A 56,601-nucleotide genomic window follows, 5' to 3' on the forward strand; every position below is an offset into this window, starting at 1 on the left:
TTGGTGTAGCCGGAAATCTCCGCCATGCCGCCGACGCGGATGCGGTCGCCGAGCCGGGTGATCGCGATCTTGTAGGTTTCGTCCATGACGGTCGATTCCGGCGCGCGCGCGGCATCGGTGATCGGGATCGTCAGCGAATAGCCCTTGACCGGATAGACGGGCAGGCGGATNCCGAACGGCCTGAGCAGGAGCGGCGAATAGCTGCCGAGCGCGACGACAACCGCATCGGCGGCAAGCCGTCCCCGCTCGGTCACGACGGCGCGAACCCGGCCGCCTTCCACATCCAGGCCCTTGATCTTCGTGCCATAGGCGAAGCTCACGCCGAGCGCTGCGGCTTTTTCGGCGAGCGCATTGGCGAATTTGAAGCAGTCGCCGGTCTCGTCCTTCGGCGTCAGAAGGCCGCCGACGATCCTGTCGCGCACATGGGCGAGCGCCGGCTCGACGCGGATGCAACCGTCCCGGTCGAGCACTTCATAGGGGATGCCGTCGGCGGCCAGTGCCTTCACATCCTTGGCCGAGGCGTCGAGCTGCTGCTGGGTGCGGAACAGCTGCAGCGTGCCCTGCATGCGCTCGTCATAGGATATGGCCGTTTCGGCGCGCAGCTCCGCCAGCGAGATGCGGCTGTAGTCGGCCAGGCGCAGCATGCGGCTCTTGTTGATCGCATAGCGGCTGGACGTGCAGTTGGCGAGCATCTGGACCAGCCATGACAGCATGGCCGCATCGACCTTGGGCCGCAGGATCAGCGGCGCGTGCTGCATGAACAGCCACTTCACCGCCTTGACCGGAATGCCCGGTGCTGCCCATGGCGAGCAATAGCCGAAGGACACCTCGCCGGCATTGGCGAAGCTGGTCTCCAGAGCCGGGCCAGCCTGCCGGTCGACCACGATGACCTCATGGCCCGCCTTCGCCAGCTGATAGGCCGACGTCACGCCGATTATACCGGCACCCAAAACAATGACTTTCATGTTTCCCCCAGAAGATATTTCAGCGGTATAGCCGGTGATAGCGATGACCGAGCCCGGTCAGGATCTCGTAGGAAATCGTGCCCGCGTCGCGGGCGACATCCTCCAGCGTCTGGTTGGGCCCAAGCACCTCAACCAGCGAGCCAAAGCCGAGCCGCCCCTCCGGCAGGGTGGAGACATCGACGGTGATGCTGTCCATCGACACGCGCCCCACCATTGGCAGACGGACGCCGTCACAATAGACGGCGCCTCGGTTGCTCAGGCTGCGCGGCAGGCCGTCTGCGTAGCCCGCAGCAATGGTGGCGAGGCGCGTCTCACGCGCCGTGACGTAGGTGGCGCCGTAGCCAACGCGTGTACCCGCGGGCACCGTTCGCGTTTGCACCACAGCGACATCCAGGCGCACGACGGGCTCCATCGGATTTGGCTTGCCGGCTGTGGGTGCCCCGCCGTAAAGCGCGATACCGGGGCGGGCGAGGGCGCCATGATAGGAATTTCCCAGGAAAACACCGCCTGAATTTGCAAAGCAGATGTCGAATTCAGGGAATTCCTCGGCAACGCGATGCATCTCGGCAAGCTGCTCGCCATTCTGTTCACTGCCGGCATCGTCGGCGGAAGCGAGATGGCTCATCATGAACAGGATTTCGACCATGCCGCAGGTTTTCAAAATGGCCGAAAGTGCCGCCCGATCCTGCGGCGGCACGCCAAGGCGCGACATGCCGGTATCGAACTGCAACACGGCTGGCAGACGGCGCTTGAGGTGGGCAGTTGCGCTCGCCCATTGCTGAAGCTGTTCCAGTGAATTGATAACGGGGACTATACCGCCCTCCGCACAGGGGATCTCGTTTCCGGGCTGCAGGCCGTTCAGCACGAAGATGGCCGCATCCGGGGAAAGAAGCGGCCGGAGGCGCTCTGCCTCGACGAACTGAGCGACAAAGAAATGGCGGCAGCCATGCTCGTAGAGTTTCCTGGCGACGCGCTCCGCGCCGAGCCCATAGGCATCGGCCTTGACGACCGCAGCCGCCTGCGCCGGCGCGACCTCCGCCGACAGCTTTTCGTAATTGCGGGCAAGAGCACCAAGGTCAATGGTCAGATAGCCCGAGGCGCCCTGCAGAGCGCTTTCTTCGTGAGGCCGGTGATCCAAAATCGCACTATCCATTCGAGTCCCCCGTCGGACGAGAGACTAATGAAAAGATCGTGAAATTGCGTACGAAATGGTAATCTGTTATTGCGCATGAATAGGATGTTTCCGCAGGATCAACGAATTTTTGGAACAATCTGGCATGAAGGCGCTGGATGCGATCGATCGCAATATTCTACGCCTCCTGCGGGTTGATGCCCGCATGAGCAACGTAGCCCTCGCCGGCAAGGTCGGGCTTTCACCCTCGGCCTGTTTGCGGCGGATCAAGCTGATGGAGCAAGCGGGCGTAATTCGCGGTTATACGGCCCTGGTGGATACGTCGAATGTCGAGGCGACGATTGCCGTCATCATCAATATCACGCTAGAGCGGCAGACAGAGGAGTATCTCGATCGTTTCGAGTCCGCGGTGTGCATGCATCCGGAGATCCGCGAATGTTTCCTGATGACCGGCGGTTCAGATTATCTGCTGCGCGTCGAGGTCGAAAATGCCGGCGAATTCGAGCGCATTCACAAGGATATCCTTTCGTCCTTGCCGGGCGTCTTGCGGATCCATTCGAGCTTCTCGATCCGCAACGTTTTGGCGACGCGACCCAGAGGGCGGCGCTGAAGGTGAAGCGGGAGCATACGGCCCGGAGATATGCTCTCCATCATGCAGCTGGTATCGGCGGGGCTCATGCATTTCGGCGGCTCATAGACGCAGGTCAAACTCGCCCAGAAGTCGCTGGTTTACGGAGCGCGGCCGATCGGCCTCCTCGGCATTGGCCGGCACGAAGGACGACTTTCCGCCTTTCAGTTCGGCAGGCAACACCATGACGCGAACGAAGATATTTTCGCCCGAATGGATGTTGCGGCCGATGACCCAATCCCGCCCGGTCTCGTACCAGGCGCGACCTGCTTCAAAACATTCGACCGTGGTGCCGATGGTGGCCAGAATGCGCCCGGCGATCAGCCGCCTGATGCCGGGCCCGCGATGGCCATGGAGAGGCGTCTGCGCGCCAGGGTTGGAGGCAACCTGATCAGCCCGCAAAATGTACGGACCTTGGAAGTCAAGCTCGATGCGGTGGGAGAGAACGGGAACCGTACCCGCGCCCTCCAGCAGAGATTGTCCGATCGGTGCAAGCTCGAACAGCCAGCCTGCTCCCGCAATCTCGAAGGAACCATCCAGAAACTGGCCGTCGCCCAGGGTTAGCCGCCGTTCGCCATCCGTGCCGGAAAGATGGAGTTCGCTTGCAACCGCGAAAGCGAAGCCAGTCCCGACGGTCTTCACGGCAAGTGGCTTGTTGCCGGTGTCGATATCATAAACGGCAAGGCGGAGATCGGTATCGGTCACTTGCTGAGGCTCCTCTCGACCAGCGCTGCGCCGATCAGACTTTCCGGCTCCATGAAGTCCAAGAGGATGTCGAAATGGCCGAAGCGCGGCAGAACATGCACTTCCGCGATGATGCCGTTTCGATGCAGGTGATGAGCATAGCGATAGGTCTGGTCTATCCAATGCCAGGGCTCGCGGCCGCCGACAAAAAGCGAGACCGGGCATTTCACAAGCGGGGGGCGCTTCTCCACATTGTGTCGCGCCGCGATCTCCCGCGTCAGGCGCAATTGTTCGTTGACGGTCGTCAGCATGGCCGGTTCGGGATCATAGATGCCGCTCACCGCGACAGCGCCTGTTATGAATGCCGGGTCGAGGTTCCTAGCCTGCCAGTCCGCCGCCAGGACCTCCGCGACCAGATGGGCGCCGGCGGAGTGGCCGGACAGGCTGATCCTCATCGGGTCGCCGCCGTGCTCGGCAATGTTGCGGTGAACCCATTCGACCGCTGCAAGAGCGGAATCGACCACCCCGTCCAGGGTGGAGTCCGGGCACAATTCGTAGTTTGCGATTACGGTGGTGATGCCGCGCTCCACCAGCATGGGGGCGATATAAGCAAAGCCTTCCTTATCCTGAGCCCGCCAATATCCACCATGGAAGAAGATATGGACCGGCGACGGCCCGGAAGAATTGGCCGGGTAAACGTCGATCTTGCGCAGCGGATGGTCGCCAAAGGCAATATCGCGGTACTGCTTTAGTTCCGCCCTGGCTTTGGAATTGGCCGGTTCGCGCAGCGTGCGGGATTGGGCAAAATCGGGAAATGCCTTTTGCGGGTTATACTGGAATTCATGCTCGTCCGGCGTAAGGTCGGACCAGATCGGGGGCATATCCTGCATCGGCTTTTCCATCCTCCATACTTGTCTCAATGCAAGGAGGATAGACCGCATCGCTGGGAAAATGAAAGTAGCCTCTTGCTCTTTGGCCGCAAAATGGTTCACATATAGGTCGAAATTGATCTGCTATTGGATCACCTCGGCTTTCTAAAGCCGTAATGCGTTTTGGGAGGCGCGGGCTTGGAAATCAGATCAATCGAATTCATCGCCTTGAGCGTGCCGCTGGGAGCCGGGAAGGCTTACGGGATGTCGAAGTCCCTCGCCGCTGGCCGGCAGTCGACCCTGGTGCGCATGACCCTGGTGGACGGAACGGTCGGTCATGGCGAGGCCTGGGGTATCCCGGCGGTAAACAAAGCTTATGAGCCGCTTCTTTCGAGCTATCTGAAGGGAACGGATGTGTTCGATTGCGAACATGTCTTTTCCCGTATCCTTGCCCGCCATTATCACTTCGGCATTCAGAACGGCATGATGTCCGCCATCAGCGGTATCGACATGGCGGCCAAGGATGCCATGGGAAAGCTTACGCGGCTGCCTGTCTGCAAGCTGATCGGCGGCCAGCGCATCGACCGAGTGCCGATCTATGCTTCGGGCGGATATCTGACCGAGACGCCACGCGAGGATTTTCGCCCGCAGATCGAGGCGATGGCCGCGGCAGGCTATCCGGCGGTGAAGATCAAGATTGGCCTCGGGCCGGAGAGCGATGAGGAGCGCGTGGCCATCGCCCGCGAGGTCCTGGGCGATGATGTCGAGCTCATGGCGGATATCAATTCCAATTATACGCTCGACCTCGCGCTCGAGGCGATGGAACGGCTCAGGCCATACCGCATCGGCTGGCTCGAAGAGCCTTTGAGCCCGCAGGATTTCGAAGGCTTTGCCCGGCTGCGCGCGCGGGCGACGATGCCGATTGCGACAGGTGAGGCGCTGTATACGGTCTTCGACTTCAAGCGCCTGACGGATCTCGGTGCGATCGATATCCTGCAGCCCGATCTCTCGTTATGCGGAGGGTTCTGGCAGGGGCGGAAAATCGCCGATCTGGCTTATGCGAACCATTTGCGCCTCTCGCCCCATGTGTGGGGCGGCGCGGTCGGCTTGGCTGCCGGGTTGCACTACATTGCCTCGTTGCCGGCCTATCCGCATTCCGACAATATCCCCAAGCCGGTCCTTCTGGAATACGACCTGGGTGCCAACCCGTTGCGGACCGAACTATTGAAGGAGCCTATCCTCGTAAAGGACGGGTTCGTCGCGGTGCCGGAGGGGCCGGGACTTGGCATCGAAATCGATGAGGATGCACTGGCCCGTTATGCTGTCTCCTGATCCGATCAAGCCGCTAGGTCAGCTGCAACGCCCCGTCTTGATGGTGCGCGATCTCAAGACGCATTTCTTTACCGAAGCGGGCGTCGTGAAGGCGGTCAACGGCGTCAGCCTTAGCGTGAGCGAGGGCGAAACCCTGGCGGTCGTGGGCGAATCCGGCTCCGGCAAATCCGTAACCGGGCTGACCGTGATGCGGCTCCTGTCGCGAACCACAGCCCGGGTAGTCGGAGGATCGATCGAGTTCTGCGACCGCAACGGTAAGGTGGTTGATGTTCTCGGTCTTTCCGAGGCTGCCATGCAGCGTGTGCGGGGACACGATATCGCGATGATCTTCCAGGATCCGATGTCGAGCCTCAATCCAGTCTTCACCATCGGCGACCAGATCGCGGAACCCATCCGCATCCACAAGGGGCTCGACAGACGGCAGGCGAGGGAACAGGCGCTCGATCTTCTTAGGCAGGTAGGCATTTCCGATCCCGAGCAGCGCATCGACAACTACCCGCACCAGCTTTCAGGCGGGATGCGGCAGCGCGTGATGATCGCGGTGGCGCTGGCCTGCGATCCGCGGCTGCTCATCGCCGATGAACCAACGACAGCGCTCGACGTGACCATCCAGGCGCAGATCATCGCGCTCCTGAAACGTCTGCAAGGCGAGCGCCGCATGGCGATGATCTTCGTGACGCACGACTTGAAGCTCGTGGACGAGATCGCCGACCGGGTCGCGGTGATGTATGCCAGCCAGGTCGTGGAGGAGGGGCCGGTGAAGACCGTCCTGGCACGGCCTCGCCATCCCTATACGCGGGCGCTGCTCGATTGCATTCCAAGCAGGCGCGACGCTTCGGGCGGGCGTCGCAAGCTGCGCCCCATACCAGGTACGCTTCCCAATCCGCTTTCCCCGCCCCTCGGATGTCGCTTCCATTCCCGCTGCGCCTTCGCGGCCGAGAGGTGCAAGGCCATAGAGCCGGCTCTGGAAGCCGTGGGTGAGGATCATGTGACGCGATGCCTGCGCTGGAAGGAGATCGAGCTTTGATGTCTTCCCTCGATCAACTCACCTTGCCGCAGGTGGCTGAGCAGGAGGCCAGGGCTCCGCTCGTTTCGGCGCGCGGTCTCAGCAAATATTTCGAATCCCGTGGCGGGTTTCTCGCTCAGGCCAAGCCGCCGGTGAAGGCGGTCGAAAGCGTCGATCTCGATATCGGGCGGGGGGAGGTGCTTGGCGTTGTTGGTGAATCCGGCTCCGGCAAGTCGACGCTCGGCAGGCTGATCCTGCGGCTGATCGAGCCCACGAGGGGCGAGGTGGTTTTCGACGGCCATCGGCTCCAGTCGCTCAATGCCGGCGAGATGCGACGCTTCAGGCGCCATATGCAAATGATCTTCCAGGATCCATTCGCGAGCCTGAATGCCCGCATGACCATCGGTGACGCGCTGATGGAGCCTCTCTCGCTCCATCGCGGTCTTAAAGGCACTGCCGCAAGGGAAGCCGTAGTCGCGCTTCTGGAGAAGGTCGGGCTTTCGGGCGACCACATGAAGCGTTATCCGCGCATGTTCTCAGGCGGGCAGCGGCAACGTATCGCTATCGCCCGTGCGCTTGCCTCGAATCCGAGCTTCATCGTCGCGGACGAACCCGTCTCGGCGCTCGACGTGTCGATCCAGGCGGAGGTTCTGAACCTCCTCCAGACATTGCAGGCCGAACTCGACCTGACGCTGATGTTTATCAGCCATGATCTCTCGGTGGTCGAGGCGGTTACGGACCGTGTGATGGTGCTCTATCTCGGCCGCGTGATGGAGATCGCCTTCACCGACGCGCTCTACAGCAAACCCCGCCACCCCTATACAGCAGCCCTTCTTCAAGCAGCGCCGGGCGTAGCCAAGAGCAAACGCTATATACTGAGGGGAGAGATCCCAAGCCCGTCCAATCCCCCTTCGGGCTGCGTTTTCCGCACCCGTTGTCCCTTTGCGATTGACGATTGCGCCAAGGTGGTTCCGCCTCTGAGCAAGGTCGGCACCGAGCACTACAAGGCATGTATCCGCGATGATCTCGACCTCTGACTTCTTTGATCCTGCCAGGCCAGTTCTCGTGATCGGGGGCAGGGGCTTTGTCGGCTCCCATATTGTCCGGGCACTGCTTGCGGCGGGTCTGACGCCGCATGTCTACGGGCCACCGATGCGAGAGAACCTGCTTGCCGCTTGCCAGGGGCGTTTCGGGGAGACGCTCGGAACGGTGGAGGAACGGGAGGCGATCGCCGCAGCGATCCGCGACACGCGCGCCGGTGCCGTGGTGACGACCGCTGCCTATGCGGCCGGCAACAAGGGCCTGATGCGCGGGGGAGACGCGGATTCCGACAAGGCTATGGCGGTCAATGTCGAAGGATTTCGCCACACGCTGGAGGCCGCGCGCAGGGAGGGCATCCGCCGTGTGGTGTGGGCGGATTCCACCGTGGTCTACGGCGCGGCTGATTTATACGCGAAGGAGAGGGTGGACGAGGGGGATCAGCGGTGCCCGACAACCTTCTACGGCCTGACCAAGGTGCTTTGCGAAGACCTGGCGCAATATTATCGCGACCGTTACGCGATGGACGTCGTCGGCTTGCGCATGTCGCTGCTGCTTGGACCAGGGCTCTGGTACCAGGGCGCCGCCAGCGCCATTGCCGGTGTCGTCCGCAATGCCGCCCCGGGGGCGGTCCACGAAGTTGCGTTCCACAACGAGCGCATCGACCTGATGCATGTGGCGGATGTCGCCCATGCCGCTCTGCTTGCCCTTGGCAGCCCGAGAAAACTGGAAGCCGTGTACAACATCAACGGTTTCACGGCTTCGCTGAGCGAGATCGCCGCGAAGGCAGAGGCTGCCGTGCCGGGCTACCGCGTGAAGCACAGGATCGAGCCGCCCCAGCTCATTTTCCCGCTTATCAGCGACCAGCGCTTCCGCGACGATACGGGTTACGCGCCGGCCTATTCGCTGGATGACGTCGTGGCCGAGCTGATCGGAAAAGGAGAAACCGTATGATCGAGAGCCGGCTCACAGAACTTGGCATTACGCTACCGGAGGCCGCTTCCCCGTCCTTCAATTATCTGCCCGTTACTCTGCATAATGGTATTGCCTATGTCAGCGGCCAGATGCCGAAGGTCGATGGCGAGGTGCGCGTCTTCGGCAAAGTGGGCGGCGAAGTCGATCTGGAGACCGCCAGGGAAGAGGCGCGCATCTGCATTCTGCAGGGCCTTGCCTGTCTCAAGGCGGCGCTGGGTTCGCTCGACAGGATCGAGCGCATCCTGAAGATGAACGGCTATGTGGCGTCGGCGCGCGGGTTCAACGCCCAGCCAAAGGTGATCGACGCCGCATCCGATCTTCTGGTGCAGATCTTTGGTGATGCAGGCCGTCACGCGCGTGCGGCGGTGGGTGTCGCCGAGTTGCCGCGCAACGCAGCGGTGGAAATAGAGATGACGGTGGCGTTTGGCGATTGAGCATCGTCATGGTCGGGGAGTGCCGATCTCATCCGGAACTGGGCAAACACAGATAAAAGGGGTTCAAAAAATGGTTTTGACGAGAATGTTCAGCCGCAGAGGCTTCCTGCATGCGGGTCTAATGGGAGCAACCATGCTGTGTGCGTTGCCGGCGCTGCCGGCCTTCGCACAATCGGAAGGGCTATATGGCCCCGTTGCCGAAAACGCCGTGAGGGGCGGGCGGCTCAATATGGGCCTTTTGGTGGAGCCGCCCGGTCTCGATCCCTTCCATCAGGCCGCGGATGCCCGCATCCGCATCACCGTCCTCGTGTATCAGGGGCTCTTCTACGAGTCTCCGTCGGGCGAGGCCGTGCCCCTGCTCGCCGAGAGCTACGAAGTTTCCGACGATAACCTCGTCTACACGATCAAGCTGCGCCAGGGGGTCAAGTTCCACAATGGCGCGGAGATGACCGCCGAGGACGTTGCCTACAGCTATAACTACATCCGCAATCCGGAGAACGGCTCGCCAGGAGCGGGTGATTTCTCCATGATCTCCGACATCAAGGCGGTCGATCCGACCACGGTGGAGATCACGCTTAGCGAACCGAACGCGTCACTACCAATGACACTGGGCAACAAATATGGCGCGGTGGTGCCGGCGGGTTATTTCGATGACGAGGCCGCCAAGAACCTGATGAACTCCGAGAGCGTCGGGACCGGTCCGTTCAAGCTGGTCGAGTTCGTACCGAATTCGCACATCGTGCTCGACCGGAACGAGGACTATTGGGAAGAGGGCGCGCCCTACCTCGACGGGATCGACTTCGCGATCCTGCCCAACAGCGCATCGATGCTCGTGGCGCTGCGCAACCAGCGGGTGGATCTCGTGGCGCTGACACGGCCGCAGGACGTGCAGCAGGTGCAGCAGGTGGAAGGCCTGGAGATCGAGCGTTGGCCTTCGCTTGGCCAGGCATCCGTCGATCTTGGTTCTGAGACTAAGCCGCTCGACGACGTGCGCGTGCGCCAGGCAATTTCGCTCGCGGTCGACAAGGAGGAGGTGATGAAGGCCTCAATCGGGGATTTCGGGCAGGTGCTGGGCACGATTCCGGCAGGTTTGCAGGAAAGGTGGGGGCTGCCGCTGGACCAGGTGCCCATGCAGGGTCCCGACATCGAGGCCGCCAAGAAGCTGCTTGAGGAGGCAGGCCTTGGAAATGGCTTCACCCTCACCCTGACGACCATCAACGGCTATGATTGGATGGATCCGGCTGCCGTCACGCTGCGCGAGCAGTTGGCGAAGATTGGTGTCACGGTCGATATACAGCGGGTCGATCTCGGTGTTTGGATCAACAATTTCCGCTCCAGCCAGATGGGGTTCACCTTCAATGACTGGGCGAGCCAGCCCGATCCGAACCTCCTCTTCTACCGTCACTTCCACAAGAAGCCGGAAGGCGCGGATTTCCGTAATTGGAACAATGACGAAGCCAGCGCTCTGCTGGATGAAGGCAGGGCCACCTCCAATCCGGAGGAGCGGCGCGAGATCTACAACAAGTTCCAGACGATCCTGGCCGAGACGGTACCCACCATCATGCTGTTCTCGCCGGACCATATCACTGTGCGCAGCCAGAGGGTGCAGAATTACGTCCAGCATCCGACGGGCTGGTATTACGGCCTCGCGCGGGCCTATCTGAGCGATTAACTGCACGACGCGAGCAGGAGCGGAAGGCACCTCGGCGCCTTTCGCCCCCTCGGAAGCAGGGTCTTTCATGGGCAAGTATCTGGTAAAACGTCTCGCCGCCTCTCTCCTAACGGCATTTCTGGCTTCAATGCTCGTTTTCCTGCTCGTGCGGCTGGTACCAGGCGACGTGGTCGCGCAGATGATGGGGCAAGCCGGCGGCGAGACTGCGGCCAATGCGCTGCGCGAGTTCTTCGGGCTCGATCAGCCGATCTATATGCAATATCTGGCCTGGCTCATGAAAGTTCTGCAGGGCGATCTCGGCGTAAGCTGGACACGTGGCATGCCGGTCACCACCATGATCGGCCAGGCATTTCTGGTGACTCTGGAAATCGGGCTGCTCACCCTGCTGGTGGCGACGATCATCGGCGTTCCCTTGGGCATATTGGCCGGCATCTATGAGGGGCGTCCTCTCGATACCGCCATCCAAAGCTTCAACATCCTGGGTCTCGCGGCACCTGTTTTCTGGGTCGGGCTCATGCTGCTCGTGGCCGTTTCGAGCTTGTTCTCCTGGTCTCCGCCGCTGCGCTATGTGCCGCCGACGCGGTCGCTTGGGGACAATCTGGCAATCCTGGCCCTTCCCATCCTCAGTCTAGGCCTGCTCCAGGTGGCTGCCTACAGCCAGTTCGTGCGGCAGAACGTGGTTTCCGCGCTGCATCAGGAATATGTGCGGACGGCCATCGCCAAGGGCGTCCCCGTCCGCATCATCTTCTTCAAGCACATTCTTCGCAACGTGCTGATCCCGATCATCACGTTCATGGGGCTGATCCTGATCCAGATCCTCGGCGGCGTCGTCATCATCGAATCGCTGTTTGCGCTTCCTGGACTTGGCCGGCTTCTCCTGACGGCGATCGAGACGCGCGACTATCCTGTTCTGCAAGGCGCTTTGTTGATCGTTGTTGTCGCCGCGATGGTGGTCAATCTGCTTGTCGACCTTGCCTATCGGCTGATCGACCCGCGCGTGCGCGTATCCTGAGGGAGGGCTATCTCATGGCTCAGTACCAGAACGTTGCCACTCCCGAAAATGGCTCCCGGAAAGAACCGCACCTCCAACCATTGCTCCTGCGCATGGCACGGCGTGAGCCGGGACTGCTGCTCGGGCTCGTCCTCTTGGTGTTCATTTTCCTTGTTGCCTTGTTCCCCGGCCTCTTCACGCAGGCGTCGCCCTATGCGGTGGACGTCAATGCAGCGATGATGCCTCCTTCCGCCGGCCACTGGTTCGGAACGGACGATACCGGGCGTGATCTGTTCGCCCGCGTCGTCTATGGAACGCGCATCACCCTAGCAATTTGCGGCGGGTCCCTGCTGATCTCAGCTTTTTTCGGCGGACTTCTCGGGCTTGTCTCCGGCTTTCTCGGTGGCTGGGTCGATCAGGCACTCGGGCGTCTGGTCGACGTTCTCCTAAGCTTCCCGCCCATCATTCTCGGCGTCATAATCACCGGGGTTCTGGGACCTGCGACGGTAAACCTCATCCTGGCGCTCTCTATCGTCTATGTCCCGGTGTTCTTCCGTATCGCTCGCGCAGGAACGCTAAGCGAGAAGGACAAGACCTATGTGGAGGCCGCGCGCTCGATAGGCATCAGCGAGCCGACGATCCTGCGGCGGCATGTGACGCGCAATGTAATGCCGCTGATCCTCACGCAATACATGATCCTGTTTCCGTTGATCCTGCAGATCCAGGCGGCGCTGGGCTTTCTCGGCCTGGGCGTGCAGCCGCCCACGCCCGATTGGGGCGCGATCCTGGAACAGGGAAAGGACTACATCCTTTATGCGCCCTGGATGTCTCTCTTTCCCGGACTTGCGGTGCTGCTGGCGGCGTTGTCCCTGATGCTGGTCGGGCGTGCGCTCCAGAGGCGGATAGATCAGCGATGACCATCGGCCCGCATTCGGCGCCCGCCCGGGCGCCGCTTTTATCGTCAATCGCTGCTGGCGCTGCTCAAGGTGCGGAGCAGATATTCGCGGATCGCCTCCCGGGCAGCCGCGCTGTCGCGGTTTTTGAGCGCTTCCACGATCTTCAGATTGTCGCGATAGGCGGTCTCGCGAACGGCCGACACCGGGGAAGGATGCCCTCCCGGCCGACCCCAGCCCGCCCGCCTCCGCGACTGGAGGATTTGCTCGAATATGGAAACGATGAAGCGGTTGCGCGAGCCTCGCGCGATGGCGAGGTGCAAGGCGTATTTGGCCTCCTTGAACTCGGACCAGCTCGCCGCCTGACGCATCGCTTCAAGGCTCTTCTCCATCTCGACGATGTGCTCGGGCGAAGCGCGCTCAACGACGAGGTCGGGCAGGCTCGGCTCGAAAAGGAGCCGGGCTTCAAGCAGTTCGGTGAGGCTGTATTCGTCCGAACCGGAGGGCTTGCGCTCGGCAACAAAGGTGCCCCTGCCGACATGACGCTCGATCAATCCTTCTTCGACCAACTGGTTCATGGTTTTGCGCACGGTGTTTCGCGCGGCTCCAAAACGGTCGGCAAGCGCGCGCTCCGTCGGCAGACGGCTTCCCGCCTCAAAGCTGCCATTCATGATCGCCGCCTTGAGGTCCCGGTAGATCGCTTGCGCGTCGCGTTCCGACTTTTCCCGGACCCCCGGAGAGGAAAGGACGTCTTCTTGAAGCATGCTGAGGCGCTCATTGGCTGGAAGTGATGTGCTATTGGCCGGGATGGCAAAATCGTCTTGTACATTATTTGTCGCTGCTGGACAAATCATTGGGAACAGGATGCCACTGGCAGTAAATTGAGATAAGTGCGAGATGGGTTGTTTTTGGTTGGAATTGGCTCGTGAGGCGACGGAGAATTCTCGTGAGTTCGCGCGGAGCCAGAAAATGCTCTTGAGAGGATGAGTATCGATGCAAGACTCACATGAAATCGGCAAGCGCGGCGCGGATATTCTCGTCGAGAGCCTGTTGGCGCAGAAAGTGGATCGCGTGTTCTGCGTTCCCGGTGAGAGCTATTTGCCGGTGCTGGACGCTCTTTACGAGAAGCGTGATTCCATCGAACTCGTCGTGTGCCGGCAAGAGGGCGGGGCCGCCAATATGGCCGATGCCTATGGCAAACTCAGGGGCCGGCCGGGCGTCTGCTTTGTGACACGCGGCCCGGGCGCGACGAACGCATCGATCGGGGTGCATACGGCGTTCCAGGACTCCACGCCGATGGTTCTCTTCATTGGTCAGGTCTCGCGCGAGATCAAGGATCGCGAAGGCTTCCAGGAGGTGGATTTCGTCGCGATGTTCCGGCCGCTGGCGAAATGGGCTGCAGAAATCAACGACCCGCAGCGCATACCTGAATATGTTCATCGTGCCTTCCAAACAGCCATGGCAGGGCGGCCCGGCCCCGTGGTACTGTCCCTGCCGGAAGACATCCTAAGTGAGATCGTGCATGGAGATCTCGACGCGGGGCTACCCGCCTATCCGCTCGGGGGGGCGCCCAGCGCCGAACGACTCGACAAGCTGGTGGGACTCCTCGGGCAATCCACCAAGCCGCTGATGATCCTCGGTGGGGGAGGGTGGAGCGAGCAGGTCGGCGCGGATGTAATGACCTTTGCCGAACGCTTCGGCGTAGCGGTGGCGACCTCGCTGCGGTGCCAGGATTACGTGCCGAACAGCCATCCAAATTACGCGGGTCATATGGCGATCGGGATCGAGCCCACGCTCGGCGCCCATATTCGGGAGGCGGATCTTCTGATCGTCCTCGGGGCAAGGCTCGGCGAAATGACGACGGCGGGCTACAAACTCGTAACGCCGCCGCGGCCTCAGCAGAAGCTGGTTCATATTTACCCGGATCCGGAGGAACTGGGGCGTGTCTACCAGGCCGACCTGCCAATCAACGCTTCATCTGCGGAGATGGCTGCCGCGCTTGCGCGGCTTGATCCCAAACGGCCTGTAGACGGCGCCTGGGTGCGTACCTGCCGGGCGGATTTCGAATCAAGCGTGGAGGTGCGAAGCTCCGGCCAAAAACTCGACATGGCCGAAGTCGTGACAAGGATGCGCAGGCGTATGCCGGTCGATACGATCGTTACCACCGGGGCCGGCAACTATACCGGCTGGGTTCACAAATACTGGCCATTCGAAAAATTCCGCTCCCAGCTCGCTCCCACGTCTGGAGCAATGGGCTACAGCGTGCCGGCAGCGGTAGCGGCTAAACTCACCGCGCCAGACCGGGCCGTGGTCGCCTTTGCGGGAGACGGCTGTTTCATGATGAATGGCCAGGAATTGGCCACCGCTATGCAGCATGACGCCAAGATATTAGTCGTGGTTGTCAACAACGGCATGTATGGCACCATACGCATGCATCAGGAACGCGAGTTCCCGCATCACGTCCACGGCACGACCCTGCGGAACCCGGATTTTGTGGCGCTGGCCAAGGCATACGGCTTTCATGCGGAGCAGGTCAGCGACATCGATGCATTTGATGAGGCGTTGGAGCGGGCCTTGGGCGCGCCGCAGAGCGCGCTTCTGGAACTCATCGTAGATCCGAATGTCATTTCGATCAGAACGACCATCGAGGCGTTGCGCGAAAAGGCATCGGCATAGGCTCAGCGTCGGCGAGCTCGGCAACGACTGTTTGCGTCTCCATGCCGAGCTCGTCGCGCGCCATCCTTATGTTACCCGGTCGATAGCAGGAGGCCCTCGTAGGGAAGTCTTAAAGACCTGCCGCAGATTCAAACGTAGAAATAATAGCAGGCCAGGAAGAGACCGAACGCAACGACAAAAAAACGCGTCAAAGCGAGCGGGAGCCGCTTCGCCGCCCAGACGCCGGAATAACCTCCCGCCGCAACGCCGGGTACGATGGCTGCTACTTCCCGCCACGCCACAACGCCGCCGGAGACGAAGACTGCTATAGCCACGGCTGCGATAACGATCGAAAGCAGGTTCTTCAGTGCATTCAGGTGATGATAGTCACCCCGCTCGGTGAGGCCGAGCGTCGCCAGCATCATGATCCCCATCCCGGCGCCGAAGAAGCCGCCATAAATGGAGGTCATGAACTGAACGAGTTTGCCGGACAATGCTCTTCCGGTCGGCGCGGCTTCATCTTGCGTGCGTCGTTTCGGCATCAGGCGAGGACCGGCGGCAAATAGGATCGTCGCCGCGATCAATAGCCAGGGCACGATGGCCTTGAAGGCCACATTATCGAACGAAAGCAGCAACAAGGCGCCCGCAAGCGCGCCGGCGCCCGAGAGCAGGGCATAGGAAATCGCCTTGCGCCATATGCGTGCGATATCCTTCCGATAGGCGAGGGCCGATGTGACATAGCCGGGAAATTGTGCGATCGCCGATGTGGCATTGGCCGAAATCGGCGGCACCCCCACCAATGTAAGGGCGCCGAAGGTGATGAAGGTCCCTCCGCCCGCTACTGCGTTTACAACGCCGGACATGAAACCGCCCGCAAAGAGCAGGAGGGCCGTCAGAAAGGTCACATCCATCTATCTGACCGCCGCGGCAATATCCGGCCTCCAACAATGAGTGCGGATATGAAACGCATGCGCAGCCTCCCCAAATCCCCCGATGGCGACCATCGATAAAGGAATGCGGCGGAATACGGAACTCAGATTTTGGGTTTCCCGATCCCGCCGCCGAAGCCGTTGCCGTAGTGCAGTATCAGATCAGTACCTGGGCGCCGACAAGATAGGCGGGGCTCGATCGAGCCCCCCCAAGACCCCACGCAGAGGCGAGGGCAGACCTCGCTATCGCCGACTACTTTACAGGCTCAAGATCGACGCGGATGGCCCAGCCTTCCATGTGCGGCACTGCGGGATAACGCTCGAATACAAGCGGATCATGGCCTGGCACGACATGCCGCATGGACGACGTGAGCCGGCGGATCGTCCGGTAGCCTTCCAGCAATTCCGCGAGATTGTCGAAGACTGCGAAGGCACGGTCCGTTTCGATGTGCTCGTAGTAGTGGCTGGCATCAGAAGCGAGGACCACCGGTCCGCGCGCGGTGTTGACACGGACGATCTGTAACCCGCGCGAATGCCCGCCCACCTTGTGCACGCTTATACCGGGGGCAATCTCCGCCTCGCCATCGTAGAACTCGACGCGACCCGCGAACACCTTGCGCACCATCGAGACGACGTCTTCTTCCTCGAAAGGGTGATTGAGCAGGTGGTGGCACATGCAACGCCCCGTGGCGTAGGCCATTTCGCAATCCTGAATATGGAAGCGGGCGCGCGGCAAAAGATCCAGGTTGCCGGCGTGATCGTAGTGCATGTGGGTCACGATGACGTCGGTCACCTGCTCGGGCTCGAGCCCCACCGCCTTGAGGCCCAGGCCGACGGGCTTCAACAACTCGCGCTGCCGACGTTTGGCGCGAACCTCGTCGAACCCCGTATCGACGACGAACGTTCTCTTGTCGTTGGAGATGACCCAGAAGAAATAATCGATGGGCATCGGCGTATCGTGCGGATCGCCGCCGTGGAAATTGGCGGGACGGTTACGGTCCGACCGGCCGTAGCGGATCATGCGGATTTCGTACTGGTCGTCGCTCATGCCGCGTGCCTCACGTCTTCTTCGCCACGACCTCGATACCGGCCCAGCGCTCGGGGAGCTGCACGATCTGGGTGAAATCACTGTCAGGCCCGATTTGCGAATGAACGAGTTGCCAGAGCTGCTTGACGGCGCTGCCGACCCACATTTGCGCACCGATGGCTTCCGCCTCTTCCATGCACAGCTTCAGGTCCTTGTACATGAGGGCCGTCGTGAAGCCGTAGTCGAACGTTCGCGGCAGAATGGCCTTCGGAAACTTGTCCTGCGAAGCGCTGTTGCGGCCGGACCCGGTGTTTATGACATCGATTACGGTTGCCGGATCAAGGCCGGCCTTGACCGCCATCACGACGGCTTCGGAAGTGGCGGCCAGAGCCGTGGCGGAGAGGAGATTGTTGACCAGCTTCATGGTCTGACCAAGCCCCGCCTTCTCGCCGACATAGAACAGCTTGCCGATATTTTTCAGAAGCGGCTCCGCCACCTCATAATGGTCGCGCGGCCCCGAGATCATCACAGCCAGCGTGCCGGCCTTCGCGCCTGCCTTACCGCCGGAAACGGGTGCGTCGAGATGGGCAATCTTGCTCTCGGCGAGCTTTGCCGCGATCCTCTCAGAGGAGGTTGCGCCCGTGGTCGACAGATCGATGAAACGCTTGACCGAACTGCCTGACGAGACCCCATTCTCGCCGGCGGCGACCTTCTCAACAATGTTGGGAGTGGGCAAACTGGCGAAGACGGTCTCGCAGGCATCCGCCACCTCTCTTGGACTGCTTACCGTCCGGGCACCGAGTTTCGCGAACTCCTTTAGCGCCGCGGTGTTCACATCGGTGACGACCAACTTGTGCCCGGCAGCAACGAGCCTGCCGGCCATCGGCGCGCCCATATTGCCGAGACCTATGAATCCAATCTCTTCGGACATGACGAGAAAGCTCCTCCCAACCTTCCGCAGGCCACCTGCGGATTATTTCTGGCCGTCTATTTCGGCGAACACGTTGCGTGCGATGCGGAACGAATCGACCGCTGCCGGCACGCCGCAATAGATGGCAACCTGAAGAAACACCTCGCAGATTTCCTCACGCGTAAGACCGTTGTTCAACGCACCCTTCACGTGCACCGCGATCTCATGCGGGCGGTTCAGGGCGGAAAGCATCGCAAGATTCAGGAAGCTGCGTGTCTTGCGGTCGAGGCCAGGTCGGCCCCATACGGCACCCCAGCAATATTCGGTGACAAGCTCCTGCATCGGCCGGTTGAAGTCGTCGGCCGTCCTTATGGCGCTGTCGACATAGTCCTTGCCGAGCACCGCACTTCGAATTTCCAGGCCTTTCTCGTAAGTCGCCTTATCCATCGTCACTCTCTCCCTTATGTTCGTCTGGCCAGATTCATTATGCGCAGATGTGGCGCAGGCCGCTCAATGCCGGGGGCCGTATAGCTGCTATCCCTCGGTCGGTATGGCTGCAGCCTCCATGAGGCGCCGGGCTCGCTCCACCAGGGGCTTGTCGATCATCTGGCCGTCGATCTTGATCGCGCTGTCGGATGTCGCGGCAGCGAGCACCCGTTCGGCCCAGGTGATCTCCTTTTCCGTGGGTCTGAACGCCGTAAGGATGGGCAGGACCTGTTTGGGATGGATGGCAAGCTTGCCGCCGAAACCCATATTGCGCGCCCGGTACGCTTCGGCAGCGATCAGGTCTGGGTCGTCAAGCGTGGGGGTGACACCGTCGATTGGCGCCTGTTTCCCCGCGCGGCGTGATGCCAGTACAAGCTGTGAGCGCGTGAAAAGAAGCGCCTCCCACGACGGCTGGCAGCCAAGATCGAGGCCGAAATCGAGCGAGCCGAATCCAACGCAGATCACCTCCGGAACACTCAGGATGGCTTGGATATTGTCGAGTCCTTCCACCGTTTCGATCAAAGCGATGATCGCCAGTTTTCCACCCGCCGAGCCGGCGGCTTCAGCAAGGTCTTCGGCCCGTTCCGCCTTCGGCACGATGACGCCGGAAAGCGCCGCCGAGTCCAGCATGGCAAGATCTTCCTTCCACCAGGACGTGCCGGCACCGTTGATGCGCGCCAATACCGGCTTTGAAGCGATGTCATGCCGTAGGAGATTGGCGCGCGCAGCCTCCTTGGTAGAGGGGTCGACCGCATCCTCAAGGTCTATGATGACGGCATCGGCCGCGGTTGCCGCGGCTTTGGTGAAGCGCTCCGGGCGGTCGCCCGGCACGAAGAGGGGAGCAATCGGGGCGCGCATCAGCGGATCACGAACGGGTTGGAGGTGCTGGTCTCGGTGGCGATCCAGACCGATTTGAGCTGCAGATATTCGCGTACGGCGTCGATCCCGCTTTCGCGGCCAATGCCGCTGCGCTTGTAGCCGCCGAAGGGCGAGGTGTAACTGACGGCGCGATAGGTGTTGACCCAAACGGTACCGACCTCAAGGCGCTCCGCCATGCGGATCGAGCGCCCTATGTCCGAGGTCCAGACGCCGGCCGCGAGGCCAAAGTCCACATCATTGGCGATCTGGACTGCTTCCTCCTCGTCCTCGAAGGGGATCACCGCCAACACCGGGCCGAATACTTCCTCCTGGGCAATGCGCATATCGTTCCGGACATCGGTGAAAATGGTGGGCTCGACAAATTGCGTACCGTTGGCGCCCGGTCCGGTATAGGGCTTGCCTCCCAGAACGCAGGTTGCGCCCTCGTTGCGGGCCACCTCGATATAATCGAGAACTTTCCGGTATTGCGGCGGGGTGGTGACAGGCCCGACATTGGTATCCGGCGACATCGGGTCGCCGATACGGGCGGCGCCGGCAACCTCGACGAGCCGTTTCATGAAGCGGTCGTGGATCGAGCGCTGAAGAAGGAGGCGGGAGCCGGCGATGCAGGTCTGGCCCGAGGCGGCAAAGATGCCGGAAATCGCCCCCATGACGGCAGCCTCGATATCGGCATCCTCGAAGACGATGTTCGGCGATTTGCCGCCGAGTTCGAGCGAAACATGCTTCAGATCGCGCGCGGCAGCCTCGTAGATCTTCTGTCCGGAAAGATCCGAGCCTGTGAAGGCGATCTTTGCGATGTCCTTATGCGCGACAAGCGCAGCACCGACATCCGCTCCGAAGCCGGTGACGGTATTGACCACGCCTTTAGGGAAACCGGCTTTGCCGAAAAGGTCCATGAACTCGAGCGTGGAAGCCGAAGTAAACTCCGACGGCTTGATGACGGCGGTGTTGCCGGCAGCAAGCGCCGGAGCAAGTTTCCACGCAAGCAGCAGCAGCGGCGAGTTCCAGGGGGTGATCATCGCCACAACGCCAAGCGGCTCAAGCCGGGTGAAATTGAAGATAGACTTCTTATCGGTTGGAATGACCGTGCCTTCTATCTTATCGGCCAATCCTCCGTAATAGCGGTACCACTCGGCGAGATATCTCGTCTGCGCCGACATTTCGGCAAGGAGCTTGCCATTATCGCGTACCTCCGTTTCCGCGAGGCTTGCGGCGTTCTCCTCAATGAGTTCCGCCAACCGAACCATCAGTTTGCCGCGGGCCGACGCGGTCATGGTTCCCCATTCGCCACGCCGAGCAGCCTTTGCCGCCGCCACTGCACGGTCCACATCGCCGGCCGTTGCATGCGCGATAAGCGCCCAGGCCTTGCCATCGTAGGGATTTGCGGTCTCAAACGTGCGGCCACCCTCGGCCTCCACATAGGCGCCGTCAATGTAAAGGCCATAACGCTTCATGGTGCTCGTTCTCCAAGCGCAGCTGCGGGTGCGAATTCCGCCCGCAAAGCGGGGCCGTTCTCGTCCAGTCTCGGAACGTGGCGCCGGGTGGCGCCGGGCACCGGAAGGTCTGCCAATCGCACCTCGGTGCCGGCAAGTTCCACAAAGCGCTCGCGCAGATGCGGGTGCGTCGACAGATCCTCGACCGAATTCAGGTTCGAGCAGGCGATTCGCCACTTCTTGAGAATTTCAATCAGTTCGGCTCGCGAATAGCGAGCGAACACGTCTCCGATGATGGCATCGAGAGGAGGTCGGTTCTCCACGCGCGCCATGTTGGTGGCGAACCGCGGATCGCTGGCCAGTTCGGGTTGGCCGAGAACCTTTCCGCAGAGCGTGGCGAACTCCCGGTTCGATTGGACGGCGATCAAAAGCGGTTCGCCACCGGCAGCGAAGTAAGCGCCATAGGGCGCCAGCGTCGCGTGCGCCACACCCATGCGAGCAGGCGCCTTGCCAAGATAGCGCTGGAAGGCGAGGGGGACGTTCATCCAGTCCGCCATCACGTCGAACATCGCGATCGACAGATCGATACCTTCGCCGGAGCGGGCGCGGAGAAGCAGCGCGCGTAATATTGCCGAAAAGGCGGTCAGTCCTGTTGCGATATCGCAGACCGAGAAGCCGACGCGCGAGGGCATGGCCTCGTTGCCGGTAACCGAGCATAATCCGCTTTCCGCCTGCACGAGAAGGTCATAGGCCTTCATGTCGGAGAAGGGACCGGTCCGCCCGTAGCCGGTGATCTCGCAGGTGATCAAACCGGGGTTGGTCTTGCGCAGTTCTTCACCGCCGAACCCCCGCTTTTCCAACGAGCCCGGAGCGAGATTCTGCAGGAGAACATCCGCACGGGCAAGCATGTTGCGCAGTAAATCCGCATCTTCTGGCTTGTCGATGTCGAGGCAGATGGATTCCTTGCCGGCATTGAGCCAGACGAAATAGGCGCTCTCGCCATTTGCAGCGTTATCGTAAGAGCGGGCGAAATCGCCCTCCGCGCGCTCGATCTTGATGACGCGGGCACCGGCATTGCAAAGGAGAAGACCGCAATAGGGCGCGGCTACCGCTTGCTCGATGGAGACGACGGTTATGCCTTCGAGTTCTCTGCCGAGTCCTGATCCCATGTCAATTCTGCCTCGACAGCAGCCCGCGGCCGATGACCTGAGCCTGGATTTCGGCCGCACCTTCAAAGATGTTGAGGATACGTGCGTCGCACAGCACGCGGCTGATTTCGCTTTCCAGCGCATATCCGATGCCGCCGTGGATCTGCAGACTGGTGTCGGCATTCGACCAGGCGACCCTGGCGGCGAGCAGCTTCGCCATACCAGCCTCGATATCGCAGCGACGCCCCTTGTCCTTTTCCCGCGCAGCGAAATAGGTCAGCTCGCGCGCCATGACGATTTCGGCCAGCATCATCGCCAACTTGTCCGAAACACGCGGAAACTCGACAAGTTTGCGGGCGAACTGCTTACGTTCCTCGGCGTAGCGAAGCCCGAGCTCATACGCATTGCGGGCGACTCCGATGGAGCGTGCCGCAGTCTGAATGCGCGCGCCTTCGAAAGTTTGCATGAGGTGCTTGAAGCCTTGGCCTTCGACCCCGCCGAGCAGGCAGTTGGCCGGTACTTCAAAGTCCTCGAAGGCGATTTCGTATTCCCGCATACCGCGATAGCCCAGCACTTCGATGTCGGAACCGCTCATTCCCGGGGAGGGAAACGGATCGGACTCGGTGCCGCGCAGCTTCGGAGCAAGAAACAGGCTGAGACCGCTATAGCCCGTTGTGGCCGGGTCGGTGCGGGCGAGGATCGTCATCAGGTCGGAGCGGCCGCCATGGGTAATCCAGGTCTTGTTGCCATTGATGCGCCAGGAGCCGTCCGGCGCGCGATCCGCCCGCGTGCGCAGACTGCCGAGATCGGAGCCCGTATCGGGCTCGGTGAATACGGCCGTCGGCAACACCTCGCCGGAGGCGATGCGCGGCAGCCAGTATTTCTTCTGTTCGGGTGTCCCGCCGATCGTGACGAGTTCGCCGGCGATCTCGGAACGGGTTCCAAGGGAGCCAGCCGCGATCCATCCGCGGCTCAGTTCCTCGGTGGTAACGCACATGGCGAGCTTGCCCATGCCCATGCCGCCATATTCGGGATCGATACAGATACCGAAGACGCCGAGCTCGGCCAGCCGGTCGACCACATCGAGGGGGATCAGGCTGTCGGCCAGATGCCAGCGGTGCGCATGCGGCGCTATGTGGGTATTGGCGAACCGGCGGAACTGATCGCGGATCAGATCAAGCGTATCATCCTCGAGCGTCTCGTCGATTTCGCCCCCGGTGCGCACAAACTCGATCAGTGCGCGGCGAAGTTCCGGCAGATCGCTGCGTTCCACGAATTCCGCCGTTTTTTCGCGCAACGTTTCCGCTGCCGCGCTGACGCCGAGCTCGGACGGACGCACATATTCGTTCTGGCTCATGGGAACGCCGCCGATCAGCTGGCCGAGATATTCGGCAAATCCGATCTGCAGGACCAGTCGTTCCCCGTGGCCGAACCTGCCGCGCTCTGCGAGCCGCGCGGCCCAATTCGCGGTAGCCGCTATCGCCTTGACGGTGGTGGCCGTCCAGGCAAGACCGTGAACGGCTCGTTGATGCCTGTCGCCCAGATCACCATCGAACAGCCCGTCCTTCATCACGCGCGGCTCGATCGCGCTTCGGACGGCCAGAACATAAGCCTCCGCTGCTGCCGCAGCCCGCTGAGCCGCGATCAGGATTTCTTCCTCGGGCCTTTTTTTTATTAGTGCTCCGTTCATGATACTCGTTCCGTTCAATCACGATTTGCCGGTCGGGCCAGCGATGATCCCGGCATCGTGCAGCTTGCCGATCGTCGCGGCAGTCAGGCCGAGCACATTGCTCAACACCTCGTCGGTATGGGCACCCAAGCCCTTGCTGGGTGCCGCGGAAAGACGATCGGCACGGGGCAGCGTGGCGGCTGCGCCAGGTGTGGGATAGCGATGGCCGCTCGGATGCTCGACCATGTCGAAGAGCCTTCCGTTGGCGGCGAAGGGATCACCCTTCGCGATTGCTTCCTTCAGCGTGTTGTATGGTCCCCAGCACACCCCGGTGTTCTCGAACGCGTGCTCGAGTTCAGCGAGCGAGCGCTCTCCGACGGCGGCGGTTACAAGCGGATTCAGCCGGTCGCGATGCTGGAACCGCAGCCCCTCGTCGGAGCCAAGATCGACCCCCAGCTCGGCTTCTATGGCTGCTATCTCCTCGCGCAGTCCCAACGCGTCGACCAGATCCTTCCAGTGACGTTTTGTGAGCGCGACGATCATCACGCGGCGGCCATCCTTGGTGCGGAAGTCACGGCCGAAGGCACCGAAGATGTCATTACCCATGCGCGGGCGATCCTCGCCGGAAACATAGACCTCCGCTACCTGGCCGAGATGACCGAGGCTTGCGGCGGCGACATCGCCGAGCGGCACGCAGATTTCCTCGCCCTTTCCGGTCAGGCGGCGGTTTCGCTCTGCAGCCAGCAAAGTGAAAGCGGCATAGGAGCCGGTCACGAGGTCCCACGCCGGCAGCACGTGGTTTACGGGTGCATCGCCAAGCGTATCCGGCCCTGTCATCAAGGGAATTCCCACGGCACTGTTGACCGTGTAATCGACGGCCGACGTGCCGTCCGCCCAGCCCATGACACGCAGGGTGATCATGTCTGCGCGGTGCTTCACCAAATTCTCGTGGGATAGGAAACCGGACACAGGGTAGTTCGTGACGAACAGGCCCGCATTTTCCCCCGGCGCGGTGGCGATCGCGACCGCCAGTTCACGACCCTCCGGTCGGGAGAGGTCGATGGCGACGGACTTCTTGCCCTTGTTCAGACCCTCCCAGTAGAAACTCGGACCATTGGGCGAGCGCGGCCAGCGGTGGTAATCCGGGCCACCGCCGATCATGTCGAAGCGGATCACTTCGGCGCCCATCTGCGCGCAGTAGAGCGCACAGGAGGGGGCTGCCACGAAGGCGGCCCCTTCGACGATACGCAAGCCTTTGAGAAGCTCATACATGTCAGGCGGCCTGCTTCAATGCGCTGCCTCGATCGCATGAATCGTATTTTGCTTGGGAAAGTTTCATCGCCACGCACCAGATTTGAGCACCCAGCAACGATCATCGCCCACAGGTTTGCCGAAGACGATGCTCAAGAAGGTGAAACCTGTTATGCGACAGGGCGGACTCCCCAAGCGCCTGCCTCCACCGAAAGATACCGCCATCACAGCGGCACGAGGATGCCTGTCGAGGGAGGAAAAGAATGATGAGAATGGCTGGGTCTCTGCGCGTATCCGCAAGACTTCTTCGAAGGCTGATCCTGACAGGCATCACGGCAGCCGGCATGGCCGCCTCCACGCATGCCTCCCTTAGCGCCGAATTCGAATGGCGGTATTATTCGGTGTCCCCGATGGGGCATCCGTATTCACAGATCCTCGACAAGCATTTCAAGGCCATCCAGGAACGTTCCGGAGACAAGCTGAAGATCGATCTCGTTTATTTCGGCGAGACGCCCTATAAGGGTGCCGAAGCCGAAAAGCTGATGCGCGACGGCCTGGGTGAGATGACCGAATGGCTGGTGAGCTATTCGACCAGCACTTACCCGCTTCTCTCTGCTCCCGAGCTACCCTTCCTGCCCATCGAGGCGCTGGACCCGGCAAAGCACATTCCTGCCGCAGATAAGGCCTGGCAGAGCCCGAGCGTGGCCAAGGAGCTGGACAGCATCCTCGAACGCCACAACGCAATCCGGCTGTCTCGTTTCTACTGGCCACCACAAAATCATTGGCTGAATAAACCGATCGGCGGGCCGGAGGGTTTCAACGGGTTGAAGATCCGCGAATATTCGGCGGAAGGGATCGACTTCACAACAGCCATCGGCGCGACGCCGGTGTCCATGACCGCGCCCGATGTCTATGCCGCCCTGCAGCGCGGCGCCTTAGATGGTGTCGTAACCGCTTCGACCTCCATGACCGGAATCAAATGGGGCGAAGTGCTGAAGGCCGGGTACATCACGAACTTCAAGCTATCGATCAGCCTCATCCTCGTTTCGAAGCGCGAATACGACAAGCTGCCACCCGATGTGCAGACTATCCTCGGTGAGGAGATCGACAAAGCGACCAGCGAAATCCTAACTTTCATGGTCGACAACGAGACGAAGCTGCACGAGCAGCTGAAAAAGGATTACGGCTTCACCATCACCTACGCGTCGCCGGAAGACTACGCCAAGCTGCGTGAAATCGCTCAGACAGCCGTGTGGCCAGCTTGGGTCGAGCGAGTGGGCCCGGATGTGGGCAAGCCTTTGATCAATGACGTGTTGACGGCTCTGGGCGCTCCCGAGCGGCTCTGATCGAACGCAGGCGTCCGCGTTGCGGACGAAACTCCTCAGAAGGGGCTCTCATGGACCGCAAACCCGAAGCATTGCGCTCGGTCGACCGCGCGCTTTTCTTTCTCGCATGTCTGTGCGGTGTGGCAATCCTGGTGCTGCAGCTCGCCGAGATCGGAGCGCGCGTACTCGGCGGCAGTGTCGTTTTCTCCTCGGAGGCGACAGGCTTCCTGATGGCCATCATGGTATTTTTGGCCCTGCCGGAGGTGACCAGGCTCAATGAGCACATTACTGCCGATTTCGTCGTGCTGATGATGGGGCCGAAGCTGAGAGGCGTAATCGAACAGATCGTTGCGCCACTCTTCTCGGCGATCTACGTCGCGATCCTCATTTACCTGCTCTACGCCCTGACGCGTGATTCCTATCTGGATGGCGTCCGATCGGAAGGCGTCACGCGCCTCCCGGTCTTCATTCCCCAGGCGATCATGTCGCTCGGCATCGTTATCATGCTTGTGCGGCTGATCATCATGCTCGCCTCGCCTCAAGCGCCCCGTCCGCATTCCGACGAGGCGAAGGAGCATATCCAATGATCGTGCTGACTGCGATCTTCGCCACTCTGATCGTTTTTCTCTTTATAGGATTGCCGATCGCGGTGTCGCTCGGCCTTTCCGGGCTCGTCTGGATCCTTGCGAAGGACCCGATGCTCCTGCGGGGAGCGGCCTATGCGGTATGGAACAACGCAAACAGCGTGACGCTGGTCGCCGTCCCGATGTTCCTGCTGATGGGCGAGATCATCCAGCGCAGCCAGGTTGCCGTGAAATTCTACCGTGCCATGTCGCTATGGGTCCGCTGGCTGCCGGGAGGCTTGCTTCATTCCAATATCGGCGCCTCCGCGGTCTTCTCTGCGGTGTCGGGCTCAAGCGTTGCAACCGCCGCCACGATCGCAACCACCGCCATCCCGGACCTTTTGAGGCTGGGCTACAAGCGATCCCTCGTCGCTGGAACGCTGACGGCCGGCGGGACGCTCGGGATCCTGATCCCGCCGTCGATCCCGATGATCATCTACGGCGCCATCACGGAGACCTCGGTGGGACAGCTCTTCATGGGCGGCGTTCTGCCAGGCGTCATGATGACCGCGCTCTTCTTCCTCTACGTCGTCCTATCATCGATCTTCGATCAGCGGAGCAAGGCGCGCGAGCCGAGTGCCGCCGTGAGTACAAGAGAGCGCCTCACTTCGTTGGTGGACATCTTTCCGATTGCCGTGCTCATTGCGGTCATCATCCTCGGCATCTACCGCGGCTGGGCTACACCGACCGAGGTCGCGTCCCTGGGAGTGGCCGGTGCGATCATAATCGCCGCAGTGTTCGGGCAATTCTCCTGGGCGATCTTCCGCGACTCGCTGATTTCGACGGTCCGGTTCACTTCGATGCTGACCTTTGTCATCCTTTCAGCGCACGTCTTTGCGTTTGCCTTGTTCGGCTGGGGTTCCACCCGCGCCGTGGTGGCGTTGATTGCCGATCTCGGCCTTTCGCCATCCGGCGTACTCTTGGCGGTCGTCATCCTTTGTCTGTTCCTTGGCATGTTCATCGATGCGATCTCCATGATGGTGCTGATCCTTGGCGTCGTGTTCCCGATCATCACCGCAGTCGGCTACGATCCCGTCTGGTTCGGTATCGTGCTGGTCCTGCTGCTCGAGATCGGGCTCATCACTCCGCCCGTCGGTCTCAATCTCTACACCGTACGCGGGCTGATGCCGGCCGCGACCCTTTCCGAAGTGAGCTGGGCCTCTCTGCCATTCGTATTTCTGCTCCTGCTCGGAATCTTCATTCTCTATCTGTTCCCGGAGATCGTGCTATGGCTTCCACGCAACGTAAACTGAGCGCGGCGCCGGCCCCGGTGGCGCAGCGGCTTGCCGAATTCGCGGTCGCCGCCGATGTCGCGGATATGCCTCAAGAGGTGGTCCGAAAAGCGCAGGGGTGTCTCGTCGATTACATCGCCTGTGCTCTTGAAGGCGCCGACCTGCCCTGGAGCAGACAGGCGATCGAGTACGCGTCGACGGGGCCGCAAGGACCCGCGACCGTGATCGGTACGCATAAGCGGGTTGCAGCCGGTGAGGCTGCCTTTGCCAATGGCGTGCTGGGTCATAGCCTTGTGCGGGAGGACATGCACGTCGCGAGCTGTACGCATCTCGGGGTCGTCGTTTGGCCGACTCTTTTGGCTCTCTCTGATCTTGTGGGGGCCAACGGCAAGGATTTCCTCGCGGCTGCCGTCGTCGGCTATGAGGTCGGAGCCCGCGTTGGCCGGGCTCTCTTTGATGCGGATCTCGCGGCCAGGCTGCGCCCGACGGGTACAGTGGGTGCGATCGGTGGCGCTGCCGCGGCCGCCCGGCTGCTTGGCCTTGACGAGGAGCAGACGATTGCCGCGATCGGCTTTGCGGCGAACTGTGCCGGAGGGGTGAACGAGTGGCCCTGGGTCGGCGGTACGGAAGTTTTTTTCCATGCGGGCTTCGCGGCGCGAAACGCGGTAACGGCAGCGCTTCTGGCAAGGGCCGGCGCGTTCGCGTCGCCGACCGCGCTTGACGGCCGCGCGGGTCTCTTTGCCGCCTTCGACCGACGGGAGCGAGCCGACGTAATCGCACCACTTGCGGACGGCGAATACGACATCATGGCGGTTTACTGGAAGCCGGCGCCGGCCTGCAATTACGTTCAAACGCCGTGTCAGGCAGCGCTGGCCGTTGCGAGACAAGTTCCTGATCCGGCCGAGATAAGAGAGGTGCGCGTCGGCTCCTTCACCGCGGCGCTGCGTTATCCCGGCTGCGATATGTCGGGCCCCTTTGCCGGCATTCTGGAGGCGAAAATGAGCATCCAGTATTCGGTGGCCGCCACACTGGTGAACCGGGCGGTAGCCGAAACCAATTATGCTCGCCTCGACCACCCGGAGATTTTGCGGCTGGCTGCCGCCACCAAGCTTATCGTCGATCCGGATTTCGAACGCGCCTTCCCCGCCATGCAGGGAGCGGAGATAAGCGTTGTCCTCAAGGATGGAAGAACGATAAGCCAACGTTGCGACGATGTAAGCCCGGTGGATGATGACGGCGTGCGGCAGCGCTTCCTGGCCGCTGCCACCGGAGCGCTCGGCCAGGAGACCGCGAGCGAGGCGCTTGCGGCGATCGACAGACTGCCGATCGATGGCCAAGCGGGTGATCTGACGAAGCGGTTTGTTCGGACATGAAGGACGATATCAGCGCGCTCGGCGGCATCAGGATCCTGGAGCTCAGCCGGCTCCTCCCGGGTGGCTTGGCCACACAGATGCTGGGCGACCTCGGAGCCGACGTCATCAAGGTAGAACAGCCGGGAATTGGCGACTACACCCGGGCTTTCCCGCCCATGGGAAAGCAGGATTCCGGGTTCTTTCTGGTCGGCAATCGCAATAAGCGCTCCATTACCGTCGACTTGAAGTCGGGTCCAGGCAAGGAAATCGTCCACCGGCTGGCCAAGGAGTGCGATGTCGTCGTCGAAGGTTTCCGGCCAGGCGTGGCCGACAGGCTAGGCGTCGGCTACGAGGCACTGAAGAAGATAAATCCCGGCATCATCTACTGCTCGATCTCGGGCTTCGGTCAAACGGGACCATACCGCGATATCCCGGGCCATGACATGAACTATCTCGGTATCACCGGTATGCTGCAGCTCACCTCCCGGCCGGGTATGGGGCCGCAGGTGCCTGGGCCGCTGATCGCCGATATCGGTGGCGGTACGATGATGGCGGTGTTCGGAATTCTGGCGGCACTGATCGCACGGCAGAAGACCGGCAAAGGCCAGTTCGTGGATGTATCGATGACCGACGGATCGATACATTTCATGCATTCCCACGCCTCGCACTACCTTGTCGCCGGCGAGGAGCCGATGGGCGGCGTTCATCGGGTGGCGGGTGGATCCATGCCCTACAACATCTATCAGTGCGCGGATGGAAAATATCTGACGCTGGGGATTATCGAGGATCATTTCTGGCAGCGGCTGCGCAAGACGCTTCGTCGCGATGACCTGCCCGAAGACCCATTCCCGCCGCGTGAAGAGATGGAACGGGCAAAGACCATCCTAACCGAGATCTTTCTGAGCAAGGCTCGGGACGAGTGGGTGAAAATCCTATGGGAGAACGATCTGCCCGCCGGGCCGGTCAACTCATTTGCGGAGGCCTTCAGCGATCCGCAGATGATGGCACGCGAAATGCTGCTCCACGTCGATCATCCTGTCGAAGGAAAGATACCCCAGATCGGCTTTCCGGTGAAGTTTTCCGAGACGCCGGGAAAAATCACCCGCCATCCTCCGGTGCTTGGAGAACACACCGACGAAATCCTGCAGTCGCTGGGCTATAGTGCGGAGGAGATCGACAGCCTCAAGAAGGAAAAAACTGTTTAGGCGAGCCTTCCTTCGATCTGCATGGCAATCTCGTTTGCGGCATTAAGTGCCACGAGTTGGAAACGATCGCCGTCCTGGCGGCCGGCAAGCTCGAAAGGGGCAATGGCGAAGAGTGGCCGCATGGCTGTGATATTGAACGAGGAAACCGCACGACCAGGAAGGTTCTTCGACAAAAGCTCCATCAGCAGGGTGGCTGTAAGCGGCCCATGCACCACGAGCCCCGGATAGCCTTCGACTTCCGTGGCATAGGGATAGTCGTAGTGAATCCTATGCGTGTTGTAGGTGACCGCCGAGTATTGAAACAGGAGCAGGGCGTCTGGCTCCACCCGGTCTTGCCATTGTGGCTCGAAGCCCGGACCGCTCCCCGCCTGCGGTGTAGAGCCGGGCGAGCCCGGCGTTGCCGCCTCGCGATAAGCGATGCGCTGGCTCTCCCGCATCAGACCGCCGGCGGTTCCCTCGATCACATGGTCTACGGTTACAAAGACCAAGGCACCGCTGCGCCCGGTCTTTTCCAAGATATTGACAATCGTCGAGGTGCGGCAAACTTCTTCGCCCACGACCAAAGGCTTCTCGATCGCAATGGTCGAGCCTGCCCACATGCGGCGAGGCAGGTGAACAGGCGGCAGGAACTCTCCTCGTGCCGGATGTCCGTCGGGTCCCGCCTCGCTATGAGGCATGGCCGGCCAAAACAGGGCCCATGTCCATGCCGGCGGCCAAGGGTCACCATCCGCCGGTGCGGCCCTGTCCAGCAGACCCGCCATTCGGCTTGCGACAAGGCGCGAAGCGGTATCCCTGACCGTCTCGCTTCTGCCCAGCCACTCTGCATAGTTCGACATTGGTGCGCTCCAAATTTGGCGCACTATCCGGCAGAGGAACTCCCCGGTCGAGACCGAGAGAGCCGAGTTGCTCGAATAACAGCTATTCACCACGTGCCTAAACCGACAGCTGCAGTGAAAAGGTGTTTCTGGTTCAAGGCGTTAGCTGGCCGATATCTCTCAAGTCGGCCCCCTTGCAGCCACCCAGAGGGGCTATCCTGCTCGAGTGAAATTGCGCAATCTCGCCTGACCGCTGTGGAACGCGCGGCTAAATGGTGAGGGCAGACGAGAATGGCAAAAGCGCAGGCGGCCGTTGTCGGCGTTGGGACCACGGCCTATGGCCGGCTCCCGGACTACGATGCATACGATCTGGGAATGTGGGCGTTGACCGAGGCACTAGGCGACGCTGGCCTGAAATTCGAAGACATCGATGGCGTCATCATAAACCGCATACCGGACTACCAGCGCTTTTGCGAGATCGCCGGTATCGATCCGCAATATGTAACGATCACGCCGGGGCATGGGAGGTTCGCGGCGATCTGCATCGATACGGCGATCAGCCTTGTTGCAAGCGGTCGCTGCAAGACCGTAGCTCTCGTCTATGGCAACAATGGCCGCTCAGCCGGGGCTTCTTATGGAGGACCTGAGGACAGTTATGGTTCCGGCGCAAATGGCCTGTGGTTCCCGTATGGGATGACGTCGCCGGGTGCCTTCCATGCATTGATGATGCGTCGCCACATGGGTCTCTATGGCACGACGCCCGAGCAGATCGCCCAGGTTTCCATGACCTTTCGCAATCACGCCGCTTTGAATCCGCAGGCAGTGATGCGTGAGCCATTCAATCTCGACACCTATCTCGATGCGCGCATGATCTGCGATCCGCTGCGCTTGCTCGACTACTGCCTGATCAATGACGGCGGCGTCGCCATCATTATCACCGCGGCGGAGCGTGCGAGGGATTTTCCAAAGCCGCCGGTATATCTCCGCGGAGCAGCACTTCAGACGGTCTTCGCCGACTCGATGTTTCCGCCGGAGGATTTTTGGCGAGGCGCGATGAAGAAGGTGACGGACCGCAGCTTCGGCGATGCTGGCCTTTCCCACGCCGACATGTCGGCGCTCATGATCTATGACAACTTTACCCCGACCGTGCTGTTCTCCCTTGAAGGCTGCGGCTATTGCGGTGAGGGCGAGAGTGGCCCGTTCGTGGCGGAAGGTCATCTGGCGCTCGGGGCGAAATTCCCGACCAACACGTCCGGCGGGCATCTATCCGAAAGCTATATGCAGGGCTGGGCGCTCAATGTCGAAGCGGTGCGGCAGCTTCGCGGAGAATGTGGCGAACGGCAGGTCAGCGAGGCTGCCAATGTCCACTACTGCGCCGCCGCGCCTGTATGCTCTTCAATCGTATATTCGAGGGACGCATCATGAGCGCAGTGTTACCATCAGACAAGCCGCGCCCACGGCTTGACGGCCCGGAGCAGCCTTTCTGGGCCGGGCTGAAGGATCGCCAGATCCGTGTGCAGCGCTGTGATCACTGCGGGCGCCACCGCTTCCCGGCGAGCCGCTATTGCCCGCATTGCCACGGCCCGCATTCCCATTGGGATGCGGTTGGGGGGGAGGGCGAGGTGGAAAGCTTCTGTATCTTCCACAAGGCCTATTTCCCGGGTTTTGCTGCCGAGACCCCATATGCGGTCATTCAGGTGAGGCTCGATAGCGGTGTTCGTTTCTTTTCCAATTTGGCCGGGGGAGCCGACAACGCCGAAATCCAAATCGGCATGCGGGTGAGGGCGGTCTTCGAGGATGTCGACGATGCATTGACATTGCTCAAGTTCCGCACGGCGGAGGCAAAGCCATGAAGGCGATCGTGGTCGAGACGCCCGGAGGCGTCGACGTACTCAAGCCGCAGATCGTACCCGACCCGGTCGCAGGCCCGCAGGATGTGGTCATCAAGGTGGACAGCTGCGGTGTCTGCTTCCATGACATCGTCACGCGCAACGGAACGCTGAAGGCAGGCGTCAAGATGCCGCTCATCCTGGGTCACGAGATCGCCGGCACCGTGGTGGAGGTCGGCAGCCGAGTGACAAAATTCCGGCCGGGCGAGCGCGTCGCGACGACCCAGCGTTACCATATATGCGGCTCGTGTCAGCATTGCCGGACCGGTTACGAGCCGCTTTGTGAGGACCGCAGATTCCTCGGCGACTATGAAATGGTTGGCGGCTACGCCGAGTTCGTCGCGGTGGAGGACGACAATGTCGCTCACGTGCCCGCCAATGTTCCGCTGCATGAGGCAGCCATCGTCGCCTGCACCATCGGCACCATCGTGAACGCGATGCGGGAGGTCGGACGCATATCCGCCGGCGAAACGGTCCTGGTCACGGGCTCGGGCGGCGGGCTCGGCATGCATGCAATCCAATTCGCCAAGCTTCAGGGCGCACGCGTCATCGCGCAGACAACCTCGCCGAAAAAGGTGGATCGGCTGCGGGAGTTGGGTGCCGACGAGGTCGTCGTGCACGAACGCGGCGCGGATTTCTCCGGCGAAGTGCGTAAGCTGACCGGCGGTCAAGGTGTGGATGCCGTGGTCGACAATGTCGGCAGTCTGCTGTTTCAGCCGATCCGCCGGTCCTTGGCCGTGCGCGGCCGCTGGATCCTTGTTGGGCAGCTTACCGGTGACTTTGTGCCGTTCAACCCGGCGCAGCTCTTTCTCAAGAACATCTCGATGCTCTCCGCAACGTCGACAACGCGCAGGCAGCTCGAGCAGTGCCTTGAATTGGTATCGCGCGGCGGCATCAAGCCGATCGTCGATCAGCGGCTGCCGCTGTCGGAGGCGCGCCGCGCTCACGAGCTTGTCGAGGCAGGCGCGGTGACAGGGCGCATCGTCCTGCAACCGGGAGCGTGAGGAGGAAACATGAAGATCAACGCAGCCATCGTCGGGGTTGGCGCATCGAAGTTCGGAAGATTCATGCCGGACACGCAGCTCGCCATGGCCGCCAAGGCTCTGAAAGAAGCGCTCGACGATTCCGGTCTTGAACGCGATGAGATCGACGGCCTCTCCATGCATATGGGATGGCCGCTGGGCCTTGATTACGACAGCGTCGCGGAAGGCCTGGGTCTCAACATCCGCTACGTCAATCAGGCATGGACGCACGGGCGCTTCGTCACCAACACACTGCAGCATGCCGCGCTCGCAGTGTCGGCCGGCCTTGCAAATGTCGTCGCCTGCGTGACCGCGATCAGCTTTACGCGCGAGCGGGACATCCTTGGCGGACCGGGTGACATGGAGGGTTACCGGGAGGGCGGCGGCACCCATGGGGAGGCGCCACATTATGGTCTCACCTCGCCTGCGGGCGGTGCGGCATTATCCATGCAGCGCTACATGAAGTTGTACGGGGCGACGAGCGAGAAGCTGGCCGCCGTTCCGATCCAGATCCGCCAGCATGCGCTGCAGAACCCCGATTCCGTCATGAAGGAGCCGTTGACGCTGGAGGCACATCAAACCTCTCGCATGGTCGTTGATCCACTCCATCTCTTCGATTGCTGCCTGATGACCGACGGCGCCGTGGTGACCTTGGTTACGACCAGGGAACGTGCGCGCGACCTCAAACAGAAGCCGGTGGCGATCGCGGGGATGCAGGGCATACGGTCCGGCCGCGATGAGTTCATTTTCGCACCGCCGGGTTTGGGCATAGGCCAGCAGCCGGCGACGAATATCCGTTCCCGGCCCATCGACGTGGAAGTGTTCGAGGCAGCGGGCGTGACCCAGAGCGATGTGAAGGGCGTCTATACTTATGATGCCTTCTCGCCGCTCGTGCTTTTCGTGTTGGAACGCTACGGCTATTGCGGTGAGGGAGAGGCGGCGGATTTCGTGCAGAACGGAGCGATCGGTCCGGGAGGAAGGCTGCCGGTCAATACCAATGGCGGCCTGCTTTCCGAGGCGCACGTTGCCGGCTGGAACCATATCCGCGAAATGACACGGCAGATACGCGGTACCGCAGGGCCGCGGCAGATCCCGAATGCCGACGTGCTGCAATGGGGCACGGTATGGGGCGATTCGGTTATCCTGACGGCCGATTGAGGAGGCATTCCATGAGTTTCAAGCAGGGCATCACGGCCAAGCCGCGTCCGCGCATCACGCCCGATCACCAACCCCTGTGGGACGGCTTCAAGGTCCACAAGCTCATGCTTCCGTATTGCGAGGAGTGCGGCAAACCACATTTGCCGCCGGGGCCCGTCTGCCCATACTGCCTCTCCGATCGGCTTGACTGGCGCGAGGCATCGGGCTGCGGCACCATTTCCACCTGGGTCGAAGTGCATAAGGTGTGGTTTCCGGCCTTTGCCGACGATGTCCCTTACAATGTGATCCAGGTCGAATTGGCCGAGGGGCCGCGCATCACCGCGAACCTGATCGATTTCGGTGGGAAGATCGAAGTCGGGCAGAAGGTGCAGGCCACCTTTGACGACGTAGATGAAGATCTGACAATGCTGCGGTTCAAACCGGCATAGATGCACCGCGGCGCGGGATGGATTGAAACCCTCCCGCGCCATGTCGCTCAGCCATAGAATGGCTCCGGAAGACCGGCGACGTCGACATCCATGGAAAGCAATCCACCTGAGAAGGGCTCTGCAGCTAGCTTCTCCGGCGGCAGACGGAATCTTGCGGTGGTGATATATGCGGTCTTCAGATCTTTGCCGCCGAACGTGAGATGCGTGGGCTTTGTCACGCCCAGCTCTATGATCTGGTCCACCTCGCCGTCGGGGCTGAAGCGGACAAGGCAGCCGCCATCATATCGCGTATTCCAAAGATAACCTTGGGAATCGACGCTAGAGCCGTCGACATCCCCCGGAAGGTCCTTGGTGTCGGCGAAGAGACGCCTGTTGGAGATACGGCCCGTATCCAGATCATAATCATAGGCAAAAATCAGGTTTGTGTGGCTGTCTCCGAGGTAGAAGGTTCCCCCGTCCGGACTCCAGCAGATCGAGTTCGGGAGGTAGATGTCCTCGTCCTGCATCAATGCGACGCCGCCTTCGGCGCTGACTTGCCAAAGCCGGCCCTTGGGACCTGAAAGCATCTTGTCCATGCTGGCCACGAGAAAGCGGCCACGCTGGTCGGTGCGGCCATCGTTGAGGATGTTGCCGGGACGGTCGGCCTCCGGGTGGGAAAGACGCTCGAGACTGCCGGTCTCTGGATTCCAGATCGCCATACCGTTGCGTCCGGAAACCAGCACATTGCCATCTCTGCACAGCGCATAGGAACCGAGCTTCTCCGGCGGGGTGGCGCTCTTCGTTTCGCCTGTGGAGATGTCAAGACGATGAAACCCCGGCTTCAAGACATCTATCCACGTAAGCGCCGAACGGTCTGCATCCCAGAGCGGCACCTCGCCCAGCACGTCTTCGGTCTGTGCAACGAGCCGAACCTCGCCAACTTCCACCGGCATCGCAAATCCTCCTCTTACGATCGCTTCAGGGATTACCGCATGGATATCGTCGACGCAGGTAAGGTCCCACTATAGCAGCTATGCACCTGCCGTTATTGACGTCTGAGGGGTGACCCTGACCTATTAGGCGCAGGGTTCCGGCCTGCGTTTTATGCAGTGCGGGCTTGGGCAGGAGGCAGGATCAGGGAGGACCGCCGATGCTATGCCACCGTCCGGCTAACATTCATTTTGTGAGCCGCAGTCCGAAGGCAAAGTATGCCGCATGAGTGACGGGCTGATCCTTCTCGAAAACTTTCTCCAAGCGCTGGCTGCCGGCCTGATGGTCGGCTGTCTTTACGGCCTGATGTGCACGGGTCTCGGCATGATTTTCGGCATCATGCGTGTGATCAATTTCGCGCAGGGCGATCTCATGATGCTAGGCATGTATGCTGCCTGGTACCTGTTCACCGGCTTCGGCATTCTCGCTTTCCTCGGTCCGTATGTGGGTCCGGTGGCAGCGGCGATCGTCGCGGGGCCGCTGCTTTTCATCGTCGGCTATTTCCTGCATCAGTTCCTGATCTCACGCGTAACGGGGGTCAGTGTTGCAGCAAGCGACAACCAAGGCCACTACGCCCAGCTGATCCTGACGCTCGGCATCGCGCTTATTCTTCAGAATGGCGGCCTCATTCTGTTCGGGTCTGAGCCGGTTTCGATACGCACGCCCATGTCTTCTTCGGCTTGGGAGATCGGGCCAATGGTAGGCGAGTGGGTATCCGTCTTTCTCAACAAGGCGCGGTTGGTCGGTGCCATCGTGTCCGTTCTTGTGGCGCTCGGGCTTTATGTCTTCGTCAATCGCACCCGCCTTGGCAAGGCGCTGCGCGCGTCCGCCGATAATGTGGAAGCGGCTCAGTATATGGGCATCAATGTCGATCGCGCCCACCGCATCGCCTTTGGGCTAGGCACGGCAATCACGGCTATCGCAGGCGGTCTGGTCGCAACCTACTATCCCTTTCAGCCCTATGTCGGCATCGAATTCGTCATCGTCATGTATGCCGGTGTTGTCCTCGGCGGGCTCGGCTCGATCGTGGGCGCCTTCTGGGGCGGCATGACTATCGGCCTGGTGCAGCAGCTTTCGACATTGGTCCTGCCGATCCAGTTGCAGAATACGGCGATCTTCGCGGTGTTCCTTTTGGTCGTGTTTTTCCGGCCGCAAGGCCTGTTCGGCAAGAGCGTGGAGCGGGTCTGATGGGAAGCCGTACGACATTCATGCAGTCGCTGGGCATTCTGGCAGTGCTGTCCGCGGTCTATCTGCTGCTCGTCTTCATCGTGCCCAATCAATATTACCAGCTTATGCTGACGCTCGTGGCCATCTGGGCGGTGATGGGCATTTCCTGGAATGTCCTCTCGGGCTATTCCGGGCTTGTCTCCTTCGGCCATGCGGCCTTCTTCGGACTTGGTGCGTATACCGTCGCCCTCGGCCTGCTGCATTTCAACTTGTCGCCATGGATCGGACTGCCGCTGGCCGGGCTGGTCGGTGCCGTTGCGGGCATCATCGTTGGCCTGCCCACGTTCCGGTTGCGCGGCCACTACTTCGCGCTTGCCATGCTCGCCTATCCGTTGGCGTTGCTCTACGTCTTTGAGTGGCTGGGCTATCAGGAAGTCGCGCTGCCGATGAATCGTGAAAACCCGGCCGCCTATATGCAGTTTTCGGACGGACGCATTTATTCTGTCATCGCGCTGGTTCTGCTGGTCATCGCCGTCCTGGTTTCACGCTGGATCGAGACAACCCGTTTCGGTATGGCGCTTCTTGCCATTAAGCAGAACGAGCTTGCTGCGGAGGCTGCCGGCATAGAGACGCGCAAATGGAAGCTAAGGGCGATCGCCATTTCAGGTGCGATCGCGGGCGCGATCGGCGGCTTTTATGCAGTGATCCTTATCGTCGTGACGCCGGCCAGCGTGTTCTCCATGCTGACCTCGGCACAGGCGCTGATCGTCGCGCTCTTCGGAGGCATCGGCACCGTCTGGGGCCCGGTGATAGGCGCGGCGATCCTGATTCCGCTGTCGGAAACCCTGCATGCGGAACTGGGCAATATACTGCCAGGTATACAGGGCGTCGTCTTCGGCACCGCCATTGTTCTCGTCATCCTTCTCGCGCCGGAGGGCATCTTCTGGAAGATCCGCGACTTGATAACACGCAGCGACCGGGACGGACGTTCCGGGGAAGCGCCTGTCGCCACCGCGCTCGTGGATGCTGGCGAACTGCTTGAGCGTCCCGAGGCGATGGCCGGCAAAACCGTCCTCGAGGTCAAGGGCCTCTCTAAGAGCTTCGGTGGCCTCAAAGCCGTGCAGGACGTGTCATTCAAGGTCCCGGAGGGCGCGGTGATCGGCATCATCGGGCCGAATGGCGCCGGCAAGACGACGCTTTTCAACATGCTGAACGGCTTCCACACGCCAAGCAGCGGCGAAGTCATTTTCGAGGGCGAGAACCTCGTCGGGCTTCAGCCGAGCGGCGTCTGCAAACGCGGAATCGGCCGGACATTCCAGGTTGCGCGACCCTTCGCCCGGCTCTCTGTGCTCGACAATGTCCTGGTCGGCGCATATGTGCGCGCCGACGACGACGCGACGGCGTTGCGGCATGCACGCGAAGCCTTGGCGCTGGTCGGCATGGAAAAGGACGCCGAGCGAACGGCCGGCGGACTGCCATCCAAAGAGCAGCGACTGATGGAGCTGGCGCGCGCACTTGCCGGCAAGCCGAAAATCCTTCTGCTCGACGAAATCCTGGCCGGGCTCGGCTCGTCCGAAATCAATGAGGTGATCGTCGTGCTCCGCAAGCTGACGGAATCCGGCATTACGATCCTCATTATCGAGCACACGATGCAGGCGATGCTCCGGCTTGCCGATCACTTCATCGTCCTCGATCACGGCGCACTGCTCGGCGAAGGTAAGCCGCGCAACATCATGCGTGACCCGAAGGTCATCGAAGCTTATCTGGGCAGGAGGTGGCGCGAACGTGCTTGAGATAAGAGAACTTTGTGTCGCCTATGGCGGCGTATCAGCGCTGAATGCCATCTCGTTGACGGTGAATGCGGGCGATTTCGTCTCCATCGTCGGCCCCAACGGCGCCGGCAAGACGACCCTCTTCAAGTCGATTTCCGGGTCGGTGCCGGTTAGGTCTGGACACATCACCTTCGAAGGCCGGGATTTAATCGCCATACCGGCACATGAGCGGCCCCATCTGGGAATCGCACATGTGCCGGAAGGACGGCAGGTGTTTCCGAACCTGACGGTCGAGGAAAATCTCGAAATGGGCGCCTATACCGAAACTGGCCGGCGCGACTGGAAATCGAACCTCGCTTTCATCCTGAACCTGTTTCCTATTCTCGACGAACGGCGGCGGCAGTTGGCCGGCACGCTCTCCGGCGGTCAGCAGCAGATGGTTGCCATTGCCCGCGGGCTCGCCTCCTCGCCGAAATTGCTGATGCTCGACGAGCCGTCAATGGGGCTCGCACCGGCCGTCGCGGATTCGATCTTCGAGGCCATTGTGGAGATTCGAAAAGCGCGGAACCTGACGGTGCTGCTGGTGGAGCAGCGCGCAGTGGAAGCGCTCGAAAGCTGTGATCGAGGTTATGTGATCGAAACCGGGCGTGTCGTGCTCGAGGGCGAGCAGAATGAGCTCCTTTCGGATGAACGTGTCCGGAAGGCCTATCTCGGCATGTGAGTGAACAGTCTACAATATCGGGAGGAACCACAGTGTTTACACGCAGACAGTTGCTATCGGCCGGCGTGGCCGGGCTTGCCATGTCCATCGTCACTGGCCAGCCCTCCGCCTTTGGCCAGTCCAATCCGGCCGAGGTGAAAGTGGCGCTGATCGCGCCGATGTCCGGCCCGTGGGCTCGCCAGGGCGAATTGATGAAGAAGGGTGCCGAGCTTGCCATAAAGGACATCAATGACGCCGGCGGTGTCGCCAGCCTTGGCGGTGCAAAGATGCAGTTGCTGGTGTTCGATGCCGGCGACACGGCAGAGAAGGCAAAGAACGCCGCGCAGCGTATGGTCTCCCAGGAGCCGGACCTTGTCGGAGTCACCGGTGCCTGGCTGTCCTCGTTTACGCTGTCCGTCTCCGAAGTCACCGAACGGGCAGAGCTGCCAATGGTGACCTTGTCCTATTCTGACCAAATCACCTCCCGCGGCTTCAAGTATATTTTCCAGATGCCGCCGACCGGAGTGAAGCAGGCACAGGACGCCCTTCCGGCGCTGATGGAGGTGGCGGAGAAGGCGACCGGTAAACAACCGAGCACGACCGGCATCATTTCTGACAATACGGCATCCTCGGTGAGTTTCGCCAAGCCGATGCGGGAAGGTGGACTCGAGGAAATGGGCATCGAGCTGCTCTTCGATGAGACCTTCACGCCGCCACTGGCAGATGCCACCGCGCTGATCCAGCAAGCGCGCTCCGCGCGGCCTGAATTCCTGATCATGCTTGGCACTTCCGTACCAGACGACAAGCTGCTGCTGGAGAAGATCAACGAGTTCAATCTTGGTGGCGGTCGCATGCCGATCATTTCGAGCGGCGCTCACATCGGGGCTCCCGAACTCCTGAAAAACATCGGCCCCGACCTGCTTGAAGGCGTGATGTCGGTGGTCGGCAACTGGGGTGCCAAGGGTCAGGAAGAGATCATCGAGCGCTTCAAGCAGGAAACGGGCGAGCCTTGGATGACCCAAGACTCGATTAGCGCTTACGGCGACATCTGGCTCTTCAAGCAGGCGCTGGAAGACGCGGGAAAGGCGGACAGGAAGGCCGTCGCGGAAGCGTTGCGCAACATGGATACCACCGAGGGGCCGGCGAAGTTTTATCCGGGCGGTCATATCAAGTTCGACGAAGCCGGCCACAACGTAAACGCCAAGCTGATTATTGTGCAGTGGCAAGGCGGCGAGCCCAAGCCGATCTACCCGGAGGCATCGGCGCTGGCCGAGCCTGTTTGGCCGACCAGGTAAATCCTGCTCCTTTCAAGAGGAAAGCCCGCGATGCACAGCATCGCGGGTTTTTCACTATAGCAGCCGGCGCTTGATAGTCAGTTTATGGAGGTCAGCTTAGGCCGCGATCGATAATGGTCTGAATGCCGGCGAAAACCGTGTCGGGCATTTCTATGAAGCCACCCTTGAGCATCCCCGCTCGTTTGGCACGAGAACGGTCAAAGGGCATGCGGACCGGCTCGCCGCCTTCGACAGGCCGGGTCGATCGAACCGCCTCGGCGTAGTCGAAGATCTCCGCCTTGAACGCCTCGGTTTCGACCAGCAGGTCCGGGCGAATTGCCACGATCAGATAGCCGAATTCGCGCAGCTCGCCCGGGATCATCGGTGAGCCGGCCAGGATGCCGAGCATCTGCACGACCATGGCCAAGCCCGAACCTCGATGCCCACCCCAGGGCGCGAAGGCTCCTTGAAGCGCAGCGTCCGGATCGGTTGTCTCCTGGCCGTCCGGTCCGAAAGCCAGTCCCGGATTGAGCCGCTCGCCGAGGCGGCGCGCCAGAACGACCTGCGCGTGGATGATCGCCGAAGTGCCGATATCCCAGATGACGGGATCATCCTTGCTGGGGAAGCCGAAGCAAATCGGGTTGGTCCCGAAACGCCCTTCGCTGCCTCCGTGCGGTGCGACCCAAGGAGAGGCGTTCGACGCGATCATCGTCACGAGATCATGTTCCGCTGCCATTTCGGCGTAATAGGAAAGCATGCCCGTATACCAGGTGTTGCTGGCGCCGATGACGGCAATACCGCTGGTCAGCGCCTTCTCGATCGCGATCTGGGTGGCGCGGTGGGCCACCAGATAGCCGAGGTTGTCGGCGCCATCGATGCGGGCCGAGATGGAGGACTCTTTCATCACCCTGATCGGGCGAGTGGAGAGGCCTTGTTTCTGCAGTCGCTCGGCGATCGACAATATCCGTGCGAAACCGGCATAGTCGAGCCCGCGAAGTTCGCTGTCCATGAGGTGGTCGGCAGCGATCTTCGCCTGGCCGGCTTCGTAGCCCAGCTTGGATAATGCGGATTCGGCAAGGATGTAGGCCTCTGGGATCGCGATACGCATGGAGACTCCTTGTTTCTGCCTGAACGCTCAGTAGGAACGCGGCATCCCGAGCACATGCTCGGCTATGAAGGCGAGGATCAGATTGGTCGAAATAGGCGCCACCTGATAAAGGCGTGTCTCGCGAAACTTGCGCTCGACATCATATTCCTCGGCAAAGCCGAAGCCGCCATGTGTCTGCAGGCAGGCCTCCGCCGCGTGCCAGGCCGCTTCAGATGAGAGCAGCTTGGCCATATTCGCCTCCTTCCCGCACGGCATCTGCCGCTCGTAAAGCTCGGCGCCGTGATAAACCATCAGCCGCGCGGCGGACATTTCCGCATAGGCGCGCGCGATGGGGAACTGTACGCCCTGGTTTTGGCCGATGGGTCGATTGAAGACGATGCGCTCACGGGAATAGGCCGCGGCCTTGTTGATGAACCACGTCGCGTCTCCAATGCATTCGGCGGCAATCAAAAGGCGCTCCGCGTTCATGCCATCCAGCACATAGCGGAACCCCTTTCCTTCTTCACCGATGAGATGCTCCGCCGGCACCTTCAGATTGTCGAAGAACACTTCCGTGGTGGCATGGTTCATCATGGTGCGGATCGGCCGGATGGTCAGGCCGTTCCCGATCGCCTCCCGCATGTCCACGACGAGGATCGACAGGCCGTCGGAACGTTTGGCGACCTTGTCCTTTGGGGTGGTGCGGACGAGCAATATCATCAGGTCGGAATGCTCGGCGCGTGAAGTCCAGATTTTTTGGCCGTTGACGATGTAGTGGTCACCCTGCCGTACGGCAGTCGTCTTGATGGACGTGGTATCGGTTCCGGCGGTCGGCTCAGTCACCCCAAAGGCCTGCAACCGGAGCTCCCCGGATGCGATTTTTGGCAGCCAGCGCCGCTTTTGCTCTTCGTTGCCATGGCGCAGGATGATGCCCATGACATACATCTGCGCATGACAGGCGCTGCCATTGCCGCCATTCGCATGAACAGTCTCAAGGATCGCGACGGCGTCGGAAAGGCCGAGGCCCGAGCCGCCATACTCCTCCGGAATTAGCGCGCCGAGATATCCCGCCTCCGTCATCGCATTGACGAACTCCGACGGGTAGCGACGCTCGCTATCCACCTTGCGCCAGTATTGGTCGGGAAAGCGCGCGCACAGGGCCGTTACGGCATCCCGGATGTCCTGTTTAGGATCCTCGACGTTATCCAGATTTGTAGGTCCGTCCAGCATGAAGTCCTCTCCGCCCTAACAGCATCCCCATCGAGGGGATGGCGGCAATCTCAGATGAGGCAAGTTGCCCCGTTTGAACGGTAGAGTAGCGGCGAACGCTGCAGACGTCATACGCCAACAAATCCTATCAGCTATATTGTCAGTGGTGGGCCTGGGACATATCTTTGCGCGCCGGGAGGAGGCATACTGCACTGATGGAACTGAAGCAGCTCAAATATCTGCTGTCCGTTTCGGAGCTTGGCAGCTTCTCGAAGGCAGCGGTCGTGTTATCGGTGGCTCAGCCGGTTCTTTCGCGTCACATACGAAGCCTGGAGGAAGAGCTAGGCGTCGAGCTTCTTCACCGTACAGGCCGCGGCATCGTCGTTTCGGATGCCGGTAAGGTCGTGGTCGACCACGCCCGCTCGATCATGGCGTCCATCGGCGCGATTTCCGCGGATATCGACACCCTAAGGTCGGATCCAAGCGGCAGGATATCGATAGGAATGCCGCCGACCGCGGGCTCGGTTCTGACCGCGCCGCTGATCGAACGGTTCCATGAGGAATATCCGCGCATAAGGTTGAAGGTGCAGGAGGGCTATAGCGGCCACGTCCTGGAATGGCTTTCAACGGGACGCATTGACGTTGCCATTCTCTACAACGCCCCGAAAACGTCCACATTGATGACGGAGCCGCTGATCGAGGAGGAGTTGCTGCTCGTAGGCCCCGGGCGGGAGCGGTGCATGGCAATGAATGGGCCGGTGAGCGGCGAGCAATTGGCCGAGTTGCCGCTGATCTTGCCTTCGCATCCGCACGGGTTGCGCGTGCTGGTCGAATCCCTTCTCGGCGCGCGCAAGATCTATCCCAATGTCGAATATGAGATCGATAGTCTCAGCGCCGTCGTCAACATGGTGGAGCGCGGCGTCGGATATACGATCCTGCCTTATGCCAGCGTCAATTCCAAGGTCGAGGATGGTGCGCTCAGGGTAACTTCCATCATAGAGCCGAGGATGACCCGGCACCTGGTGCTGGCGACCTCGACACAGCGGCCGGTGACAAACGCGACGCGTATGCTGGCGAAGATGGTGACCCAGCTCGTGCGCGACCTCGTCAGGGAAGGCGTGTGGCTCCCTCGCGTTTCAACAGCGGACCAATATCACGCCTCCACCTCATCTATACCTGCTATACCGTAGGCCGCAATTGTTCGCGCCACTGCGATTGCTGAGAATGCAATTCTTGATGTCGGTGTTCGCAGGGAGGACGAGCGGTGCCAGTTGTCGATTCGCACGCGCATATCTGGGGCGAGGGGTTTTTGCCCCGGGCGTTCTTTCGACGCGCCGCCGAGCGGTGGGCTGCAAAGTCCGATGAACGCACGCCCGACATGATCCTGCCGCGGCTGCTTGCCGGCGTCGAGGATCAGAATGGCGATGATTTCGTAGAAAATATGAATCGGGCTGGCGTCGACCGGTCGTTCATCATGATGATCGACGTGGGCGAGCCCGTATTTGGCGAGGAGCCACCTGTCTCGATCGATCAACAAATCGAGTTTTACGGCGCGTTGCAGAAGCGGCACAAGGGACGCCTCCACTGCCATGTCTCGGTCGATTTCCGGCGCAGCAACTATCTCGAAGCGCTAAAGCGCGGCGTCAGGGATCATGGTCTCGCCGGTATCGGCGAACTGACCCCAGACGGCTTTGCAGCCGACGGAGAGAGTGTGCGCCCCATGTTCAAGCTTGCAGCCGAGCTCGGCGTGCCGGTCCAGATCCATACCAGGGCCGGGGTCTGGACGGATTTTGCCGGCGCGGATTATTCGGAGAAGAACCCGGTTCATCCGATCCATGTCGCCCGGCTTGCGAAAGAGATACCGGATCTGAAGATCGTTCTCTGCCATGCAGGCTTTCCGCATTGGTGGCAAGTGGCGGCAGAGGCTGTTGCCGACCTTCCCAATTGTGTTCTCGACGTTTCCAACTGGAACGAACAGCTGGAATCCGATCCAGGCAATCTGATCGCTCGGCTTGCAACCTGGCGCTCCTTGGTGGGAAGCGAGCGAATCCTGTTTGCGTCGGATCAGGCGTCCGGCAAGCGCTTTACGGGTGACCGCTCGGATTTGGGCCGTTGGGTCGCATTCTTCCGCGACCTGCCGGCCAATGCGGAAAAATGGGGTTACCGCTTCAGAGCGGAGGAAGCCGAGCAGATGCTCGGCGCCAACGCACTTTCTTTCTACAATCTCTCATGAGGGGCCATAGAATGCCAACCATGCCGAAAGCTCGAACGATTCCTGCCTTGCTCGATGAGCTGGCGGAAACCTATCCCGAGAGAGAGGCTTTGGTCGCCAAGGACAGGCGTTTCACCTATGCCGGCCTGCGAAAAGAAGTCCGTGCGTTTGCCAAGGGGCTGTCGGCAATGGGCGTCGGAAAAGGCAGTCGCGTCGCAATTCTGATGGGCAACAAATGGGAGTGGATCGTCGCGGATCTCGCCATATGCAGCCTCGGCGGGATCATGGTTGCGGTGAACACCTGGGTCACGGCACGCGAACTCGGTTATATCCTGAAACACTCGGACGCGGACACGCTCGTCTATGTCGGCCGTTTTCTGAAATATGATTACTTGGCGATGCTGGGCGAATTGGAACCGCTTTCGCAAAGCATCCCGAAGCTCAAGAGGCTGATCCATGTCGGAGACCATGGATACGAAGGAAGCGTGCCGTTTGCTGCCGTTTATGAGAAGGGCAGGGACGTCCCCGACCATGTCATCAACGAGGCTGCAGCCGCTGTCGATCCCCAGGACGTCACTTATCTGCTCTACACTTCCGGCTCTACATCTACACCGAAAGGCGTGCAGATTCAGCACTACGGCCTGATCGAAAACATGTGGAATATCGGCGAGCGTATGCACGCCACCCATGAGGACCGCTTGTGGCTTGCCGTCTCGCTCTATTGGGGCCTGGGATGCGAGAATGCGCTGTTCAACATCTTCACCCACGGCGGTTGCCTCGTATTGCAAGAACATTTCGATGCCGGGGAAGCATTGCGCATTATCGAAGAGGAGCGCTGTACGCTCTACTATGGCACGCCGAACATGGCGCAGGCGATGGCTGAGCATCCCGACCGGCCGAAGCGCGATCTGTCTTCCCTGCGTTCGGGCGGCGCAACCGGTTCCCCCGACCAGCTGCAACGCGTCGCCGACCTCGGCGCCAAGGAGATCTGCCACATTTACGGTCTCACCGAGACCTACGGAAATTGTGCGGTTTCCGATGGTCGGCTCGATCCGCCGGATAAGCGGTTCGCCACGGTCGGCCGGCCGCTTGATGGCGTTGACCTTCGCATCGTGGATCCCGAGACGCTGGCGCCTGTTCCACGCGGCGTGACGGGCGAAGTGCAGGTGAGGCGCTATGTCACCATCGGCTACTATAAGGACGAGGACAAGAACCGGGACTCGTTCACGCCCGACGGCTATTTCCGCACTGGCGATTTCGGCATCCTCGACAAGGATGGTTACCTCCATTTCCGCGGCCGTATGAAGGAGATGATCAAGACCGGCGGCATCAATGTCGCGCCGGCCGAGGTCGAGGAGATCCTAATGCAGCAGGAGGGCGTCAAGCTCGCTTTTGTCGTGGGTGTACCGGACAAGACCCGGGACGAGGTCATCGGCGCGGTGGTCGTCACTGAAAGGGAGCCGGCAGCTGGCACGGAGAAGAAGCTGGCCGAAGCTCTCAAGAAGCAACTCGCCGCATACAAGATACCGCGTCTTTACCGCTTTGTGCGCGAGATCGATTTACCGCTCACCAATACGGGTAAGGTCAAGAAGAACGAACTGGCGAGCCTGTTCTTCGACCAATCTGCCGACGCATGAACCCGGAGCCCGCGCACGGACCAGGCGCGGGAACCGCAATCGCTGCAACCGCCTCCAGTCGCCCGCGCCCTCTGCAGAGGTTGGCGGGCCTCCTGCTTGTTGCCACCATGTTCGTCGTCATTGTCGGCGAATTCGGTGCGCGGACCTGGATGGAACCGGTCGCGGCCGCGCTGGTCGTCGCCTTCATGCTGACGCAGCTCGGCCGGCTGAGTTTCTCCGTTCTCATCCTCTCCGCGATCGGCGTGATCTTCGTGGCGTTCGGGACTTTGACGCGATCGGATATGCTGGAGCTGATGGCGGCGGCGATTATCCGCTCGGGCTCGGTGGTGGCGATCTTCGTCTCGCTTCTGACCCTTCGCTCGGCAGTGAACGATATTCCGGGCATCGTTCGATCAGGTCTTTATCTGGTCAGCCAGCCGCCCGGGCGCCGCTATGCTGCCCTGACGCTCGGCTCCCAGCTCTTTTCCCACATTCTGCAATATGGTGCGGTCACACTTCTGGGAGGCCTGGTTACGAGCATCACCGCGCGAGAACCGGACGGATGGTTGCGTCAATCACGGGAGCGACGAATGCTGCTGGCGATCCAGCGCGGCTTTGTCGCGACGCTATGCTGGTCGCCCGTCGCCTTCCCGATGATCATATCGACGACGGTCATTCGCGGTTCGAGCTGGCTGGGATCGGTTCCGGGGGCACTGGGGACCAGTGTCATCCTAACGTTCGTCGGCTGGTTTCTGGATTCCTTGTTCAAGCCGCAGGTCAAGCCCGCGCCGCCACCTATGCCGGCGATCGGAAGGGTCGCTGACCTTTTTCCGCTGGCCCTCCTCTTTGTTGCCCTGTGTGGAGGCGCCTCGGTATTCGTCCTCACATTCGGAATGCCGATCTTGGCCGCAATCGTGGTCCTCGTGCCCATCACGTCGCTCAGCATCGTCGTCGCCAGAGCGGACAACGGCATCGCGGGGCGACTTGGAGCGGTGAGCGAATGGTTGCGCCGCTTTACCACTCAGGAGGCGCCATCCTTCTCCTCCGAATCGATGCTGGTGATGGTCGCCACGTTTACGGGCCTGCTTTCGGTCGATCTTTTCGGCCCGGTTGTTGCGGAGGCACATCTGCCGGCTTTGCCCGGTTGGCTCATACTGGTGCTCATCGTGTGGTGGATGCCGCTTATCGGTCTCTTCGGCCTGCACCCGATCCTGGCAGCATCGCTCGTCAGCGGTCTGCTGCCGCAACCCGCATTGTATGATTTGACGCCGGATCAGATCGTCATCGCGATAACGGCGGGATGGGCGCTCTCGGGAGCGACGTCGCCGTTCACAGCAGTAACCCTTTTGGTCGCTCGCCTCGGACGCGTCCGGGCCACCACGGTGGGCTTGCAGTGGAACCGATGGTTTCTCCTCGTAAATGCGGTCGCGTTGTCGCTCTGGGCTGCCTTCAATCCCTTAGCCTGAACGGGCGGCCACTCCGATACCGAGTCCGCCCGGAACGATCAGAATTTCCGACAACATTGTTGCTTGAGGCGCGAAAAGCGCAGATGGCCGCGCCGCAGGGCTGCCGTATTTTTTATCCAGTGTTCTCCACTGCTTGAAGGACGCGCCTCAAGAACGGGCGCGTTGCGGGCTTTTTGTATCGAGAGGCATTCTTCGACGGTTTCACAGAGGCGGGTAGGGGCGCGATAGAAACATGGTCCAGAAAGTGGGCTCAATGAAAGCCCATGGGAAATGGAATAAGACGGCAGAAACTTCACGGTTCCTCGGTCAGGAAGCTGTGCTAGCCCGACCGGTCGGGAAGTTCCGCCAGAGGTTTTTTTTAAGGTCTTAGGTTTTTACTGGCCGCAAAATCGCCGGACAGGTTAGCTCCATCTCCGACACAAGCACAAGCATGAGATGTCACGCATGCACCTGAAGAAATATGTTTGGTCAATCATCGGCCTTGGTGCGGTGGTCTTCTCAGCTTGGCTCCTCTACCATGAATTGCGTGGGCTTTCGCTTGACGAGCTCTGGGGCAGCCTCACCGCAATTCCGGCAGTCAACTGGCTCCTCTGTGTGATCGCCACGCTTGTGGCTTATGGTGCCTTGGCCGCATACGACCACCTCGCACTTACGCATCTGAGGAAACGGGTCGGCTGGATCTATATCACCATCACCTCGTTCACCACTTATGCGTTGTCGCACAATATCGGCGCGTCGGTCTTTTCCGGGTCGATCGTGCGCTATCGTGCTTATACGGCGAAGGGATTGACCGGGCCGGAGGTGGGCGTCCTGGTGGCCTTCTGTTCCTTCACCTTCGCCCTCGGCATTGTTCTTCTTACGGGCCTCGTCCTGCTGATCGAGCCGCAGATCGCGGACCGCTTTGTCGATATGCTTCCCGTGGAGGCATCGGCGCTGACAGGCGCGCTCCTCCTTGGTCTTGTTCTGCTTTATGTTGCCGGCAGCGCGTTGAGACTGCGACCGCTGCATATCGGCAAGCTTGAAATTTCCTATCCGCGCCTTTCGATTGTTGCGCGCCAATTGCTGATCGGGCCCTTGGAGATCATCGGCGCGGCAGCGATAATCTATTTTGCGCTGCCGGCTTCGGGGAATCCCGGCTTTGTGACGATCCTGGGGATTTTTCTGATTTCCTTTTCCCTGGCCCTTCTTTCCCATGCCCCGGGCGGTCTTGGGGTTCTCGAGCTTGCTTTCATCTCCGGGCTGCCGGAACTCGACCCGGCGGATGTTCTGGCCGCCCTTCTGGTGTTCCGGCTTCTCTATCTGATCATTCCGTTCATCGCTGCCCTGATCATCGTTCTCGGGTTCGAGCGTCGGCAGCTCGTCAATGAACGGACCTGATCACTGGCGATGTGGCCTGCTGGATGTAATCGGAAACACGGCGTCGGCCTGCTCATCCGCAGGTAAGACCGGATCCTTCCCCTCGGCGCGGTCCCGGTAGAGCGCTGCGCGTCCGAGAAGCATCAGGGTGACCGGCGTCGTTGCCGTAATGAAAATGCCGATCAGCACCTCGTGCAGCACTGGCCTCGTCTCCACGTAAGAGAAGAACAGGATCGAAGCAATCACGATCGACGCGGTCCCATAGCTCGTTCCCAAGGTCGGCGCGTGGATGCGCTGATAGAAGCTCTGCAAACGCACGAGGCCTATCGTTCCCAGCAGCGTTAGGAATGCGCCGAGCAGGGCCAGGATCGAGACGCCGAGCGCCAGCCAGAGGGGGATATCCTGTTCAGGGCTCATTCGATCACCTCTCCTCTCATCAGAAACTTTGCAAGCGCGACGGTTGAGACAAAACCGAGAATCGCGATCACCAGCGCCGCCTCGAAATAGATGCTGCTGCCGCTGCGCAGGCCGAAGAGGAGGAGTTCCAGCATCGCGACTACATAGAGCGCGTCGAGTCCCAGAACCTTGTCCTGCGCCCGCGGCCCGTTCACCATGCGGAAAGTTGCAAGCAGCATCGCGATTCCGAGCATGATCTGTGCGATTGTCAGTGACCATTCCAGGATCGCAGTGTTCATTCGAATATCTCCAGGAGAAGGTTTTCGTAGCGATTCTTGATCAGCTCCACCCAATCATCCTCGTCCACCAGGTCGAAGACATGCAGGAGCAGGATGCCTCCCCTGTCGCTGTAGTCGATCCAGGCAGTGCCCGGGGTGCTGGTGACGATGGTTGCCAGCACCGCCAGACCGACAGGATCCCTTAATTGCAGTGGGATCGAGACGAAACCGGATCTGAGCTTCTCTCTTTCGCCCGAAAGGATCACGCGCGCTACCGCGATATTGGAGCGCGCAATGTCCAGCAAAACGATGCCCACCAGCCGCGGGATAAAATCCCACCGCCGCAGCCGTGGCTTCGCGGGACGCAAGGCTGCGAGGCCCTGTGCCGCGAGAAGAGCCACGGCGGTGCCGAGTAAAAGCTGGCCAAGCGAAAACCCAGCGAGAAAAAGCCAGGCTAGCGCAATCGCAACGATCAGCAAGGGATAGGGAAAGAGCCGCCTCATGGTGCGATCTCTCCTTTGTTCGGAACCGCCTGGAGAGCTTGCATGACCGCTTCGATATAGGCTTGCGGCGCATGAAGATCCGAAGCCGTCGCCTCCAGAAGCCTGTAGGTCGGGCCTGCCGCGACAGTCATCACCACGACCGCCGTCAGAAGAAGGGCGATCGGCGCAACCTCCACGAGAAGCACGCGTGGGACCTCCCCATCAATTCGTGCCCAGAACGAACGGATCCCAGCACGGGTCATGGCGATGAGGGTGGCAAAACCCGAGAGGATCAGGAAGGAGGCGAGCCACCACGAGGAGTGCCTGATCGCGCCGTCGCCGAGGCCGGCCGGATTGAACATGGAGGTGAGCATGGCGAATTTGGCAAGGAAGCCAGGCAGCGGAGGCAGTCCGGCAAGCAGGATGCCGCAAATGGCGAAGCTTACGCCCAGAACGGCGAGCGTCTCCGGAATGGCCACGCCGATTTCTTCCGTTGCAGGGTCTTCCTCTTCCTCCCCCTCGCCATAGGCTTCCATTGTCACTGCAAGAACATTGGCGGCGGGGTCCTGGCCGCGTTCGATCAGCTCGATGAGCATGAAGAGAGCGGCAAGCGCCAAGGTGGAACTGAGAAGATAGAACAACGCTCCGGCGGTGACACCCGCCTGCGAAAACCCGATGGCAGCAAGAACCGTGCCTGACGATACAAGGACCGAGTAGCCGGCCAGGCGTCCCATCGCCTGCGAGGCCAACACGCCCACCATACCGAACAGGATCGTCGCCATGCCGGCCAGGAACAGCGCTTCGGAGCCGAAACCGCTGGACGATCCTGCCTCGGACCCGAAAAAGAGCAGCGACAGACGCATGAGGATGTAGATGCCGACCTTTGTCATGATCGAGAACACGGCCGCCACAGGCGCGGCGGCAGCCGAGTAGGCGGTCGGAAGCCAGAAATTCAGCGGCCATATACCGGCCTTGACGAGAAAGGCGATGCCCAAAATACCGGCGCCTGCTTCTGCGATCGCACGGCCGTCACCATCGAGCTCCCCAAACACCACCGCCAGATGCGCCATGTTGAGCGTACCTGCAGCGCTGTAGATCATCGCCACACCGATGAGAAAAAGCAGCGAGGCGGCAAGATTGATGACGATGTAATGCATACCGGCTTTCACGCGGGCTGGGCCGGAGCCGTGCAGCACCAATCCGTAGGAAGCGGCAAGCAGGACCTCGAAGAACACGAAGAGGTTGAACAGGTCGCCCGTCAGGAATGCCCCGTTGAGCCCCATCAGCAAGAACAGGAACAGGCTGTGATAGTGGGCGCCGGCCCTCTGCCAACGGGCGATGGAGAAGATAAGAGCGGCGAGCCCAAGCACCGCCGTGAGAACCAGCATGATTGCCGAGAGGCGGTCGAGAACGAGATTGATGGCGATCGGGGCCGGCCAGTTTCCCAGCAGGTAGACGAAGATCCGACCATCTTCCGCACCGGCGGCGGGATAGGTTCTCTTGAGCAGCACGAAAGCCACGACGATCAGCGCGAGGGCAGTGAGGATGGAAACTGCATCCTTCAGCCGGCGCTCGCGATCCTCGAAAAAAAGAAGCAGCCCGCCCGCCAATAACGGGATGAGGATTGGCGCAATGATGAGGTGTGAAGGGTTTGGCATCACTTCTCCGACTCCCTCCCGTCCACGTGGTCGGTCCCGGTCAACCCGCGCGAGGCGAGGAGGACGACGAGGAAGAGGGCCGTTGTGGCAAAGCTGATGACGATGGCTGTGAGCACGAGAGCCTGCGGCACCGGATCAGCAAATGCGGCCGGGTCGATCTCCGTGCCCTTTTCCACGATCGGGGCGGCGTTCACCCGCAGCCGGCCGGTGCTGAATATGAACAGGTTGACGGCATAGGAGAGTAGCGAAAGCCCGATGATGACTTGATATGTACGCGGCCGGAGCAGGAGCCACACACCCGACCCTACCAGCGCACCGATGCTGAGCGACAAGAGGAGTTCCATCAGGCGACCTCCTCCTGCTTTGCCGTTTCCGCCGCGCGAACACGGTGGCTTCGTATTGACTGATGCGCGATCGCGATCAGCATGAGGACAGTAGCGCCGACCACGAGCAGGAACACGCCGAGATCGAATAGCAAGGCGCTGGCAACGGGAACCTGGCCGATCAACGGGATTTCCACATAACGGAACGAGGAGGTGAGGAACGGGTAGCCGAAGAGCCAGGAACCTATGCCCGTAAGAGTCGAGACAAGCAAGCCGGCCCCGATCCAGCGCACCGGCAGGATGCGCAACCGTTCCTCCACCCAGCGCGTGCCTCCTGCCAGGTATTGAAGAAGGAAGCCGATGGCCATTGCGATGCCGGCGGCGAACCCGCCGCCCGGTAGATCATGACCCCGCAGGAAGATATAGGCCGCCAGCATGATGATGATTGGGAACATCCATTGCATGATCACCGACGGCACCAAAAGGTAATCATGTGCCGTTTCGCCGACGCTACGATCGTGATGGGCGTCATCATAGGCATTCTGGATGCGCTGTTGCTCTGGCAAGCCGATGCTGTCCGGCGCAGGGCGGAAACGGCGCAGCAGCGCGAAGACAGAAAGCGCCACGATGCCCAGAACGGTGATCTCGCCCAAAGTATCGAATCCGCGGAAATCGACCAGGATCACGTTCACCACATTGGTGCCGCCACCTTCGGAATAGGCGCGCTCCAGATAGAAATCGCCCACCGAACGTAGCGGGGCAGCCGTCATGATCGCATAGGAGATCACGGTGATCCCCATTCCGCACGCCAGCGCAATCAGGAAGTCGCGTTGCCGGCGCAGCCTAGCAGCCAAGCTTGCCGGCGCGTCACTTTCCGCGATGCGTTCCGGCAGCCAGCGTAGGCCAAGCAAAATGAGGACGGTGGTGACGATTTCCACCAACAGCTGGGTGAGCGCGAGATCCGGCGCCGAAAACCAGACAAAGGTGATGCAGGTCGCCAGGCCGGCACCGCCGAGGAGGATCAAGGCCGCAAGCCGATGGTACTTGGCCTGATAGGCAGCGGCGATGGCGCAGGTGATGCCCATCGCCCAGACAAGGACAAGTGCCGGATCGAGATTGGCTATGGAGGACAGCTCCGGCATGAGCCCCGCTTTGAAAAGCGGCCATGCCGTGACGATGATCGCCACCAACACGAGGGTGCGGAGCTGGGGCTGAAGCCTCCGCGTGCCGAGATGAGCCTCCAGCCAGCGCGCCCAGCGCCATGAGACGGTCACCAGGATGCGCTCGAAGATTCGTTGCCCTCGCAAACCGCGCAGCCCCGGCGGGTCCTCCTCGCAATGGGCGAGATAACGGCGGAGCGCTGCATAAAGCAGGATGCCGCCCACGAGAGCGATCAGACTCATCAGAAGCGGCAAGTTGAAGCCGTGCCATATGGAAAGACTATATTCCGGCGTCTCCTCACGGAGAACGGAGACAATGGCCGTGTGCAGATAGGGGCCGATCGTCAGGCCTGGGATAACGCCGACAAGAAGGCAGGCGAGGACGAGCAATTCTATCGGAAGGCGCATCCAGTGCGGCGGCTCGTGCGGCTCCCGCGGCAAGTCGGTTGCCTTGGGTCCGAAAAACACCGAGTGAATGAAACGAACCGAATAGGTCACGGCGAAGGCGCCGGCCAATACGGCCAGATAAGGCGTCACCGAATCGAGCAGCGACTCGCGGTGTTCCAGAATTGCCTCGGCAAAGAACATTTCCTTTGAGAGGAAGCCGTTGAGGAGCGGTACGCCGGCCATTGCTCCGCTCGCCACCATCGCAAGGGTCCCGGTGATCGGAAGCGCGGTGAAGAGGCCGCTCAGCTTGCGCATGTCACGGGTACCGGCCTCGTGGTCGATGATGCCGGCGGCCATGAACAGGGATGCCTTGAACGTGGCATGGTTCACCATGTGGAAGATCGCGGCGACGGCGGCGAGAGGGCTTCCAAGGCTCAGGAGCGTGGTGATGAGGCCGAGATGGCTGATCGTGGAGTAGGCGAGAAGGCCCTTCAGATCCTGCTGGAAAATCGCGAAATAGGCGCCGAGGAGAAGGGTGGTGAGGCCGGCGGTTCCGACGATGAAGAACCATGCATCGGTGCCGGCGAGCACCGGCCACAAGCGGGCAAGAAGGAACACGCCTGCTTTGACCATCGTCGCCGAATGCAGATAGGCGGAAACGGGCGTGGGCGCCGCCATGGCATTCGGCAGCCAGAAATGGAAGGGGAACTGCGCGCTTTTGGTAAGCGCGCCAGCCAGTATGAGCAGGAGCGCCGGCAGATAAAGCGCATGCGAGCGGATTTCGGCTCCTGATCTCAGGACGACATCGAGATCATAGCTGCCGACAATGTGGCCGATGAGGATAACGCCCAGGAGCAGACAAAACCCGCCCATCCCGGTGACTGTGAGAGCCATGCGTGCTCCGTCGCGGGCAGCGGCATTGTGATGCCAATATCCGATCAGAAGAAAGGAGAAGATACTGGTCGCTTCCCAGAAGACCACCATCAGGACGAGGTTTCCGGAAAGCACCATGCCCTGCATCGCGCCCATAAAGG

53 protein-coding genes (1 of these 53 only partly in view) are annotated in these 56,601 nt (G+C 61.0%); 29 read left to right on the plus strand and 24 right to left on the minus strand.

Translation table 11 applies throughout. The features are described 5' to 3' along the window. Together CHEJ32_RS0119960 and alr are read right to left on the minus strand one after the other, a co-directional pair. Positions 1–965 (minus strand): D-amino acid dehydrogenase (locus tag CHEJ32_RS0119960; RefSeq protein WP_028035367.1); only part of this gene is annotated, 965 nt, incomplete at its 3' end. A 19-nt stretch (positions 966–984) separates the two neighbouring features. Then, positions 985–2,118: an alanine racemase gene (gene alr, locus CHEJ32_RS0119965; protein WP_028035368.1), complete on the minus strand. Its 1,134-nt coding sequence runs from the start codon at positions 2,116–2,118 to the stop codon at positions 985–987. Between the two features lie 124 nt (positions 2,119–2,242). On the opposite strand from alr, the gene CHEJ32_RS0119970 reads away from it, so the two are divergent. Further along, positions 2,243–2,707 carry an Lrp/AsnC family transcriptional regulator gene (locus tag CHEJ32_RS0119970; protein ID WP_028035369.1) on the plus strand — a complete coding sequence of 155 codons (465 nt, stop codon included), beginning with the start codon at positions 2,243–2,245 and terminating at the stop codon, positions 2,705–2,707. A gap of 81 nt (positions 2,708–2,788) precedes the next feature. On the opposite strand, the gene CHEJ32_RS0119975 is transcribed toward CHEJ32_RS0119970, so the two are convergent. Continuing rightward, positions 2,789–3,430, minus strand: a complete 642-nt coding sequence (locus CHEJ32_RS0119975) for a hypothetical protein (protein ID WP_028035370.1) — start codon at positions 3,428–3,430, stop codon at positions 2,789–2,791. Then, positions 3,427–4,299 carry an alpha/beta hydrolase gene (locus CHEJ32_RS26395; RefSeq protein WP_198023891.1) on the minus strand — a complete coding sequence of 291 codons (873 nt, stop codon included), beginning with the start codon at positions 4,297–4,299 and terminating at the stop codon, positions 3,427–3,429. Before CHEJ32_RS26395 ends, CHEJ32_RS0119975 begins: the two co-directional genes overlap by 4 nt. Positions 4,300–4,476: 177 nt before the next feature. On the opposite strand from CHEJ32_RS26395, the gene CHEJ32_RS0119985 reads away from it, so the two are divergent. From CHEJ32_RS0119985 to CHEJ32_RS0120020, 8 genes are all read left to right on the plus strand, one after another. Next, positions 4,477–5,610, plus strand: a complete 1,134-nt coding sequence (locus CHEJ32_RS0119985) for a mandelate racemase/muconate lactonizing enzyme family protein (protein ID WP_028035371.1) — start codon at positions 4,477–4,479, stop codon at positions 5,608–5,610. Then, the gene (locus CHEJ32_RS0119990; RefSeq protein WP_051469795.1) at positions 5,597–6,637 is read left to right on the plus strand and encodes an ABC transporter ATP-binding protein; all 1,041 of its coding nucleotides are present in this window, start codon (positions 5,597–5,599) and stop codon (positions 6,635–6,637) included. Before CHEJ32_RS0119985 ends, CHEJ32_RS0119990 begins: the two co-directional genes overlap by 14 nt. Further along, positions 6,637–7,653: an ABC transporter ATP-binding protein gene (locus CHEJ32_RS0119995; protein ID WP_051469796.1), complete on the plus strand. Its 1,017-nt coding sequence runs from the start codon at positions 6,637–6,639 to the stop codon at positions 7,651–7,653. The genes CHEJ32_RS0119990 and CHEJ32_RS0119995 overlap by 1 nt, the downstream gene beginning before the upstream one ends. After that, a complete protein-coding gene (locus CHEJ32_RS0120000; protein WP_028035374.1) occupies positions 7,637–8,608 on the plus strand; it encodes an NAD(P)-dependent oxidoreductase in 972 nt (323 codons plus the stop codon). The genes CHEJ32_RS0119995 and CHEJ32_RS0120000 overlap by 17 nt, the downstream gene beginning before the upstream one ends. After that, a complete protein-coding gene (locus tag CHEJ32_RS0120005; RefSeq protein ID WP_028035375.1) occupies positions 8,605–9,063 on the plus strand; it encodes a RidA family protein in 459 nt (152 codons plus the stop codon). The genes CHEJ32_RS0120000 and CHEJ32_RS0120005 overlap by 4 nt, the downstream gene beginning before the upstream one ends. A 70-nt stretch (positions 9,064–9,133) precedes the next feature. Next, entirely contained in the window at positions 9,134–10,735 is a 1,602-nt protein-coding gene (locus CHEJ32_RS0120010; protein WP_028035376.1) for an ABC transporter substrate-binding protein, read from the plus strand. Between the two features lie 67 nt (positions 10,736–10,802). After that, positions 10,803–11,747, plus strand: coding sequence for an ABC transporter permease (locus CHEJ32_RS0120015; protein WP_028035377.1), 945 nt, complete (start codon positions 10,803–10,805; stop codon positions 11,745–11,747). Positions 11,748–11,761: 14 nt separating this feature from the next. Then, the gene (locus CHEJ32_RS0120020; protein WP_028035378.1) at positions 11,762–12,643 is read left to right on the plus strand and encodes an ABC transporter permease; all 882 of its coding nucleotides are present in this window, start codon (positions 11,762–11,764) and stop codon (positions 12,641–12,643) included. 44 nt (positions 12,644–12,687) lie between these two features. On the opposite strand, the gene CHEJ32_RS0120025 is transcribed toward CHEJ32_RS0120020, so the two are convergent. After that, positions 12,688–13,383: a FadR/GntR family transcriptional regulator gene (locus tag CHEJ32_RS0120025; RefSeq protein ID WP_028035379.1), complete on the minus strand. Its 696-nt coding sequence runs from the start codon at positions 13,381–13,383 to the stop codon at positions 12,688–12,690. 229 nt (positions 13,384–13,612) lie between these two features. Here CHEJ32_RS0120025 and CHEJ32_RS0120030 point away from each other — a divergent pair, with 229 nt between their 5' ends. After that, the gene (locus CHEJ32_RS0120030; protein WP_028035380.1) at positions 13,613–15,295 is read left to right on the plus strand and encodes a thiamine pyrophosphate-binding protein; all 1,683 of its coding nucleotides are present in this window, start codon (positions 13,613–13,615) and stop codon (positions 15,293–15,295) included. A gap of 128 nt (positions 15,296–15,423) precedes the next feature. Here CHEJ32_RS0120030 and CHEJ32_RS0120035 read toward each other — a convergent pair whose 3' ends face one another. The 9 genes from CHEJ32_RS0120035 to CHEJ32_RS0120075 form a co-directional block, all read right to left on the minus strand. Continuing rightward, on the minus strand, positions 15,424–16,179 hold the full coding sequence (locus tag CHEJ32_RS0120035; RefSeq protein WP_028035381.1) for a sulfite exporter TauE/SafE family protein: 756 nt from the start codon (positions 16,177–16,179) through the stop codon (positions 15,424–15,426). Between the two features lie 277 nt (positions 16,180–16,456). Next, positions 16,457–17,251 carry an N-acyl homoserine lactonase family protein gene (locus CHEJ32_RS0120040; RefSeq protein WP_028035382.1) on the minus strand — a complete coding sequence of 265 codons (795 nt, stop codon included), beginning with the start codon at positions 17,249–17,251 and terminating at the stop codon, positions 16,457–16,459. 10 nt (positions 17,252–17,261) lie between these two features. After that, entirely contained in the window at positions 17,262–18,161 is a 900-nt protein-coding gene (locus tag CHEJ32_RS0120045; protein WP_028035383.1) for an NAD(P)-dependent oxidoreductase, read from the minus strand. A gap of 42 nt (positions 18,162–18,203) precedes the next feature. After that, on the minus strand, positions 18,204–18,587 hold the full coding sequence (locus tag CHEJ32_RS0120050; protein WP_028035384.1) for a carboxymuconolactone decarboxylase family protein: 384 nt from the start codon (positions 18,585–18,587) through the stop codon (positions 18,204–18,206). 87 nt (positions 18,588–18,674) lie between these two features. Beyond that, positions 18,675–19,484, minus strand: coding sequence for a CoA ester lyase (locus tag CHEJ32_RS0120055; RefSeq protein ID WP_028035385.1), 810 nt, complete (start codon positions 19,482–19,484; stop codon positions 18,675–18,677). After that, a complete protein-coding gene (locus CHEJ32_RS0120060; protein ID WP_028035386.1) occupies positions 19,484–20,959 on the minus strand; it encodes an aldehyde dehydrogenase in 1,476 nt (491 codons plus the stop codon). The genes CHEJ32_RS0120055 and CHEJ32_RS0120060 overlap by 1 nt, the downstream gene beginning before the upstream one ends. Beyond that, on the minus strand, positions 20,956–22,107 hold the full coding sequence (locus CHEJ32_RS0120065) for a CaiB/BaiF CoA-transferase family protein (protein ID WP_028035387.1): 1,152 nt from the start codon (positions 22,105–22,107) through the stop codon (positions 20,956–20,958). The genes CHEJ32_RS0120060 and CHEJ32_RS0120065 overlap by 4 nt, the downstream gene beginning before the upstream one ends. A gap of 1 nt (position 22,108) precedes the next feature. Beyond that, complete coding sequence (locus CHEJ32_RS0120070) at positions 22,109–23,776, minus strand: acyl-CoA dehydrogenase family protein (RefSeq protein ID WP_051469797.1); 1,668 nt, start codon at positions 23,774–23,776, stop codon at positions 22,109–22,111. Between the two features lie 18 nt (positions 23,777–23,794). Further along, positions 23,795–25,027: a CoA transferase gene (locus CHEJ32_RS0120075; protein WP_028035389.1), complete on the minus strand. Its 1,233-nt coding sequence runs from the start codon at positions 25,025–25,027 to the stop codon at positions 23,795–23,797. Between the two features lie 242 nt (positions 25,028–25,269). Between CHEJ32_RS0120075 and CHEJ32_RS0120080 the strand changes: the two genes are divergently transcribed. The 5 genes from CHEJ32_RS0120080 to CHEJ32_RS0120100 are packed head-to-tail and all read left to right on the plus strand — an operon-like array spanning position 25,270 to position 30,743. Further along, the gene (locus CHEJ32_RS0120080; protein WP_084032879.1) at positions 25,270–26,352 is read left to right on the plus strand and encodes a TRAP transporter substrate-binding protein; all 1,083 of its coding nucleotides are present in this window, start codon (positions 25,270–25,272) and stop codon (positions 26,350–26,352) included. Positions 26,353–26,402: 50 nt separating this feature from the next. Further along, positions 26,403–26,918 (plus strand): TRAP transporter small permease, encoded by a 516-nt coding sequence (locus CHEJ32_RS0120085; protein ID WP_028035391.1) that lies wholly within the window; start codon positions 26,403–26,405, stop codon positions 26,916–26,918. Continuing rightward, complete coding sequence (locus tag CHEJ32_RS0120090; protein ID WP_084032880.1) at positions 26,915–28,207, plus strand: TRAP transporter large permease; 1,293 nt, start codon at positions 26,915–26,917, stop codon at positions 28,205–28,207. Before CHEJ32_RS0120085 ends, CHEJ32_RS0120090 begins: the two co-directional genes overlap by 4 nt. After that, on the plus strand, positions 28,183–29,559 hold the full coding sequence (locus tag CHEJ32_RS25470) for an MmgE/PrpD family protein (protein ID WP_051469798.1): 1,377 nt from the start codon (positions 28,183–28,185) through the stop codon (positions 29,557–29,559). The genes CHEJ32_RS0120090 and CHEJ32_RS25470 overlap by 25 nt, the downstream gene beginning before the upstream one ends. Continuing rightward, positions 29,556–30,743: a CaiB/BaiF CoA-transferase family protein gene (locus tag CHEJ32_RS0120100; RefSeq protein ID WP_028035393.1), complete on the plus strand. Its 1,188-nt coding sequence runs from the start codon at positions 29,556–29,558 to the stop codon at positions 30,741–30,743. Before CHEJ32_RS25470 ends, CHEJ32_RS0120100 begins: the two co-directional genes overlap by 4 nt. On the opposite strand, the gene CHEJ32_RS0120105 is transcribed toward CHEJ32_RS0120100, so the two are convergent. Further along, positions 30,740–31,579, minus strand: coding sequence for a MaoC family dehydratase N-terminal domain-containing protein (locus CHEJ32_RS0120105; RefSeq protein WP_051469799.1), 840 nt, complete (start codon positions 31,577–31,579; stop codon positions 30,740–30,742). The genes CHEJ32_RS0120100 and CHEJ32_RS0120105 overlap by 4 nt on opposite strands. A gap of 270 nt (positions 31,580–31,849) precedes the next feature. Between CHEJ32_RS0120105 and CHEJ32_RS0120110 the strand changes: the two genes are divergently transcribed. From CHEJ32_RS0120110 to CHEJ32_RS0120130, 5 genes are read left to right on the plus strand one after another with little or no spacing between them, the layout of a single operon-like run. Continuing rightward, a complete protein-coding gene (locus CHEJ32_RS0120110; protein WP_028035395.1) occupies positions 31,850–32,983 on the plus strand; it encodes a thiolase family protein in 1,134 nt (377 codons plus the stop codon). Beyond that, on the plus strand, positions 32,980–33,411 hold the full coding sequence (locus CHEJ32_RS26880) for a Zn-ribbon domain-containing OB-fold protein (protein WP_198023892.1): 432 nt from the start codon (positions 32,980–32,982) through the stop codon (positions 33,409–33,411). The genes CHEJ32_RS0120110 and CHEJ32_RS26880 overlap by 4 nt, the downstream gene beginning before the upstream one ends. Further along, positions 33,408–34,451 carry an alcohol dehydrogenase catalytic domain-containing protein gene (locus CHEJ32_RS0120120; protein ID WP_028035396.1) on the plus strand — a complete coding sequence of 348 codons (1,044 nt, stop codon included), beginning with the start codon at positions 33,408–33,410 and terminating at the stop codon, positions 34,449–34,451. The genes CHEJ32_RS26880 and CHEJ32_RS0120120 overlap by 4 nt, the downstream gene beginning before the upstream one ends. Positions 34,452–34,460: 9 nt before the next feature. Next, positions 34,461–35,627 carry a hypothetical protein gene (locus CHEJ32_RS0120125; protein WP_028035397.1) on the plus strand — a complete coding sequence of 389 codons (1,167 nt, stop codon included), beginning with the start codon at positions 34,461–34,463 and terminating at the stop codon, positions 35,625–35,627. Between the two features lie 11 nt (positions 35,628–35,638). Continuing rightward, positions 35,639–36,055, plus strand: a complete 417-nt coding sequence (locus CHEJ32_RS0120130) for a Zn-ribbon domain-containing OB-fold protein (RefSeq protein WP_034658855.1) — start codon at positions 35,639–35,641, stop codon at positions 36,053–36,055. A gap of 47 nt (positions 36,056–36,102) precedes the next feature. Here the strand turns inward: CHEJ32_RS0120130 and CHEJ32_RS0120135 are convergent, their stop codons facing one another. After that, complete coding sequence (locus CHEJ32_RS0120135; protein WP_028035399.1) at positions 36,103–36,987, minus strand: SMP-30/gluconolactonase/LRE family protein; 885 nt, start codon at positions 36,985–36,987, stop codon at positions 36,103–36,105. A gap of 262 nt (positions 36,988–37,249) precedes the next feature. Between CHEJ32_RS0120135 and CHEJ32_RS0120140 the strand changes: the two genes are divergently transcribed. From CHEJ32_RS0120140 to CHEJ32_RS0120155, 4 genes are all read left to right on the plus strand, one after another. Continuing rightward, on the plus strand, positions 37,250–38,212 hold the full coding sequence (locus tag CHEJ32_RS0120140; RefSeq protein ID WP_028035400.1) for a branched-chain amino acid ABC transporter permease: 963 nt from the start codon (positions 37,250–37,252) through the stop codon (positions 38,210–38,212). Continuing rightward, positions 38,212–39,984, plus strand: a complete 1,773-nt coding sequence (locus CHEJ32_RS0120145) for an ATP-binding cassette domain-containing protein (RefSeq protein WP_084032883.1) — start codon at positions 38,212–38,214, stop codon at positions 39,982–39,984. The genes CHEJ32_RS0120140 and CHEJ32_RS0120145 overlap by 1 nt, the downstream gene beginning before the upstream one ends. Beyond that, complete coding sequence (locus tag CHEJ32_RS0120150; protein WP_028035402.1) at positions 39,977–40,684, plus strand: ABC transporter ATP-binding protein; 708 nt, start codon at positions 39,977–39,979, stop codon at positions 40,682–40,684. Before CHEJ32_RS0120145 ends, CHEJ32_RS0120150 begins: the two co-directional genes overlap by 8 nt. 140 nt (positions 40,685–40,824) lie before the next feature. Continuing rightward, positions 40,825–41,958, plus strand: a complete 1,134-nt coding sequence (locus tag CHEJ32_RS0120155) for an ABC transporter substrate-binding protein (protein ID WP_245261208.1) — start codon at positions 40,825–40,827, stop codon at positions 41,956–41,958. Positions 41,959–42,049: 91 nt separating this feature from the next. Here CHEJ32_RS0120155 and CHEJ32_RS0120160 read toward each other — a convergent pair whose 3' ends face one another. Next, complete coding sequence (locus CHEJ32_RS0120160; protein WP_028035404.1) at positions 42,050–43,045, minus strand: Ldh family oxidoreductase; 996 nt, start codon at positions 43,043–43,045, stop codon at positions 42,050–42,052. A 27-nt stretch (positions 43,046–43,072) separates the two neighbouring features. Beyond that, positions 43,073–44,254 (minus strand): acyl-CoA dehydrogenase family protein, encoded by a 1,182-nt coding sequence (locus tag CHEJ32_RS0120165; protein WP_028035405.1) that lies wholly within the window; start codon positions 44,252–44,254, stop codon positions 43,073–43,075. A 194-nt stretch (positions 44,255–44,448) separates the two neighbouring features. On the opposite strand from CHEJ32_RS0120165, the gene CHEJ32_RS0120170 reads away from it, so the two are divergent. The 5 genes from CHEJ32_RS0120170 to CHEJ32_RS0120190 all read left to right on the plus strand — a co-directional run bounded on the left by CHEJ32_RS0120170 (position 44,449) and on the right by CHEJ32_RS0120190 (position 50,904). Beyond that, positions 44,449–45,423 carry a LysR substrate-binding domain-containing protein gene (locus CHEJ32_RS0120170; RefSeq protein WP_028035406.1) on the plus strand — a complete coding sequence of 325 codons (975 nt, stop codon included), beginning with the start codon at positions 44,449–44,451 and terminating at the stop codon, positions 45,421–45,423. 74 nt (positions 45,424–45,497) lie between these two features. Next, positions 45,498–46,466 (plus strand): amidohydrolase family protein, encoded by a 969-nt coding sequence (locus tag CHEJ32_RS0120175; RefSeq protein ID WP_028035407.1) that lies wholly within the window; start codon positions 45,498–45,500, stop codon positions 46,464–46,466. Between the two features lie 20 nt (positions 46,467–46,486). Then, positions 46,487–48,082 carry a class I adenylate-forming enzyme family protein gene (locus CHEJ32_RS0120180; RefSeq protein ID WP_245261213.1) on the plus strand — a complete coding sequence of 532 codons (1,596 nt, stop codon included), beginning with the start codon at positions 46,487–46,489 and terminating at the stop codon, positions 48,080–48,082. Between the two features lie 80 nt (positions 48,083–48,162). Further along, positions 48,163–49,527, plus strand: coding sequence for a hypothetical protein (locus tag CHEJ32_RS0120185; RefSeq protein ID WP_051469801.1), 1,365 nt, complete (start codon positions 48,163–48,165; stop codon positions 49,525–49,527). A 444-nt stretch (positions 49,528–49,971) separates the two neighbouring features. After that, positions 49,972–50,904 (plus strand): YbhN family protein, encoded by a 933-nt coding sequence (locus tag CHEJ32_RS0120190; protein ID WP_028035410.1) that lies wholly within the window; start codon positions 49,972–49,974, stop codon positions 50,902–50,904. Here the strand turns inward: CHEJ32_RS0120190 and mnhG are convergent, their stop codons facing one another. The 6 genes in view from mnhG to CHEJ32_RS0120220 are tightly spaced (each overlapping or abutting the next) and all read right to left on the minus strand, a layout consistent with a single transcriptional unit that may run on beyond the window. Next, positions 50,905–51,300 carry a monovalent cation/H(+) antiporter subunit G gene (gene mnhG, locus CHEJ32_RS25480; RefSeq protein WP_034658856.1) on the minus strand — a complete coding sequence of 132 codons (396 nt, stop codon included), beginning with the start codon at positions 51,298–51,300 and terminating at the stop codon, positions 50,905–50,907. Next, positions 51,297–51,578 carry a K+/H+ antiporter subunit F gene (locus tag CHEJ32_RS0120200; protein ID WP_028035411.1) on the minus strand — a complete coding sequence of 94 codons (282 nt, stop codon included), beginning with the start codon at positions 51,576–51,578 and terminating at the stop codon, positions 51,297–51,299. The genes mnhG and CHEJ32_RS0120200 overlap by 4 nt, the downstream gene beginning before the upstream one ends. Continuing rightward, positions 51,575–52,060: a Na+/H+ antiporter subunit E gene (locus CHEJ32_RS0120205; RefSeq protein ID WP_028035412.1), complete on the minus strand. Its 486-nt coding sequence runs from the start codon at positions 52,058–52,060 to the stop codon at positions 51,575–51,577. The genes CHEJ32_RS0120200 and CHEJ32_RS0120205 overlap by 4 nt, the downstream gene beginning before the upstream one ends. Beyond that, positions 52,057–53,697 carry a monovalent cation/H+ antiporter subunit D gene (locus CHEJ32_RS0120210; RefSeq protein ID WP_034658857.1) on the minus strand — a complete coding sequence of 547 codons (1,641 nt, stop codon included), beginning with the start codon at positions 53,695–53,697 and terminating at the stop codon, positions 52,057–52,059. The genes CHEJ32_RS0120205 and CHEJ32_RS0120210 overlap by 4 nt, the downstream gene beginning before the upstream one ends. Next, positions 53,697–54,041 (minus strand): Na+/H+ antiporter subunit C, encoded by a 345-nt coding sequence (locus CHEJ32_RS0120215; RefSeq protein ID WP_028035414.1) that lies wholly within the window; start codon positions 54,039–54,041, stop codon positions 53,697–53,699. Before CHEJ32_RS0120215 ends, CHEJ32_RS0120210 begins: the two co-directional genes overlap by 1 nt. Continuing rightward, on the minus strand, positions 54,041–56,601 hold the 3' portion of the coding sequence (locus CHEJ32_RS0120220) for a monovalent cation/H+ antiporter subunit A (protein WP_028035415.1). Its footprint extends 355 nt past the window's final position; the window shows 2,561 of its 2,916 coding nt (coding positions 356–2,916); the start codon falls outside the window, past its right edge; the stop codon is at positions 54,041–54,043. The genes CHEJ32_RS0120215 and CHEJ32_RS0120220 overlap by 1 nt, the downstream gene beginning before the upstream one ends.

Source organism: Chelativorans sp. J32 (assembly GCF_000518985.1).
Taxonomy (GTDB): Bacteria; Pseudomonadota; Alphaproteobacteria; order Rhizobiales; family Rhizobiaceae; genus Chelativorans.

Bases quoted from the DNA above. Each gene is read 5' to 3' on its own strand.
- alr (WP_028035368.1), bottom strand. From the start codon at position 2,118: ATGGATAGTGCGATTTTGGATCACCGGCCTCACGAAGAAAGCGCTCTG.
- CHEJ32_RS0119970 (WP_028035369.1), top strand. From the start codon at position 2,243: ATGAAGGCGCTGGATGCGATCGATCGCAATATTCTACGCCTCCTGCGG.
- CHEJ32_RS26395 (WP_198023891.1), bottom strand. From the start codon at position 4,299: ATGCAGGATATGCCCCCGATCTGGTCCGACCTTACGCCGGACGAGCAT.
- CHEJ32_RS0119990 (WP_051469795.1), top strand. From the start codon at position 5,597: ATGCTGTCTCCTGATCCGATCAAGCCGCTAGGTCAGCTGCAACGCCCC.
- CHEJ32_RS0119995 (WP_051469796.1), top strand. From the start codon at position 6,637: ATGTCTTCCCTCGATCAACTCACCTTGCCGCAGGTGGCTGAGCAGGAG.
- CHEJ32_RS0120000 (WP_028035374.1), top strand. From the start codon at position 7,637: ATGATCTCGACCTCTGACTTCTTTGATCCTGCCAGGCCAGTTCTCGTG.
- CHEJ32_RS0120005 (WP_028035375.1), top strand. From the start codon at position 8,605: ATGATCGAGAGCCGGCTCACAGAACTTGGCATTACGCTACCGGAGGCC.
- CHEJ32_RS0120010 (WP_028035376.1), top strand. From the start codon at position 9,134: ATGGTTTTGACGAGAATGTTCAGCCGCAGAGGCTTCCTGCATGCGGGT.
- CHEJ32_RS0120015 (WP_028035377.1), top strand. From the start codon at position 10,803: ATGGGCAAGTATCTGGTAAAACGTCTCGCCGCCTCTCTCCTAACGGCA.
- CHEJ32_RS0120020 (WP_028035378.1), top strand. From the start codon at position 11,762: ATGGCTCAGTACCAGAACGTTGCCACTCCCGAAAATGGCTCCCGGAAA.
- CHEJ32_RS0120025 (WP_028035379.1), bottom strand. From the start codon at position 13,383: ATGCTTCAAGAAGACGTCCTTTCCTCTCCGGGGGTCCGGGAAAAGTCG.
- CHEJ32_RS0120030 (WP_028035380.1), top strand. From the start codon at position 13,613: ATGCAAGACTCACATGAAATCGGCAAGCGCGGCGCGGATATTCTCGTC.
- CHEJ32_RS0120040 (WP_028035382.1), bottom strand. From the start codon at position 17,251: ATGAGCGACGACCAGTACGAAATCCGCATGATCCGCTACGGCCGGTCG.
- CHEJ32_RS0120045 (WP_028035383.1), bottom strand. From the start codon at position 18,161: ATGTCCGAAGAGATTGGATTCATAGGTCTCGGCAATATGGGCGCGCCG.
- CHEJ32_RS0120050 (WP_028035384.1), bottom strand. From the start codon at position 18,587: ATGGATAAGGCGACTTACGAGAAAGGCCTGGAAATTCGAAGTGCGGTG.
- CHEJ32_RS0120055 (WP_028035385.1), bottom strand. From the start codon at position 19,484: ATGCGCGCCCCGATTGCTCCCCTCTTCGTGCCGGGCGACCGCCCGGAG.
- CHEJ32_RS0120060 (WP_028035386.1), bottom strand. From the start codon at position 20,959: ATGAAGCGTTATGGCCTTTACATTGACGGCGCCTATGTGGAGGCCGAG.
- CHEJ32_RS0120065 (WP_028035387.1), bottom strand. From the start codon at position 22,107: ATGGGATCAGGACTCGGCAGAGAACTCGAAGGCATAACCGTCGTCTCC.
- CHEJ32_RS0120070 (WP_051469797.1), bottom strand. From the start codon at position 23,776: ATGAACGGAGCACTAATAAAAAAAAGGCCCGAGGAAGAAATCCTGATC.
- CHEJ32_RS0120075 (WP_028035389.1), bottom strand. From the start codon at position 25,027: ATGTATGAGCTTCTCAAAGGCTTGCGTATCGTCGAAGGGGCCGCCTTC.
- CHEJ32_RS0120080 (WP_084032879.1), top strand. From the start codon at position 25,270: ATGATGAGAATGGCTGGGTCTCTGCGCGTATCCGCAAGACTTCTTCGA.
- CHEJ32_RS0120085 (WP_028035391.1), top strand. From the start codon at position 26,403: ATGGACCGCAAACCCGAAGCATTGCGCTCGGTCGACCGCGCGCTTTTC.
- CHEJ32_RS0120090 (WP_084032880.1), top strand. From the start codon at position 26,915: ATGATCGTGCTGACTGCGATCTTCGCCACTCTGATCGTTTTTCTCTTT.
- CHEJ32_RS25470 (WP_051469798.1), top strand. From the start codon at position 28,183: ATGGCTTCCACGCAACGTAAACTGAGCGCGGCGCCGGCCCCGGTGGCG.
- CHEJ32_RS0120100 (WP_028035393.1), top strand. From the start codon at position 29,556: ATGAAGGACGATATCAGCGCGCTCGGCGGCATCAGGATCCTGGAGCTC.
- CHEJ32_RS0120105 (WP_051469799.1), bottom strand. From the start codon at position 31,579: ATGTCGAACTATGCAGAGTGGCTGGGCAGAAGCGAGACGGTCAGGGAT.
- CHEJ32_RS0120110 (WP_028035395.1), top strand. From the start codon at position 31,850: ATGGCAAAAGCGCAGGCGGCCGTTGTCGGCGTTGGGACCACGGCCTAT.
- CHEJ32_RS26880 (WP_198023892.1), top strand. From the start codon at position 32,980: ATGAGCGCAGTGTTACCATCAGACAAGCCGCGCCCACGGCTTGACGGC.
- CHEJ32_RS0120120 (WP_028035396.1), top strand. From the start codon at position 33,408: ATGAAGGCGATCGTGGTCGAGACGCCCGGAGGCGTCGACGTACTCAAG.
- CHEJ32_RS0120125 (WP_028035397.1), top strand. From the start codon at position 34,461: ATGAAGATCAACGCAGCCATCGTCGGGGTTGGCGCATCGAAGTTCGGA.
- CHEJ32_RS0120130 (WP_034658855.1), top strand. From the start codon at position 35,639: ATGAGTTTCAAGCAGGGCATCACGGCCAAGCCGCGTCCGCGCATCACG.
- CHEJ32_RS0120135 (WP_028035399.1), bottom strand. From the start codon at position 36,987: ATGCCGGTGGAAGTTGGCGAGGTTCGGCTCGTTGCACAGACCGAAGAC.
- CHEJ32_RS0120140 (WP_028035400.1), top strand. From the start codon at position 37,250: ATGAGTGACGGGCTGATCCTTCTCGAAAACTTTCTCCAAGCGCTGGCT.
- CHEJ32_RS0120145 (WP_084032883.1), top strand. From the start codon at position 38,212: ATGGGAAGCCGTACGACATTCATGCAGTCGCTGGGCATTCTGGCAGTG.
- CHEJ32_RS0120160 (WP_028035404.1), bottom strand. From the start codon at position 43,045: ATGCGTATCGCGATCCCAGAGGCCTACATCCTTGCCGAATCCGCATTA.
- CHEJ32_RS0120165 (WP_028035405.1), bottom strand. From the start codon at position 44,254: ATGCTGGACGGACCTACAAATCTGGATAACGTCGAGGATCCTAAACAG.
- CHEJ32_RS0120170 (WP_028035406.1), top strand. From the start codon at position 44,449: ATGGAACTGAAGCAGCTCAAATATCTGCTGTCCGTTTCGGAGCTTGGC.
- CHEJ32_RS0120180 (WP_245261213.1), top strand. From the start codon at position 46,487: ATGCCGAAAGCTCGAACGATTCCTGCCTTGCTCGATGAGCTGGCGGAA.
- CHEJ32_RS0120190 (WP_028035410.1), top strand. From the start codon at position 49,972: ATGCACCTGAAGAAATATGTTTGGTCAATCATCGGCCTTGGTGCGGTG.
- mnhG (WP_034658856.1), bottom strand. From the start codon at position 51,300: ATGAGCCCTGAACAGGATATCCCCCTCTGGCTGGCGCTCGGCGTCTCG.
- CHEJ32_RS0120200 (WP_028035411.1), bottom strand. From the start codon at position 51,578: ATGAACACTGCGATCCTGGAATGGTCACTGACAATCGCACAGATCATG.
- CHEJ32_RS0120205 (WP_028035412.1), bottom strand. From the start codon at position 52,060: ATGAGGCGGCTCTTTCCCTATCCCTTGCTGATCGTTGCGATTGCGCTA.
- CHEJ32_RS0120210 (WP_034658857.1), bottom strand. From the start codon at position 53,697: ATGCCAAACCCTTCACACCTCATCATTGCGCCAATCCTCATCCCGTTA.
- CHEJ32_RS0120215 (WP_028035414.1), bottom strand. From the start codon at position 54,041: ATGGAACTCCTCTTGTCGCTCAGCATCGGTGCGCTGGTAGGGTCGGGT.